The organism is Martelella sp. AMO21009 (assembly GCF_053484295.1).
The window spans coordinates 1-46,466 of sequence record NZ_JBAKFR010000034.1 but is presented as its reverse complement, the minus strand read 5'-3'; the positions used below and the strand labels follow the sequence as shown (position 1 = coordinate 46,466).

Annotated in this window: 42 protein-coding genes, 1 pseudogene and 3 riboswitches; of the genes and pseudogenes, 20 read left to right on the top strand and 23 right to left on the bottom strand. The window is 62.1% G+C overall.

Going from position 1 to position 46,466, the window contains the following annotated elements; all coding sequences use genetic code 11:
* Positions 1-34: 34 nt before the first annotated feature.
* Together V6766_RS22245 and V6766_RS22240 are read right to left on the bottom strand one after the other, a co-directional pair.
* Positions 35-526, bottom strand: a complete 492-nt coding sequence (locus V6766_RS22245; protein WP_448470295.1) for a TRAP transporter small permease — start codon at positions 524-526, stop codon at positions 35-37.
* 71 nt (positions 527-597) lie between these two features.
* Positions 598-1,596 (bottom strand): TRAP transporter substrate-binding protein, encoded by a 999-nt coding sequence (locus tag V6766_RS22240; RefSeq protein WP_448470293.1) that lies wholly within the window; start codon positions 1,594-1,596, stop codon positions 598-600.
* 412 nt (positions 1,597-2,008) lie between these two features.
* On the opposite strand from V6766_RS22240, the gene cysD reads away from it, so the two are divergent.
* The 8 genes from cysD (at position 2,009) to V6766_RS22200 (ending at position 14,377) form a co-directional block, all read left to right on the top strand.
* Positions 2,009-2,908, top strand: a complete 900-nt coding sequence (gene cysD / locus V6766_RS22235) for a sulfate adenylyltransferase subunit CysD (protein ID WP_448470291.1) — start codon at positions 2,009-2,011, stop codon at positions 2,906-2,908.
* On the top strand, positions 2,908-4,800 hold the full coding sequence (gene nodQ, locus V6766_RS22230) for a bifunctional sulfate adenylyltransferase/adenylyl-sulfate kinase NodQ (RefSeq protein ID WP_448470289.1): 1,893 nt from the start codon (positions 2,908-2,910) through the stop codon (positions 4,798-4,800). Before cysD ends, nodQ begins: the two co-directional genes overlap by 1 nt.
* A 5-nt stretch (positions 4,801-4,805) precedes the next feature.
* Positions 4,806-5,591 (top strand): 3'(2'),5'-bisphosphate nucleotidase CysQ, encoded by a 786-nt coding sequence (gene cysQ / locus V6766_RS22225; protein ID WP_448470299.1) that lies wholly within the window; start codon positions 4,806-4,808, stop codon positions 5,589-5,591.
* A gap of 536 nt (positions 5,592-6,127) precedes the next feature.
* Positions 6,128-7,270 carry a glycosyltransferase family 4 protein gene (locus V6766_RS22220; protein WP_448470287.1) on the top strand — a complete coding sequence of 381 codons (1,143 nt, stop codon included), beginning with the start codon at positions 6,128-6,130 and terminating at the stop codon, positions 7,268-7,270.
* A gap of 543 nt (positions 7,271-7,813) precedes the next feature.
* Positions 7,814-9,928 carry a GumC family protein gene (locus tag V6766_RS22215; protein ID WP_448470285.1) on the top strand — a complete coding sequence of 705 codons (2,115 nt, stop codon included), beginning with the start codon at positions 7,814-7,816 and terminating at the stop codon, positions 9,926-9,928.
* A gap of 285 nt (positions 9,929-10,213) precedes the next feature.
* Positions 10,214-11,212 (top strand): lytic murein transglycosylase, encoded by a 999-nt coding sequence (locus V6766_RS22210; RefSeq protein WP_448470283.1) that lies wholly within the window; start codon positions 10,214-10,216, stop codon positions 11,210-11,212.
* Between the two features lie 87 nt (positions 11,213-11,299).
* Positions 11,300-11,402, top strand: a riboswitch (TPP riboswitch).
* Positions 11,403-11,567: 165 nt separating this feature from the next.
* Positions 11,568-13,364, top strand: coding sequence for a TRAP transporter large permease (locus V6766_RS22205; RefSeq protein WP_448470297.1), 1,797 nt, complete (start codon positions 11,568-11,570; stop codon positions 13,362-13,364).
* Positions 13,365-13,378: 14 nt separating this feature from the next.
* Positions 13,379-14,377 carry a TRAP transporter substrate-binding protein gene (locus V6766_RS22200; RefSeq protein WP_448470281.1) on the top strand — a complete coding sequence of 333 codons (999 nt, stop codon included), beginning with the start codon at positions 13,379-13,381 and terminating at the stop codon, positions 14,375-14,377.
* A 21-nt stretch (positions 14,378-14,398) separates the two neighbouring features.
* Here V6766_RS22200 and V6766_RS22195 read toward each other — a convergent pair whose 3' ends face one another.
* The 5 genes from V6766_RS22195 to V6766_RS22175 all read right to left on the bottom strand — a co-directional run bounded on the left by V6766_RS22195 (position 14,399) and on the right by V6766_RS22175 (position 19,604).
* On the bottom strand, positions 14,399-15,706 hold the full coding sequence (locus tag V6766_RS22195) for a diguanylate cyclase (protein WP_448470279.1): 1,308 nt from the start codon (positions 15,704-15,706) through the stop codon (positions 14,399-14,401).
* Positions 15,707-15,922: 216 nt separating this feature from the next.
* Positions 15,923-17,203 (bottom strand): TRAP transporter large permease, encoded by a 1,281-nt coding sequence (locus V6766_RS22190; RefSeq protein WP_448470277.1) that lies wholly within the window; start codon positions 17,201-17,203, stop codon positions 15,923-15,925.
* 4 nt (positions 17,204-17,207) lie between these two features.
* Complete coding sequence (locus tag V6766_RS22185; RefSeq protein ID WP_448470275.1) at positions 17,208-17,732, bottom strand: TRAP transporter small permease; 525 nt, start codon at positions 17,730-17,732, stop codon at positions 17,208-17,210.
* A 139-nt stretch (positions 17,733-17,871) separates the two neighbouring features.
* Positions 17,872-18,855: a C4-dicarboxylate TRAP transporter substrate-binding protein gene (locus V6766_RS22180; protein WP_448470273.1), complete on the bottom strand. Its 984-nt coding sequence runs from the start codon at positions 18,853-18,855 to the stop codon at positions 17,872-17,874.
* A gap of 53 nt (positions 18,856-18,908) precedes the next feature.
* Entirely contained in the window at positions 18,909-19,604 is a 696-nt protein-coding gene (locus V6766_RS22175; protein ID WP_230720249.1) for a GntR family transcriptional regulator, read from the bottom strand.
* Between the two features lie 252 nt (positions 19,605-19,856).
* Between V6766_RS22175 and uxuA the strand changes: the two genes are divergently transcribed.
* Positions 19,857-21,053, top strand: coding sequence for a mannonate dehydratase (gene uxuA / locus V6766_RS22170; RefSeq protein ID WP_448470271.1), 1,197 nt, complete (start codon positions 19,857-19,859; stop codon positions 21,051-21,053).
* On the opposite strand, the gene V6766_RS22165 is transcribed toward uxuA, so the two are convergent.
* Positions 21,034-21,516: a MarR family winged helix-turn-helix transcriptional regulator gene (locus V6766_RS22165; RefSeq protein ID WP_448470269.1), complete on the bottom strand. Its 483-nt coding sequence runs from the start codon at positions 21,514-21,516 to the stop codon at positions 21,034-21,036. The two genes, uxuA and V6766_RS22165, sit on opposite strands and share 20 nt — an antisense overlap.
* A 68-nt stretch (positions 21,517-21,584) precedes the next feature.
* Here V6766_RS22165 and V6766_RS22160 point away from each other — a divergent pair, with 68 nt between their 5' ends.
* The 5 genes from V6766_RS22160 to V6766_RS22140 all read left to right on the top strand — a co-directional run bounded on the left by V6766_RS22160 (position 21,585) and on the right by V6766_RS22140 (position 25,763).
* The gene (locus tag V6766_RS22160) at positions 21,585-21,938 is read left to right on the top strand and encodes a DUF1428 domain-containing protein (protein WP_448470267.1); all 354 of its coding nucleotides are present in this window, start codon (positions 21,585-21,587) and stop codon (positions 21,936-21,938) included.
* Positions 21,939-22,047: 109 nt separating this feature from the next.
* Positions 22,048-22,203, top strand: a riboswitch (FMN riboswitch).
* Positions 22,204-22,303: 100 nt separating this feature from the next.
* Positions 22,304-23,311 (top strand): bifunctional diaminohydroxyphosphoribosylaminopyrimidine deaminase/5-amino-6-(5-phosphoribosylamino)uracil reductase RibD, encoded by a 1,008-nt coding sequence (ribD, locus tag V6766_RS22155; RefSeq protein ID WP_448470265.1) that lies wholly within the window; start codon positions 22,304-22,306, stop codon positions 23,309-23,311.
* Entirely contained in the window at positions 23,308-24,519 is a 1,212-nt protein-coding gene (gene ribB, locus V6766_RS22150) for a 3,4-dihydroxy-2-butanone-4-phosphate synthase (protein WP_448470263.1), read from the top strand. The genes ribD and ribB overlap by 4 nt, the downstream gene beginning before the upstream one ends.
* 47 nt (positions 24,520-24,566) lie before the next feature.
* Complete coding sequence (gene ribH, locus V6766_RS22145; RefSeq protein WP_448470261.1) at positions 24,567-25,007, top strand: 6,7-dimethyl-8-ribityllumazine synthase; 441 nt, start codon at positions 24,567-24,569, stop codon at positions 25,005-25,007.
* Between the two features lie 108 nt (positions 25,008-25,115).
* Entirely contained in the window at positions 25,116-25,763 is a 648-nt protein-coding gene (locus tag V6766_RS22140; RefSeq protein ID WP_448470259.1) for a pyridoxamine 5'-phosphate oxidase family protein, read from the top strand.
* A 35-nt stretch (positions 25,764-25,798) separates the two neighbouring features.
* Here V6766_RS22140 and V6766_RS22135 read toward each other — a convergent pair whose 3' ends face one another.
* From V6766_RS22135 to V6766_RS22115, 5 genes are all read right to left on the bottom strand, one after another.
* On the bottom strand, positions 25,799-26,296 hold the full coding sequence (locus V6766_RS22135; protein ID WP_448470257.1) for an AAA family ATPase: 498 nt from the start codon (positions 26,294-26,296) through the stop codon (positions 25,799-25,801).
* Positions 26,297-26,356: 60 nt separating this feature from the next.
* A complete protein-coding gene (locus V6766_RS22130) occupies positions 26,357-29,680 on the bottom strand; it encodes an error-prone DNA polymerase (protein WP_448470255.1) in 3,324 nt (1,107 codons plus the stop codon).
* 9 nt (positions 29,681-29,689) lie between these two features.
* Complete coding sequence (locus tag V6766_RS22125) at positions 29,690-31,138, bottom strand: Y-family DNA polymerase (RefSeq protein ID WP_448470253.1); 1,449 nt, start codon at positions 31,136-31,138, stop codon at positions 29,690-29,692.
* Positions 31,086-31,667 (bottom strand): ImuA family protein, encoded by a 582-nt coding sequence (locus V6766_RS22120; protein WP_448470251.1) that lies wholly within the window; start codon positions 31,665-31,667, stop codon positions 31,086-31,088. Before V6766_RS22120 ends, V6766_RS22125 begins: the two co-directional genes overlap by 53 nt.
* Positions 31,668-31,728: 61 nt before the next feature.
* Positions 31,729-32,472 carry an SDR family oxidoreductase gene (locus tag V6766_RS22115; protein ID WP_448470249.1) on the bottom strand — a complete coding sequence of 248 codons (744 nt, stop codon included), beginning with the start codon at positions 32,470-32,472 and terminating at the stop codon, positions 31,729-31,731.
* Between the two features lie 91 nt (positions 32,473-32,563).
* Here V6766_RS22115 and V6766_RS22110 point away from each other — a divergent pair, with 91 nt between their 5' ends.
* Genes V6766_RS22110 through V6766_RS22100 form a run of 3 tightly spaced genes read left to right on the top strand, consistent with a single transcriptional unit; the run spans position 32,564 to position 34,579 of the window.
* Complete coding sequence (locus V6766_RS22110) at positions 32,564-33,460, top strand: AraC family transcriptional regulator (protein WP_448470247.1); 897 nt, start codon at positions 32,564-32,566, stop codon at positions 33,458-33,460.
* A gap of 43 nt (positions 33,461-33,503) precedes the next feature.
* Positions 33,504-34,064, top strand: coding sequence for a bifunctional transcriptional activator/DNA repair enzyme AdaA (locus tag V6766_RS22105; RefSeq protein WP_448470245.1), 561 nt, complete (start codon positions 33,504-33,506; stop codon positions 34,062-34,064).
* Positions 34,061-34,579 (top strand): methylated-DNA--[protein]-cysteine S-methyltransferase, encoded by a 519-nt coding sequence (locus tag V6766_RS22100; protein ID WP_448470242.1) that lies wholly within the window; start codon positions 34,061-34,063, stop codon positions 34,577-34,579. The genes V6766_RS22105 and V6766_RS22100 overlap by 4 nt, the downstream gene beginning before the upstream one ends.
* On the opposite strand, the gene V6766_RS22095 is transcribed toward V6766_RS22100, so the two are convergent.
* Entirely contained in the window at positions 34,576-35,586 is a 1,011-nt protein-coding gene (locus V6766_RS22095; RefSeq protein ID WP_448470240.1) for a helix-turn-helix domain-containing protein, read from the bottom strand. The two genes, V6766_RS22100 and V6766_RS22095, sit on opposite strands and share 4 nt — an antisense overlap.
* 128 nt (positions 35,587-35,714) lie before the next feature.
* Here V6766_RS22095 and V6766_RS22090 point away from each other — a divergent pair, with 128 nt between their 5' ends.
* Positions 35,715-36,734 carry an alpha/beta hydrolase family protein gene (locus tag V6766_RS22090; RefSeq protein ID WP_448470238.1) on the top strand — a complete coding sequence of 340 codons (1,020 nt, stop codon included), beginning with the start codon at positions 35,715-35,717 and terminating at the stop codon, positions 36,732-36,734.
* Between the two features lie 29 nt (positions 36,735-36,763).
* Here the strand turns inward: V6766_RS22090 and V6766_RS22085 are convergent.
* The 5 genes and pseudogenes from V6766_RS22085 to fabA form a co-directional block, all read right to left on the bottom strand.
* Positions 36,764-36,919: pseudogene (locus tag V6766_RS22085) on the bottom strand (ABC transporter permease); the annotation flags it as partial.
* Between the two features lie 223 nt (positions 36,920-37,142).
* Entirely contained in the window at positions 37,143-38,222 is a 1,080-nt protein-coding gene (locus V6766_RS22080) for a porin (protein WP_448470236.1), read from the bottom strand.
* 698 nt (positions 38,223-38,920) lie between these two features.
* Entirely contained in the window at positions 38,921-39,730 is an 810-nt protein-coding gene (fabI, locus tag V6766_RS22075; protein WP_018064540.1) for an enoyl-ACP reductase FabI, read from the bottom strand.
* A gap of 7 nt (positions 39,731-39,737) precedes the next feature.
* Positions 39,738-40,964 (bottom strand): beta-ketoacyl-ACP synthase I, encoded by a 1,227-nt coding sequence (gene fabB / locus V6766_RS22070; RefSeq protein WP_448470234.1) that lies wholly within the window; start codon positions 40,962-40,964, stop codon positions 39,738-39,740.
* A gap of 37 nt (positions 40,965-41,001) precedes the next feature.
* Positions 41,002-41,517: a 3-hydroxyacyl-[acyl-carrier-protein] dehydratase FabA gene (gene fabA, locus V6766_RS22065; protein WP_292055248.1), complete on the bottom strand. Its 516-nt coding sequence runs from the start codon at positions 41,515-41,517 to the stop codon at positions 41,002-41,004.
* A 301-nt stretch (positions 41,518-41,818) separates the two neighbouring features.
* Between fabA and irrA the strand changes: the two genes are divergently transcribed.
* The gene (gene irrA / locus V6766_RS22060; RefSeq protein WP_448427059.1) at positions 41,819-42,235 is read left to right on the top strand and encodes an iron response transcriptional regulator IrrA; all 417 of its coding nucleotides are present in this window, start codon (positions 41,819-41,821) and stop codon (positions 42,233-42,235) included.
* A 5-nt stretch (positions 42,236-42,240) separates the two neighbouring features.
* On the opposite strand, the gene V6766_RS22055 is transcribed toward irrA, so the two are convergent.
* From V6766_RS22055 to V6766_RS22040, 4 genes are all read right to left on the bottom strand, one after another.
* Complete coding sequence (locus tag V6766_RS22055) at positions 42,241-43,017, bottom strand: YdcF family protein (protein ID WP_448470232.1); 777 nt, start codon at positions 43,015-43,017, stop codon at positions 42,241-42,243.
* Between the two features lie 27 nt (positions 43,018-43,044).
* Complete coding sequence (locus V6766_RS22050; protein ID WP_448470230.1) at positions 43,045-44,082, bottom strand: aldose epimerase family protein; 1,038 nt, start codon at positions 44,080-44,082, stop codon at positions 43,045-43,047.
* Positions 44,083-44,139: 57 nt separating this feature from the next.
* A complete protein-coding gene (locus V6766_RS22045; RefSeq protein WP_448470228.1) occupies positions 44,140-45,084 on the bottom strand; it encodes a homoserine O-succinyltransferase in 945 nt (314 codons plus the stop codon).
* A gap of 52 nt (positions 45,085-45,136) precedes the next feature.
* A riboswitch (SAM riboswitch) is annotated at positions 45,137-45,214 on the bottom strand.
* Positions 45,215-45,253: 39 nt separating this feature from the next.
* Complete coding sequence (locus V6766_RS22040; RefSeq protein ID WP_448470226.1) at positions 45,254-45,886, bottom strand: LysE family translocator; 633 nt, start codon at positions 45,884-45,886, stop codon at positions 45,254-45,256.
* A gap of 148 nt (positions 45,887-46,034) precedes the next feature.
* Between V6766_RS22040 and V6766_RS22035 the strand changes: the two genes are divergently transcribed.
* Complete coding sequence (locus V6766_RS22035) at positions 46,035-46,238, top strand: heavy-metal-associated domain-containing protein (RefSeq protein ID WP_448470224.1); 204 nt, start codon at positions 46,035-46,037, stop codon at positions 46,236-46,238.
* Positions 46,239-46,466: the final 228 nt, after the last annotated feature.

Sequence of the window (46,466 nt, the reverse complement as noted above, 5' to 3'; positions counted from 1 at the left end):
AAATCACACCAAAACGGAATCCCATACGATTCATTCATCGCGCCTGATGCTCTAGGTCAGGAAAGGCCGCATAGATCAGATGGCGAATGGCGGAGAGCGCAAAAGCCACGGGCAGGATTATCTGCACCGGCCAGACCAGCCAGCCCAATGTCAGGTCTCGTTCCCCGATCATGCGGGAAAAGGACACCATATCGACGGCACCCCACGCCAGAAACAGAAGGATGGCCGCCGACGCCACCCGGCCGGCGCGGCGCGCGGGCGCTTCGGCGCGGCCCCGCGTGACGAAATCCAGAAACCTGGGCCTGAGATGCGCGCCGCTGGCGGTTGCCAGTCCGAAGCCGGCCATGGCGCACAGGATCAGCGCGTATACCGCAAATTTGGATGCACCGAATACGCCATGCGAAAACACTTCCCGTCCGATGATATCCATTGAAAGGGAGGCCAGAACGGCGGAGAAGGTCAGGACGACGATGGCTTTCTCGACGGTAGATACAGCATTCAGAAAGCGTTGGACGATGCAGATCATAAGGGTTTTCTTTTAGCGAAACGAAAGGGCGCGCAGTTTGCGGCACGCCTTCCTGTTTCTGGTTTCAGGCATTACGGGCCACAATCCGCTTTTGCTTTCTCGATGGCCTCGAAAAAGCCGGTGGCGTCGCCTTTCAGTTCGCCCAAAGACTTGTCCCACGTGGCGCGCGCGGCATCTTCCCACAGCTTCTGTTGGTCGGGCGTCAGGCGAACAACGGTGCCGCCGGATTGCTCCAGCCTGTCCGCCATCGTTTTCTCGAAGGCATCGATCTCCTGAAGTTTCGCGCCGAAGTCCATCACCGTCAGGGCATCGGTCAATACGGCTTTTTGCTGATCGTCGAGTCTGGCCCAGCTTCGCGGAGACACGACCACAGCGCCAAGGCTGAAGAGCACGTCCGCCCGGGTGAAGATCGGCAAGGTTTGCGTCAATCCCGAGGCGACCGCATAGGTCAGTCCGAAGTTCACGGCATCGACGAGATGCGTGCTTGCGGCGGAGGGCGTGTCTTCGGCCGGCAGGGGCATGGGTGTGGCGCCGATCGACTGGAAGAAATTGATCGATGATTTGGAGGGGGCAGAGCGAACTTTCTTTCCCTTCAGCAGGTCCGGCGATACCAGCGTCACGGACCCGACCATGCCCTGGTGTTCCACGGGGGCAAAGGTAAGAAGGTGAAATTTGCGGCCCACCGTCTTCCGGGCGGTCTCTGTCAGCTTCGGGACCACACATACGACCTGTTCGTCATTCTCGAACAGGAAGGGAAGCATCAGCGTATCAAACTCCGGCACGATGCTCGACAGCACCGGCAGCGACCCGGACCATATATCAATCCTGCCGCTCAACGCGCTGGTGAGCGTGTCGCCCATTGAACCAAGCTGTCCGGCATAGAATATCTCTATCTTGAGCTGGCCGTCGGAAAGTTCTTCGACCTTTTGCGCATAGGCTTGGCTCTGCTTTGCCCAGACCGTCGAGTCTTGCACACCGATAGCCAGTTTCAGCGTGACCGGCTCGGCCTGCGCCGCGCTCGCCACGCAGACGGCGAGGGCGGTCAGCAGCCCTTGGACAGAAATTCTCATAAATCCCCCCGGATGATTGGTTCAATCAACATGTCTAGCTCCGAAGCTTGCCACAAATTGTCCATTTTTTTACGTTTCCCCGAATTAGGTGTTGGGTTGAACCGGTAGCATCAAGGAGCCGTTTTGTGAGATCGCCGGTGTCTCTCGGGCATGGCATGGCCGCCATCCTTCGCCGCAGCGTCTTGCCCGCGGAAGTTCAGTGTTCGCTGGCAGGACGGCGGACGAAGCGCGACTTCCCGCGGACTGGGTCCGGATTCCGCCGGGCTGGCGCCAGTGGCCGGCAGGGGTTTAGGATTTTTTTCCAAAAACCCCGGGGTCAATGGTCAAAATGACATTTACTTATCCCGCCGAACCTTTATCCATAGGTCGCATTTAGTAATTTCGGTTTCATTCATATTATCGGGAATATTCAATGGCTCTTACCCATTTGCAGAGACTGGAGGCGGAATCGATTCACATCTTCCGCGAGGTCGCGGCAAGTTTCTCCAGACCGGTGATGCTCTATTCGATCGGCAAGGATTCGTCGGTGATGATGCATCTGGCGATGAAGGCGTTCTATCCGGCAAAGCCGCCCTTTCCGTTCCTCCATGTCGACACCACCTGGAAATTCCAGGCCATGTATGATTTCCGGCAGAAGATGGCCGACGATCTCGGCATAGACCTGCTCGTTCACGTCAATCCGGAAGCGGCGGAAGCCGGCATCAATCCCTTCGACCATGGCTCCAGTACCCACACCCATCTCTGGAAGACGGTTGGCTTGCGCCAGGCGCTCGACAAATACGGCTTCGACGCCGCTTTCGGCGGCGCGCGGCGCGACGAGGAGAAGTCGCGGGCCAAGGAGCGGATCTTCTCCTTCCGCAATGCGCAGCATGCCTGGGACCCGAAAAACCAGCGCCCCGAAATGTGGAAGACCTACAATACCCGCGTCGGCAAGGGCGAATCGATCCGCGTGTTCCCGCTGTCGAACTGGACCGAGCTCGACATCTGGCAGTATATCATGAAGGAGAATATCCCGATCGTGCCGCTTTATTTCGCGGCGAAACGCCCGGTGGTCGAGCGCGACGGCGCGCTGATCATGGTCGATGACGCGCGCATGCCGATCGGCCCGGATGAAGCCGTGACGGAGAAGATGGTGCGTTTCCGCACGCTAGGCTGCTATCCGCTGACGGGGGCGGTCGAATCCGATGCCAGCGACCTGCAGGCGATCGTGCGCGAGATGCTGACCGCCAGAACCTCTGAACGTCAGGGCCGTATGATCGACAAGGACGAAGCCGGCTCAATGGAAAAGAAGAAGCGGGAGGGGTATTTCTGATGGTCGAGGATGTTTCCGGCGACATGATCGCCTATCTGGCCGATCAGGAAAAGAAATCGCTGCTGCGCTTCTTGACCTGCGGTTCGGTTGACGACGGCAAATCAACCCTGATCGGCCGCCTGCTTTACGACACCAAGCTGATCTTCGAGGATCAGCTTGCCTCGCTCGAACGCGACAGCGCCCGCCATGGCACCACCGGCGAGGATATCGACTTCGCGCTTCTGGTCGACGGGCTGGAATCCGAGCGCGAACAGGGCATCACCATCGATGTCGCCTATCGGTTCTTCGCGACCGCCAAGCGCAAGTTCATCGTCGCCGATACGCCCGGTCACGAGGAATATACCCGCAACATGGCGACCGGCGCCTCGACCGCCGATCTCGCCATCGTGCTGGTGGACAGCCGACAGGGCATTCTGCCGCAGACCCGAAGGCATTCCTTCATCGCCTCGCTGCTCGGCATCCGCCATATCGTGGTCGCGATCAACAAGATCGACCTGATGGATTATTCGCAGGAGGTCTACGACCGGATCGTCGCCGACTATCTGGAATTTGCAAAAGATCTCGGATTCGAGACGATCGTGCCGATCCCGATCTCGGCGCGCTATGGCGACAATGTCACCCTGCCGTCAGAGAACATGCCGTGGTATGACGGGCCGGCCCTGCTCGACCATCTGGAGACGGTTCCGGTCGCCTCCGCGCTTGCCGAGAAGCCGTTCCGCATGCCGGTGCAGCTCGTGACCCGCCCGAACCTCAATTTCCGCGGTTTTGCCGGGCAGATCGCGTCCGGCCGGATCGCCGTCGGCGATCGCGTCATGGTCGCCAAGTCCGGGAAAACGTCGGCGATCCGCCAGATCGTGACCATGGACGGCGATCTCGACAGCGCCGAGGCGGGGCAGGCGGTGACGCTCGCCCTCCAGGACGAGATTGAGGTCTCGCGTGGCAATATCCTGGTGGCGCCCGGTGCGCGGCCCAATGTTGCCGACCAGTTTCAGGCGAAGATTATCTGGTTCGACGCGGATGCGATGATCCCCGGCCGCTCCTATATCCTGCGAACCGAGGCGGACCAGACGCCGGCGACGGTAACCGCCCTCAAATATCAGGTGAACATCAACAGCTTTACCCATGAGGCGGCCAAGGCGCTCCACATGAACGAGGTCGGGGTGTGCAACATCTCGACCCAGGCGCCGATCGTGTTCGATGCCTATGCGGACAACCGCACCACCGGCAATTTCGTGGTCATCGACCGGATATCCAACAAGACCGTCGGCGCCGGCATGATCGATTTCGCGCTGCGCCGGGCGCAGAATGTCCACTGGCAGGCGGTCGAGGTCAACAAGAAGGCGCATGCCGCCCTGAAGGCGCAGACGCCGGCGGTGCTGTGGTTCACCGGGCTTTCGGGCTCGGGCAAATCGACGGTCGCCAACGCGCTGGAGAAAATCCTCCATGCCAAGGGCAGGCATACCTATCTGCTCGACGGCGACAATGTCCGCCACGGCCTCAACCGCGATCTCGGCTTTACGGCCGAAGACCGGGTCGAGAATATCCGGCGCGTGGCCGAGGTGGCCAAGCTCATGGCCGATGCCGGGCTGATCGTGCTGGTATCGTTCATCTCGCCGTTCCGCTCCGAGCGACGGCTGGCGCGCGAGATGATGGATGAGGGCGAGTTCATCGAGATTTTCATCGATACCCCGATCGAAGTCTGCGCCGAGCGTGACCCGAAAGGGCTCTACAAGAAGGCGCGGGCCGGCGAGATCGAAAACTTCACCGGTATAACGTCGCCCTACGAAGCGCCGGAAAACCCCGATATCCATCTTCACACCGTCGGTCACGACCCGTTTGAACTGGCAAGCCGGATCGAGGCGTTCCTCTCGAGCCGGGAGACGGGCGAGTGAGCGAGATGGCCGATATGCAGCAGGTCTTCCTCGATGCGGCGCTTGAAGCGGGCAGAGCGATCATGTCGATCTACGAGAACGGCATAGACGTTGCCTACAAGGACGATCAATCGCCGGTGACAGCCGCCGACGAGCAGGCGGAGGCGATCATTCTCGCCCATCTCGCCCGCGCGTTTCCCGATATTCCGGTGATCGCCGAGGAGAGCGTTGCCGCCGGCGTGGTGCCGGATATCACCGGCAAAGCCTTCTTCCTTGTCGATCCGCTCGACGGGACGAAGGAATTCATCAACAGGCGCGAGGATTTCACCGTCAATATCGCGCTTGTTGAAGACGGCGTGCCGGTTGCCGGCATCGTCTACGCGCCGGCCAAGGGCGTCGCCTACCGCACCATCGCCGGCGGCGCCGAGAAGCTGATCGTGACCGATGGCGTCGTCGCGCGATCCGAGCCGATCAGATGCCGGCCCAGGGGCGAGGTTCTGACCGCGGTGGCCAGCCGATCGCACAACAGTCCGGAGACCGAGGATTTCATGCGGAAGATCGGCGTGTCCGATTTCACCTCGGTAGGCTCGTCGCTGAAATTCTGCCTTCTGGCGGAAGGCGTTGCCGATGTCTATCCCCGTTTTGGACGCACCATGGAGTGGGATACCGCCGCCGGCGATGCAATCTTGCGCGCCGCAGGCGGCACGACTGAGTGCGCCGACAATACCGTCTTCGCTTATGGCAAGACCCGGCAGGATACCGACAGCGATTTTGCCAATCCGCCGTTTATCGGATGGGCTCATCGGCCCTAGGGCGATGTATTGGCTTTGTCCGATGACATGGATTTTATTCTAACGCGTGTCGGACATCGGGAAAAGCGACGCCGTGACTTTCAACAAACTCGCGAAAGCGGGTCGCAAGCACGACGTGGAAGCCGGCCTGTTTCAGGCCGTGGGCCAGAGCCAGGAAGGGTCGACGTCTGCCATGGGTGCAGATGAGAACCTTCCTGGGCGTCAATTGCAATCCCTCCTCTCCACGTGAACCCCGTCGCCAGAGCCGTGCCTGCCGTGCATGTTCAAATTGCGGGATCAAACAGCTCGCTCTATCAGGCCGGGCAGCTTTTCGTGAGCTAATAAATCGTGAAGTCTCTGTTGACGAGGTGCAGGTATATGATAATTTAACGATAGCTTCATTGCATTTTGCTTGCAATTTTTACGTGGTTACATTTTCAAGTTGTAGTGTGATCCAAGTTGTTGGGTCGCAATTCACGATTGTATTCTATTTTAATTGATTGATTAAGTTTGAACGGCCTGGTCAGCCATCGTTTCTTTCAGGGGTGCCACCATTCATGAGTGGGTATTTTTTTCAAGCGCTAGTGTCTGCTTTCCTCGTTTCGGCAACGGTCTGCGCGCTGATTTTGTCGACTCGAAAGTTCCATCTCAAATTTTCGGACCGTCGCAGGGACACTGCGGCCGTTCAAAGCGCACACCGGGTGCCGACGCCGAGAATCGGCGGGGTTGCCATTCTGGTCGCTCTCGTTTCGTTCGGCTTGCTTATACCCGATACTGGAAACCATAATCTCTGGTTGCTGCTCCCTTCGCTCATGCCGGTGTTTCTTGCCGGTCTGGCGGAAGATCTCGGGTTTAACGTATCGCCGCGCGATCGTCTGCTCGCCGCCGCGATATCGTCCCTGCTCGCAATCCTGCTGTTCAAGCTCTGGATACCGAGAACCGACATTCCGCTGATAGGCGCGGTCTTGATGTTTGCGCCGTTTGCGATAGCCATAACCATTTTCGGCGGGGCCGGTATCTGCAACGCTTTCAATCTGGTGGACGGCGTCAACGGACTTTCCGGTCTGATCGCGGTCGTGGTTGCGGCTTCTCTGGCGGCCATTGCCGCTCAGAACGGCCTGTTCGAGGTCAGCGCCTGGTGTGCCGTCGTCATGGGGGCGCTGCTTGGCTTTCTTGTCTTCAACTTTCCGCTGGGCAAGATCTTTTTGGGAGATGCCGGCGCTTACGGCATCGGTCACGTTCTCGCTTGGCTTGCGTTCCTGATACTGAACTTCGTTCCGGATCTGACCCCGTGGGCGCTGATGCTGATATTCTTCTGGCCGATCGCGGACACCATGCTCGCCATTTTCCGCCGCCGCATCGCCGGACGTCCCGCCGACCAACCGGACCGGCTGCATTTTCATCAATTGGTCATGCGCGCGCTTGAGATCAGTGTTCTTGGCCGGAATGCGCGGCATATCAGCAATCCGGTGACGACAGTTATCCTTGCGCCGATGTTCACCGCGCCCGCGATCGCCGGGGTTTTGTTCTGGGACAACCCGGCGATGGCCGCTCTCCTTCTGGTCTTTTTTGCCATCCTCTTCGTGGCGACCTACCAGTTTGGCGCCCGGATCACGGCCGCCCTTCGCCCTCAGTCCGGCCACAGGTTTAATTTCCACTTGGCGCACCACAAGAGGCTGTCCCACAAGAAGGATTTGTGACCGGGCGTCGCGGCGAGCCCGATATGGCCGGACGCAGGTCAAGGCTTGCTGATGGCACGAACGCGTGAAGACGAACAGTCGCTGGCAGCTTGCGCTTTCCGGCATTTTCAGAGACTATGAATTCTGGTTTTGACGGGAAACTATTTTGATCAAGCTTGGCCAACCCGCACCACCGCTTCTCAGCGGTCGCCGATTTTTCGGGCGTTGCGCGTGATGCGGGTTTTTCCTGATGTCTCTGGTTCGGGTCCGCTTTTGGCCTCCGAACCTGCCGGCAGGCTGTGCGAGGCAGGCCGAAAAAGGCCTTGCTGGCGAGCAAGCCTCCACGCCGTCATGACGCGCTCTTGTCTTCCACTCACGGGATTTTTCAATCAGGCTGACACGCACAGGAATGCTGCAGGTCGCGGCGTTCACGGTCGGGAGCTTGACTGGTCGGACCGCTTGGTCTATCGCCCGGTCGGCTTATACCGGGAAAGACTGCGTCTAAAGATGCAGGATCGGCCGAGGGCATGACCAGAACATTTTACACCTGAGTATTTGAGCAACATGCTAAATAGCAAAATCAATACTGAAAATGACGATATCGATCTCCAGAAGATATTTGCCATCTTCTGGAGGCGGAAGTTTCTGATTGCGGTGATATTCATCCTGTTCGTTCTGGCAGGCGGCTATTACGCCTTCAGGATGACGACGCCGATCTATCGGGCAACTTCAGTCACGATGGTGAGCAATCAGGCGGAGAACATCATCGATATACCGAGCGTCCTTGCGCAGCTCGGAACGGACGATGTCGCCCTGCAATCCGAGATCGAGGTGATCAGGTCGCGTATTCTGATCGGAAACGTTGTCGATAGTCTCGGTCTGATGGCGGACCCGGAATTCAACGCGGCTCTGAGAGAGCCGACGACGTTTTCAAGATTTGTCGCCTATATAAAGAGCTTGTTGCCAAAGCCTTCCGATTCCGACGCAGATGCCCCAGGGCCGGACAGGACGCGGGACCGGGTGGTGAGCGCCTTGCTGAACCAGTTCACGGCAACCGTCGTTCCCGACACCACCACCTTCAGGATAACCATGAGTTCGGAGGATCCTGAAAAGGCGGCGCTGATCGCCGACACGATCGCCGAGCAGTATGTGCAGCGCCAGATCGATGTCAAACGCGGCGCGACGGTCGATGCGATCGACTGGCTCAGCGAGCGCGTCGCCGAACTGAAGGTCGCGCTCGAAAAATCCGAAAATGCGGTAAAGCAGTTCAAGACCGATACGCCGCTGACCACGCCGGAAGTGTTGAGCGGGCTGGAGCGGCAATTGAAGTCGATCCGGGATCGCATCACCGAGACGCGCCAGAGGGTCGAGGCTTCCGACGCCTTGCTTGCGAAACTCGAGCAGGCTTCATCTTTTGAAGACAAAGCCGTTCTGCTGGGGGACCCGACGCTCATCGATCTCTCAGCCACCGCTCCTCGCAATAGGAGCGATGCCGCGCGTTTCGAAGCGAGACTGGAGACCCTGCTCGTCGACCGCCGCAGGGACGCGGCCGAGACCAAGAGTCAGCTTGCCTCTCTGGAGACCGCTGAGGCGGCACTTGAGAAGAAGATTCAGGCCGAAAGCGCTGCCTATCTCGAACTGGAGCAGTTGACGCGGGAAGCGGAAGCCAACCGGACACTTTACGAATATTTCCTGGCACGCCTGAAGGAGACATCCGCGCAGCAGGGGATACAGCAAGCGGACAGCGTCATTCTTTCCTATGCCGTCGTTCCGGAGAAGGCGAGCGAACCGTCCAAGAGCCGGATCGTCCTTCTTGCCGGTCTTGTGGGGCTTGTTTTCGGTGGCCTGCTCAGCCTGCTGATCGAGATGCGGAACAGAACCTTCAAGTCATCGCAGGAACTCGAGGAACTGGCCGGCTTGCCGGTCGTCGGCATGTTGCCTCTGGTGCCGGCGAAACACCGGAGCGATCTCTTCCACTACCTTCAGACGCATTCGACCTCACCGTTTGCCGAGGCGATACGCAATCTCAGAACGTCGGTTGTGCTTGCCAATCTCGACAAGCCGCCACAGGTGATCATGCTTTCGTCTTCCATTCCCGGCGAGGGTAAAACGACAAGCAGTATCGCTCTGGCGCTCAATTTCGTGAGCATGGGCAAGAAGGTTCTTCTGATCGAAGGCGATCTGCGGCGACTGACCTTCCAGCAGTATTTCGGCAATTCCAGAACCGACGCCGGTCTGATCTCCGTGCTTTCGGGCAAGCAGACTCTGGAGGAAACCGTTTTCCACAGCGAAGGGCTGGATCTCGATGTTCTTTTTGGCGAACGCTCGCCGAAAAATGCGGCCGATGTTCTTTCATCCAGGAAGATGGATGAGCTGCTTCGCGAGGCTCGTTCAAAGTACGACTTCATCATCGTCGACGCGCCGCCGGTGCTGATCGTGCCCGATGCGCGTGTTCTGAGCCAGTTCGTCGATGCCATCCTCTTCGTCGTCAAATGGGATTCGACCCACCATCACCAGGTCGAAGAAGCGATCCGTTCCTTCGAGGAAGGCAAGATCGAGGGGTTGGTCCTCAATCAGATCGATCCGAACGGATTCAAGCGCTATGGCTATAATTACGGCTATGGCTATGGCTATGCCGCCCACTATGGCGACAAGTATTACGATACGGACGACGACTAGCGCCTTGCCAGCCCCTGTTGCACAGCGGAGAAAACCTTTCGCCGCTGTGCTTTCGCATCTCCATAAAATAGACGCAAGCGCGTGCTCTTTCGGTCAGGAGGCCGATGCGCTAGGTTTGCGCACGAATGGAGCGGGGTTATCTGTATGTATCTGACGCGACGCGTGTTTTCTCTTGGGGTGATTGCCGCGACGCTTTCAGCGTGCACGAACAGCTCGGTTGGCAGTTTTTCTTCCGTCGCCGATCCGGCGATGCGGCCGGTGGCCAATTCTGAGTGGAACGCGTGGGTGGCTGGCTTCAAGCAGCGGGCGGCGGCGCGCGGGATTTCCAACGACACGTTGACGGCGGCCTTCGCCAATGCCGGATACACGCCGGGGGTCATTGAGCAGGACCGCAACCAGACGGAATTCAAGCGCACGCTGGAAGACTATCTGGCCATTGCCGGCTCCGATGAGCGGATCGCCAAGGGGCGCGCCAATTATGCCCGCTACCGCGATGTTCTGGAGCGGATCGAGGCGACCTATGGCGTCGACGCCAATGTGATTGTCGCCATCTGGGGCCTGGAAAGCATGTACGGCGAACGGCGCGGCAGCATTCCGGTTGTGTCGTCGCTTTCGACGCTGGCCGTCGAGGGGCGGCGCGGTGCTTTCTTCGAAAGCCAGTTGGTCGGGGCGATGCGGATCCTGCAGAACGGCGATATCACGCCCGAACGGATGACCGGAAGCTGGGCCGGCGCCATGGGGCACACCCAGTTCATCCCCACCTCCTATCTCGGCTATGCCGTCGATTTCAACGGTGACGGGCGGCGCGATATCTGGGAGGCCGACCCGACCGATGCGCTTGCCAGCACCGCGAACTATCTTGCCCGCTCGGGTTGGCGGAAAGGTCAGCCCTGGGGCGGCGAGGAGGGCTCGCTCGGCGCTGCCGTTGATGGCACCAGGATACAGCCGCAGGCGGGCGGTCCGGTCTTCGTCGTGGGGCACAATTTCAACGTCATCAAGCGCTACAACAATTCCACCAATTATGCGCTGGGCGTGGGATATCTCGCCGACCGGATCGCGGGCGCCGGCCCGCTCAGGGGCAGTTTTCCCGATGACAGTTACGGCTTCAGCGCCGACCAGCGCAAGGAGCTGCAGTCGCGGCTTTCGGCGGCGGGCTACGATGCCGGCACCATCGACGGCGTGTTCGGCGACCAGACCCGCGCCGCGATCACGGCCTATCAGCGGCAGAACGGGCTGAATGTCACGGGCGAACCGTCCATGGCTCTGCTGCAAAGGCTTCGGTAAAACCCGTTGGCAAGTTGTCTTGCGTTGCCGCCAGACGCCACGTTTCCGGCATGCCATTGACAGCGCCCTAAAAGCCGGACAAAACCTGACTATTCCGAGGGGTGCATCCTGCGATGCTGAGACGGCGGTGAGCCGGACCCTTGAACCTGATCCGGGTCATACCGGCGTAGGAACGGAAAATCTGGCCGCTCTGCCATAACCTTTCTCTTCTCCGCCGGTCTCCTTGATTGCAACATCCTGGGGATCGCATCATGAAGTCTTGCCGTCCAATGCCATGCGCGGGCCGCCGATGGTCCAGCCGTCCGAACGGCTGTTTTGAGACAGGCGTTGCCCGCGAACGGCATCGTCCATGCCCATGACGGCGGTCCGCAGCACCGCCGGACGGTTTGCGGAGGCACTGGAAGCCGCGCTCGGCCTGCTCGCCGCCGTCATCCTGATGGCGATGCTCGCTCTCGTCGTGGCGGGCGTCGTGTTGCGCTATGTCTTCCACACCGGCGTCGTCGGCATGGAGGATCTGGGCATCTGGCTGAATATCGCGCTGATCTCGGCCGGCCTGCCGCTTACCCTTTCGGGCCCGCTGTCGATGCGGCTCGATGGTCTTGCACGGCTGCTGCCCGATCGGGCATCTGGCCTGCTCGCTGTCGTTGCCGATGGCTTCAGCGTCGTCGCGGGGCTGATCCTGTGCCTCGGCGGCCGTGAGGCGATCGCCTTGCTTGGCGGAATGTCGCCAACGCTCGGGGTTCCGGAATGGGTGCGCCTCGCCTTTCCCGCAGCGGGCGGGCTGGGTCTGCTCGTGCTGCTCTGCCTGCGCCGCCTGGAGCGGTCGAACGGCGCACGGCTAATCTTCGGGTTCGCGCTCGGCGGGTTTCTTTACTGGGCTGTCGGCCGGTTCGCGATCGATATCACCCTGCCGGCCAGCCTGCCGCTCGCGCTGGCCGCCGCGCTCGGCCTCATTTCCGGCGCGCCGCTTGCCCATGTGTTTCTGGCGTCATCCTATGGCGCGATCGCCTTCGGGGCGTTGCAGACGGAGCAGGCGATCATCGCCAATACCGTTGCCGGCATGTCGAAATTCCTGCTGCTGGCGATCCCGTTCTTTCTGCTTGCCGGCGCGTTTCTGAAGCTCTCGGGAGCGGCCGGCAAACTCGTGGCGTTCGCGGCCTCGCTCGTCGGTCATTATCGTGGCGGCTTGGCGCAGACGACGCTGTTGACCGGGGTTCTCTTCTCAGGCGCGTCCGGTTCCTCGGTCGCCAATGCTGCCTTTGCCGCCTCGACCTTCCATCCAGAACTGGTGCGCCACGGCTATCCGCCCGCCCGCGCCGGCGCGCTTGTCGCGGCCTCCTCGGTTCTCGACAACGTCATCCCGCCCTCAATCGCCTTTCTCATTCTGGCGACGGCGACCAATCTTTCCGTCGGCGCGCTGCTTGTCGGCGGGCTGTTTGCCGGCCTTCTGATGGCGGCGTTTCTCGCCGTCGCCATAAGGCTCGCGATGGGGGCCGCGAGCGGCGCGCCGCCGGCTTCGGCCAAAATGCGCAGGCGGGCCGGGATCGCGGCCCTACCGGCCTTCGGCCTCGGTCTGATCGTGGTGTTCGGCATTCGCCTGGGCATTGTCACGACGACGGAGGCGGCGGGCCTTGCCGCCCTTTACACGCTGATCCTGGCGGCAACGTCCCGCCGCTCCGGTTCCAGCATTGTCGCCGCCTTCCGCCAGTCGGCGGCAGAGGCGGCGGCGATCGGTCTCCTGATCGGCGCGGCGGCCCCCGTCGCCTTCCTGCTCGCGATCGATGATATCGCCGGTCTGGTGCGCCACCTCGCCGGCCTGTTCGGGGGCAGCGCCGTTGCCGTTCTCCTGCTCGCCAATGGGATCCTGCTGATTGCGGGCCTGGTGATGGATATCGGGGCGGCGATCCTGCTGCTTGGCCCTGTGCTTCTGCCGGTTGCCGTTGCCGCCGGGATCGATTCGATCCGTTTCGGCGTCGTCCTCGTCGTCAATCTGATGATCGGCGGGCTCACGCCGCCGGTCGGCATGCTGGCCTTCGTGGTCGGCGGCGTCACCGGCCTTCCGCCGGAAAGCCTGTTCAGGGCGATGTGTCCTTTTCTTCTGGCGCTTCTCGCAGCCCTGTTCGTCCTCATCCTCTTTGCCGTTCCCGTATGAAAGGTTTGTCTGCCATGACTACGCTCAACCGTCGCCATCTCCTGAAAACAGGCGCCGCGGCCGCCGCAGTGCTTGCTGCGCCCGCCTATCTGCGAACCGCCAGCGCCGCCACGCGCGATGTCGTCATCGCCTCGCTCCTCGGCGAGGATAAGCCGGAAACCATGGTCTGGCGCTTCTTCGCCGATGCGGTCGAACAGCGGCTTCCGGGCCGGTTCCGCTTCCGGATCGTGACCAATGGCGCGCTCGGCGGCGAAAAGCAGGTGGCCGAGAATATTCGCCTCGGATCGGTGCAGGCGAGCCTCTCCACCATTTCGGCGCTTTCGGCCTGGACGCCGCAATTGCAGTTGCTCGACCTGCCTTTCCTGTTTCGCGATGCCGCGCATCTTCGCGACGTCGTCACCGGCCCGGTCGGCGACGACCTCTCGGCCCGGCTTGCGCAAGAGCAGTTCATCGTCGGCGGTTTTATTGATTACGGGGCCCGCAACCTGCTGGCCAAGGAGGCGATAACGCGGCCCGGAGAGATGGAAGGCAAGACCATCCGCGTCATCAACACCCCGCTCCACACGCGCCTTTGGAGCGCCTATGGCGCGACGCCGGTCGGCATCCCGATCACCGAAACCTATAACGCGCTCGCCACCGGGGTAGCGGATGCCATGGACCTGACGAAATCGGCCTATGCCGGGTTCAAGCTCTATGAGGTGGTGCCGTTCATGACCGAAACCCGCCATATCCGCGCCGCCGGGGTGCTCTATTTTTCCGCCGGCTTCTGGAACAGTCTCGATCCCGAAACACAGGCCGTGCTCGGCGCGATCTCGGCCGAGGCCGCGCTCTATTTCAACCGGCTGATCGTTGAGGACGAGGCGCAGTCCGTGGCGCTTGCCAAGGCCAATGGCGCCACTTTCCTTCAGCCGGAGGACATGGAGGCCTGGCGCGCCGGGGCGCGGGGCGTGTGGAGCGATTTCGCACCCGTCGTCGGAGGAATGGACACAATCGAGGCGGTGGCGCAGGGCTGAGCTGCGCCCGAAACCGGCCGTTCAGCCGGTGACCTTCACCTGATTGCGACCCTCCACCTTGGCGGCATAAAGCGCGCGGTCGGCGAGCTCGATGATATTGGGCGGCGAAACCCGCGGGCTGAACACGGATATGCCGATGCTGACCGTCAGCGTCTGCTTCTGTCCGTCGGGGAGGATGAACGTCTGCCCGGCGATGGTGTTGCACAGGCGCTCCGCGATCGCTGTCGCCTCATAGGTTCGCAGTCCCGGCAGGATCATCGCGAATTCCTCGCCGCCATAACGGTAGGCCCGGTCATTCTCGCGCGCCGTCAGTTCAATTGTATCCGCAACCTGCCGGAGCGCGTCATCCCCCGCCAGGTGTCCATAGGTGTCGTTGAACTGCTTGAAATGGTCGACATCGATCATCAGCAGGGAGAACGGCTCGCCGCTCTCTTTCGATACGGCGATGGCCTCGTCGATCGCGCGGTCGAACTCGCGTCGGTTGTAAAGGCCGGTCAGGCCATCGGCGCGCGCGGCCGCAGCCAGGGCATCTTCCTGCCGGTTGATCTGCTTGAGCATGGTGTTGAAGGCCTGCGCCACGGAGGCAAGCTCCGGCGGGACCTGCACCTCGATTTCGCGGTTGCGCGTGCCGCCCGCGACCAGCATCGCGCCTTCCACCAGTTTGTCGGTGCTGCGGATCAGCGCCTGGTCGATGATGAATATGCCGATCCCGGAAAACACCAGCGCCAGAACGCCTGCAATCGCGGCAAAGCGGTCGAGCCGCTCCATTGTTTCGAGTGCTTGTCGGTGGCTCTCCTCGTTCAGCAGGCGCATGCTCTCGGCAATGCTTTCCACGCGCTTGCCGGTTTCGCCGACGACGCTTTCAAAGCGCATCAGGGGCTGGTCGGCGCCGCCGGGCAAAGGGGCAACGTCCGACGCGGCCTGCAGCAACAGTGCCCATTGCTGGCTCACGCCTTCAAGCACGGGATCAAAGGAAGGGTACGTCTCCGTTATCATTTCCAGATCGCGCAGATTGGCGGCGATATCGCGCTCGGCCGCCTCGAAACGATCGCGGTAGCTTTCGTCGCCGGTCTGCGCGAAATCATTGACATCGGTGGCGATGTCCCAGAGGTTGCCCTGGATCCGCTCCAGCGCCAGCGATACCTTGTGCTGGGTGTGAAGGACCTGCCGGAAGGGCTCACGGAGCTGATCGCGATAGTCCAGATACCAGAAGGCGGAAAGGGCCGCGACCGGCAGCAGCGCCATCATGAACCCGACGATCAGCCAGGCCCTGAGAGAAAGCCCGCGGAACCAGCGGCCAAACAGGCCGGGATCACCCGATTTGTCCATCCAACAATATCCCCCGCGGCGTCATGCCGTTGTTCGCTTTTTCGGTGTGTTTCGGTGGTGCTGCACTAAACCGAACAGGGGGCTGGTTCTACTATCTCCAAGTTGTCATTTGGGCCCGGACGGTAAGCCGCGTCGAGCATGCGCGGCGCTTTCGTCGGACGATTACGTGGCTCCTCGAACGGCATTGGCTTCGGGGCGAAAGCCTGCGTGACGCTGCTACCCGTACATCAGGTTCGGCAGGAACAGCACGATGCCCGGCACGAACAGAAGCAGCGCCACCAGCGCCATGATGGCGGCGATGAACGGCCAGGATTCCTTCACGTAATCCTCGATCTTGGTGTCCAGCAGGCTGCAGACGGTGAACATCGCGACGCCCACCGGCGGCGTCATGCCGCCGAAGGTGACGATGGTCATCATCAGGATACCGAAATGCACCGGGTCGACCCCCGCCTTGACCACAACCGGAACGAGGATCGGCGTCAGCAGCAGCACCAGGATCGTGCTTTCGAAAAACAGGCCGGCGATGAACAGGCCGATCAGGATGACGGTGACGATCAGAACCGGATTGGCGAGGCTCTCCAGCATGAAGCCCGCCACGCTCTGCGGCACCTGAAGGAAGATGATCGCGAACCCGATCATGCCCGACATCAGGATGATCAGCATGATCAGGCCGATATCCGACAGTGCATGGCCGAAGGCCCGCTTGATCATCTCGAAGGTCATCACCCGGTGGGCGAAAACGCCGACGAGGATGGCGTAGACCACCGCAAACGCGCCGACTTCCGATGGCGTGAACAGACCGCCGCGGATCGAGCCGATCAGAAGCACGGGAAACAGCAGCGCCCACTTGGCGCCCCAGGCGGCGCGGCCGAGTTCGCCGGCGGTCGGCTTCCTCATGTCGCTCATGACATAGTTGCGCTTGCGGGCGACAAGCCAGGCGGCGACCATCAGGAATACCATCATCAGCACGCCGGGCACGATGCCCGCCATGAACAGCCGGCCGATCGAGACCTGGCCGACATAGCCGTAGAGGATCAGGCCGATCGACGGCGGAATGGTCGCGGTGATCAGCGAGGACATCGCGATCACGGCGGAGGAATAGCCCTTCGAATAGCCGTTGGAGATCATCTGCGGACCGAGAACGCGCGCTTCCATGGCAGCATCGGCGACCGCCGAGCCCGAGACGCCGCCCATCAAGGTCGACAGGATGATCGAGACCTGCGCGAGACCGCCCGCCATCCAGCCGACGGCGACCTTGGAGAAGGTGAACAGCCGGTCGGTGATGCCGCTTTCGTTCATCAGATGGCCAGCCAGCACGAAAAACGGCACGGCCAGCAGCGGAAAGCTTTGCGAAACGGTCGCGATTTTCTGCACGCCGATCGAAACCGGCATGATGTCGGAGGTCAAAAAGAAGGTGAAGCCCGAAATGCCGATCGCGAAGGCAATCGGCGCGCCAAGCAGCATGAGGGCAAAGAAGACGATACCGATCAGGGCCATGGGCTTACTCCGCCGGACCGGTATGGACCACCGGCTGTTCGGGGACTGTCGTGCGGGTGAAGATCAGCATCCCGTCTTTCGCATTGCGCCAGGCCTGCCAAAGATTGCCGAGGATCGAGATCGACAGCATCACACAGCCGGCGGGCACGGCAATCGTCACCCAGGCATAGGAGAGGCCGGAGTCGCCGAACTGGCGTTCCTTGTTGAGCATGGTGAGCTTGTAGCCCTCATAGGCAAGCAGCATGAGAAAGGCGAGGAACAGCGCTGCAAGCGCCGTCTCCAGCGCCAGCCGGTAGCGGTGCGGGAACGGGCGGACCAGGAAATCGACGCCGAGATGGCCGCGCTCGCGCATGGCCCGCGTCGCGCCGATGAAGCAAAGCCAGATGAACAGAAGCTGCGCAAGATCGACGGACCAGATCAGCGGATGACCGAAGAAACGCATGGTCGCGGCGATGAACACAAGAAAGGTGATGACCGCAAGCAGGGTCGCGCCTGCAACATACTCGATCTTTGCGAGGAAACCGGGCATGGTGGCCCCTCCCGATATGGCGCGAGGAGCGACAGCTCCCCGGTGTGGTTTTCCCGGGCTTCCGCGGTGGAAGCCGAATGTTGTTTTCGGCCGCGCCTCTGGAGCAGGGCGCGACCGGCTTTCGGCAGGGCCCGCGGGCTTACTGCGCGGCGATCGCCTGAAGCTTGTCGCGCAGATCGCCATAGCCGAGATTGTCATAGACCACGGCGGTCCGCTCCTTGAACGGGGTGACGTCGATTTCCTCGACCGCGACGCCGCTATCCTTCAACTGCTGTTCGAGGCTCGCCAGCGCGTCACGGGTGCCGTAGGAGGCGATGTCGCCGGCCTTCAGCGCTTCCTCGTGGAGGATCGTCTGCAGGTTTTCCGGCAGCGAATCGACCCACGCGGCGGAGGTGATGAGGCCGGTGATCAGGTTGATGTGGCCGGTCAGCGTGATGTTGGTGATGACCTCGTCAAGCTTGGCGCCGACGACGGCTGGAAGCTGGGCCTCGGCTCCGTCGATGACATTGGAGGAGATCGCGGAGTAGACCTCGCCCCAGGGCATCGGCGTCGGCGTTGCGCCCATGGCCTCGATCGTGCCGGTCCAGACGGGCGCGCCGGGGGTGCGCATGCGCACGCCCGAAAGGTCGTCCGGCCCGTTGATCGGCTTCTTGGTCAGGAGATGGCGTTCGCCCTGCCACCAGTTGAAGCTCAAAACGTCGAGGCCGGCATCGTCGTGAAGCGTGGTCGCCCACTCGTCGAACATGTCGGAGGTGACGACCTTGCGGATGCCGTCATAGCCATTGGCGAGATAGGGCGCGCCCAGCACGCCGAATTCGTTGACGAAGACGGCGAGGCGGCCGCCGTCGACCACGACCGCAACCGGCGCGCCGGCGCGGGCCTGTTCCAGCACATCCTCGTCGGGACCAAGCTGCGAATTCGGAAACAGGCGCACTTCGAGCGCGCCGTCGGAGGCCTCGGCAACATTGTCGCGGAAGGCCTCAAGGCCCTTGTAGAGCGGGTCCGTGGTGGCGAGCGCGGTGTTGACGCTCAGTGTGTAGTCGGCGGCAAGCGTTGTGCCCGCCATCAGGCTTGCGGCAAGGCCGGCGAGCGCGATGCTTTTGATATTGGCGATGTAGTTCATATCGTCCTCCCATTCAGACGGCGGGGCTTTGCCCCGGTGGCAATGTCCGGGGCCTAGCGTCCCGGCTCCTCGAAAAACTCAGGCTTTTCCTCGAATATCGCGGGCAGGTCGCTCAGGATTTCGCGCAAGTGCCCGCGCGCCGCGGCCTCTGCTGCTTGCTGGTCGCCATCGCCGATCGCGTTGACGATGGCTTCATGCTGGTCGGTGAGCTTGACCATCGGGAAGCGCAGCAGGCTGAGATAACGCACGCGGTCCATCTGCACCTTCAGCCCCTCGATCAGCGCCCAGGCGCGCGCCTTTCCGGCGGCGTCGGCCAGCGTCTTGTGAAACAGTTCGTCGAGCTTGATGAAGCGCGTGGCGTCGGTGCGGGCCGCTTCGCGCTGTTCCTGCAACTGGAGCCGCAATTCCTCCACCAGCCCGGCATCGGGTCTTGCAGCCAGAAGCTTGACGATATCGGCCTCGATCGCCTCGCGCACGAAGCGGGCATCCATGACCGCAGCCTGCGATATCCGGCGCACGAATGTGCCGCGCTGCGGACGAACCTCCAGCAGACCCTCTTCCGAAAGCTTGATGAAAGCTTCGCGCACCGGCTGGCGGCTGACTGAAAAGCGGGCAGCCAGCTCCGACTCGGAAAGCCTGGAGCCGGGCGGCAGATCATTGTGAAGGATAAGGTCACGCAGAATGCCATGCAACTGGGCGCCAACCGGCGCGCCCGGAGCAATTGTCGTTTGCACTGTCTCTGGCAGCATTGCATTCCTCCCTATGGTCTCAAGTTGCACCATACTTCCATACTAGTCAACAGGGCATTTCGATGCTAAGTCTGCGACGTGACCATCCGGGTGCTTACGCGCCCGAGACCGGCTGCCAAAGCGCGCCCAGGAGAAGTGGATGACGGTTTGCCGACCGGACGCGCGTAAAAACAAATGGATAGGGCATTTCCGGGGATTCGGTTTTCATCGGAAATGCTCTAATGAGATGAAGAATGCTTCGGGAGAGAGAGTATGCGGCAGACATGGCGCTGGTTCGGACCTTTGGATCGCGTATCGATCGACGATATGCTGCAGGCTGGCGTTGAAGGCGTTGTCACCGCGCTGCATCATCTGCCGACAGGCGAGGTCTGGACGCCGGCCGAAATCGAACGGCGGCAGACCGAGCTGTCGCTGATGAGCGACGGCGCGCCGTCGGGGCTGAAATGGGAAGTGGTGGAAAGCCTGCCGGTTTCGGAGGATATCAAGAAGCAGAAGGGCGACTGGCGCCGCCATATCGACAATTACAAGATCAGCATGGCAAATCTCGCCGAGGCCGGAATCGAGACCATCTGCTATAATTTCATGCCGGTGCTGGACTGGACCCGAACCGATCTCGCCTATCGGCTGAAGACGGGTGCCACCTGCATGCGCTTCGACTATGCCGATTTCGCCGCCTTCGATATCCATATCCTTGAGCGCCCCGGCGCGCATGAGGATTTCGCCGAGGACGTGCGCGCCGAGGCCGGACGTCGGTTTGCCGAAATGGATGATGCGCGCAAGGCTGCACTGGCAAAGAACATCGTCTTCGGCCTTCCCGGCGCGGCCGAGAGTTTCACGCTGGAGGATGTGCGCCAGCATCTCGCAGAATATGCAACGATTTCAGCCGAAGGGCTGAGAGCCCATTTCATTGATTTCCTGGAGGAAGTGACGCCGGTTGCCGAAGAGCTTGGGCTCAGGCTCTGCTGCCATCCCGACGATCCGCCCTTCGGCCTTCTGGGCCTGCCGCGGGTGATGTCGACGGAAGCCGATTACAGGACGATGATGGAGGCTGTCGATAGCCCCGCCAACGGCATCACGCTTTGCTCCGGTTCGCTCGGCGCGCGGCCTGACAATGACCTGCCTGGCATGATGGAGCGGCTGGGCGACCGGGTGCATTTCCTGCACCTGCGCAATGTCCATCGCGAGAGCGCCAACATTGCAGGCTCGTTCTATGAATCCGAACATCTCGGCGGCGATACCGATATGGTGGCGCTGATGGCGGCGGCGATTGCCGAGGAACGGCGGCGCAAGGCCGCGGGACGCGCCGACTGGAACATTCCCTTCCGGCCCGATCACGGCCTCGACATTCTCGATGACCAGAAGCGCAGGGCCCAGCCCGGATATCCGGCGATCGGCCGGCTGAAAGGGCTTGCGGAACTGCGCGGCATCCTCAAGGCTCTGGATCGCTGATCTCGTCGTCGGTGTCGGGCAGGGCGAAGGTCATCGCCAGAAGGTTGTCGCGCAGCCGGTCGATATCAGCGCCCACGACCTTGTCGATCCGGTCATGGGTCTGCCGCCAGATCGGCACGGCTTTTTCAAGCAGGTTGAGGCCTTCATCCGTCAGTTTCAACCGGCGGACGCGCCTGTCCTTTTCGTCCTGGAACGAGGTCATCAGACCGCGGCGCTCCAGCGGCTTGATGCTGGCCGTCAGCGTGGTGCGGTCCATCGCCAGCACATGGGCGACCTCGGCCACGCGCGGCGGCTCCGGCCGGTTGAGCGAGACCAGCAGCGAATACTGGCCGTTGGTTAGCCCCAGCGGCCGCAGCACCTCGTCGAAATACCGGCCCACGGCCCGCGCGGCGCGCTGGAGGTGAAGGCAGATACACCGGTCCCGTACTTCAACGGTGACTGACAGGGGTAGACTTTCGCGCATATCCGTGCCTTTATGTTGATATCAACGTATGTTCCGCAACGGACAAAGTCAAGATATCGGAGGATTTCATGGCGTATGTAGACGGGTTTTTGGTCCCTGTTCCCGCTGAAAACAAGAAGGCCTATGTGGATTTATGCGCACAGGCGGCAAAAAAGTTCCGGGAATGGGGCGCGCTCGACTATGTCGAATGCTGGGGCGATGACGTGCCCGAGGGCAAGGTGACCTCTTTTCCCATGGCTGTGAAACGTGAAGAGAACGAAGTCGTCGTGTTTTCCTGGGTGGTTTGGCCGGACAAGGCGACGCGCGACGCGGCCTGGCAGAAAATGTTCGATGACCCCGAAATGAGCGAGATGAAAATGCCTTTCGATGGCAAGCGGATGATCTTTGGCGGCTTCGTGCCGGTGTTCGAACTCGACGCATAAACGCCGCGTTGACACTGTGTCTCGCCCTTCCACGCCTGCGAAGGCAGAATCGGGCTTGTCATTTTCAGATTGCCCCCCTAAGTTTACGTCGCTGGTCCGGTTGGGCCGGTGACGTTCTCAGGGCGGGGTGAAATTCCCCACCGGCGGTAATTGCTCAAATCGAGCATGAGCCCGCGAGCGCCTTTTTCGCCAAAATGAAAAAGGGTCAGCAGATCCGGTGTAACTCCGGAGCCGACGGTTAGAGTCCGGATGGAAGAGAACGAAGCGTATCGACGCGCGGAATCTACCCTTTGACGAGGGTATTTTACGCCGTCATTGTCGCTTTTGCCCTGCTGACGTCTTGTTGCAACAACGAGGCGAAGGGCATGATCTCAGCCCCGGACATAACGATTTCATCCACCGAGAACGCCGCCTTGCGGCGGGCGCTTGAGGGTGCCGCGCGCTTTGCCGGCGCGACCGCGCCAAACCCGCCGGTCGGCTGCGTGCTGCTGGACGAGCACGGCGCGGTGCTGGCCGAAGGCTATCACATGAAGGCCGGCGAGGCGCATGCCGAGGCGGCGGCGATCGCCAGCGCCCGCGCGCTTGGGGTTTTCGGCCGCATTCACACCGTGGTGGTCACGCTCGAACCCTGCAATCACCATGGCCGCACCCCGCCCTGTTCGGATGCGATCCTTACGACCCCGGCGCGCCGGGTGATCATCGGCGCAGCCGATCCCAACCCGTCGGTCAAGGGCGGGGGCGGCGCGCGGCTGAAGGCGGCGGGGCTCGATGTCGTCTTCATCGCCGATGAGCCGGAACTCCGTACCCAGAGCACTGCCGCCAGACGGCTGATCGCGCCCTTCGCCAAACATGCCCGGACGGGAAGGCCCTGGGTCACCGTCAAGCAGGCGGTGGACGAGACCGGCGGCATGGTTCCGCCGGCCGGTCGCAAGACCTTCACCTCGAAGTCCTCCCTGGTCTTTGCCCACCGGCTTCGCCGCCGCGCCGATGCGATCCTCACCGGATCGGGCACGGTGCTGGCCGACGATCCGGAATTCACCGTGCGCCATGTGCCCGATTTTCCCGGAAAACGCCGGTTTCTGGCTTTGCTTGACCGCCGGGGGCAGGTGCCGCCGTGCTATCTCGAAGCGGCCAGCGCGCGCGGCTTCACCGTGCTCAATCCCGCGGGCCTTGACGAGGCGCTCGCAATGCTGGGCGCGCGGGGCGTGCTGGAAGTGCTGGTCGAGGCCGGACCTTCGCTTACCGCCGCCGTGCTTAATGCCGGCCTTGCCGACGAACATGTGTTGATCACCAAGGGGCATCCCGACCACATCGCGATCACCCATGCCAATCCCGAATTTGATGCCGTGAAGGGCCCTGGAGAAGACCAATGAAGATGGAACGCAATTTTTCGATGGAGCCGGTTGAGCGTGCGCTGGACGCCTTGCGCGCCGGCGGCATGGTGCTGCTGGTCGATGACGAGACCCGCGAAAACGAGGGCGATGTCGTGGTCGCCGCCGAGTTCGCCGATGCCGCCGCCGTCAATTTCATGGCAAAGCATGCGCGCGGGCTGATCTGCCTGACGCTGACGGGCGCGCAGGTCGACCGTCTCGGCCTCGCCCCAATGGTGGCTGACAACCGGGCCCGCCACACCACCGCATTCACCGTGTCGATCGAGGCGGCGGAGGGGATCACCACCGGCATTTCGGCGGCCGAGCGCGCCCGAACGGTCGCCGCCGCCGCCAATCCGGATGCGAAGCCCGGCGATGTCGTCTCGCCCGGTCACATGTTCCCGCTGCGCGCCGTTGAAGGCGGGGTCCTTGCCCGTGACGGCCACACGGAGGGTGCGGTCGATCTCGCCCGGCTCGCGGGCCTCAACCCGGCTGCGGTGATCTGCGAGGTGATGCGCGACGATGGCGAGATGGCCCGCCGCGACGACCTGATGGCGTTTGCCAAAGAGCATGACATGCCGTTCCTGAGCATCGCCGACCTTGCCGAATACCGCATGCGCACCGAAATCCTCGTTGACGAGGTGGCGGCGGCCAACCTGCCCGTCGCGCAGGGCGCGTTCAAAGTCCATGCCTTCACGAGCAGGATCGACGGCGTGGAGCATCTGGCGCTGGTCAAGGGACCGCTTTCGGCGAACCCGCTGGTGCGGGTGCATTCGGAATGTCTGACCGGCGATGTGTTCGGCTCGCTGCGCTGCGATTGCGGCGATCAGCTTGCCGAAAGCATGGCGATGATCGGCGAGAAGGGCGGGGTCGTGGTCTATCTGCGCGGGCAGGAGGGCAGGGGCATCGGCCTTGCCAACAAGATCCGCGCCTATGGCCTGCAGGAGCAGGGGCTCGACACCCATGCGGCCAATCTGGCGCTCGGCCTGCCCGCCGATGCAAGGCAATATTATACCGCTGCCCATATTCTCAAGAGCCTCGGCGTCTCCCGGCTGCAGCTTCTGTCTAACAATCCGGAAAAGCCCGAGGCGCTTACGCGTTGCGGGCTGACGGTTGAAAAGCGCCTGCCGCTGATCATCGCCACCAATCCTCACAACGAAAATTATCTTGCCGCCAAGCGCGAAAAGTTCGGTCACACTCTTCCGATCTGAACCCTGGCTGCCTGTTCCGGCGCATCTTGACACTGAAAGGAAACAGCGTGTCCCATCGCATCGCCATCGTCATTTCCCGCTTTAACGAAAAGGTCACCACCGGCCTTTTGAACGGCGCAAAGGCCGAACTCTCTGAACGCGGCGCGCCGGTCGCCGACGCCGATATCTTCGACGTGCCGGGCGCCTTTGAAATCCCGCTGGTCGCCAAGAAGCTCGCCCAAACGGGAAAATTCGCCGGCGTTGTCTGCATCGGCGCGGTGATCAAGGGCGAGACGGCCCATTTCGAATATATCTCGGAAGCCGCCGCACACGGGCTGATGCAGGTCTCGCTCGAGACCGAAATGCCCGTCACCTTCGGCATCCTCACCACCTACACCGCCTTCCAGGCTTTTGACCGCTCTGCCGACGACGAACACAACAAAGGCCGCGAGGCTGCCGCCGCCTGCGTGGAGGCTCTGGAAGCTCTGGCGAAGGTCGCCGCTGCCTGAGTGCTGGCGACCGCCCCGCCGGCCGTTCGTCGGCCGGGGGCGGTTTTTTCTTGTCAAAACGGCCTTCGCCCGTCATCCATGGTCTCGATGTGAATGGAGGACGAGGCTATGGCGGGCGCATTGAAACCGGAATTTCTGATTGCGGGCGAGCAGGAACTGCGATCCCTGTTTCCGGCAACGCATGACCTTGCGGCGAAGAAATCCCTGCCGCGGCTCGACAGGCATGCGATCGAGTTCATCGCCCGTTCGCCGTTTCTCTGTATCGGCACCCAGGCGGCCGATGGGCGGGCAGATGTCAGCCCGCGCGGCGATCCGCGCGGGTTTGTGCATGTACTCGACGACAAGACGCTGCTGATCCCCGACCGTCCCGGCAACAACCGGCTCGACACCCAGTCGAACATCCTCGCCAATCCCTCGGTCGGCCTGATCTTCATGGTGCCGGGCTTCGACGATACGCTGCGGGTGAACGGCCGCGCCGTGATTACCCGCGATCCCGATCTGCTCGCGCGCTTTGCGGTCAAGGACCGCCTCCCGCTGACCGCAATCGCGGTCCATGTCCAGGAGGTTTTCCTGCACTGCGCCAAGGCCTTCCGCCGCTCCAAGCTCTGGGACCCGGAAAGCCGCCAGGACCGCAGCGAAATGCCGTCGCTGGTGAAGATCATCCTCGACCAGATCGACGCAGCGCCGGAGAATCCGGAGGAGATGAGGAAATTGGACGAGGGGCTTGAGGAGAGCTATCGGAAGTCGATGTATTGAGGCACCCTGTCCGGCTTCGCTTCCGATCGTATGCCTCAAAGATTTGATATGATTTGCGAAACGGCCTGTTCGACGCTGCTTCCGGCGGTGTCGATGCGGATATCGGCGATGGACCAGTCCGCGTAGTCGCGCGCGATCACGTCCTGCCATGTGGGCTTTTTCCAGCCGGGTATATCGATCGGGCGTTCTTCGACGCGCAGCCGGTGCACGGCGGGATCGGAACAGGTGACCTCGACCCCCAGAAAGCGGGCATCGGCCCGCGCGGCAGCACCCGCGAACATTTCTCTCGTAAGCGCCCAGGGGTTCACGCAATCGGTGATGACGTCATGGCCGAGTGTAAGATTGGAAACGGCGAGGGCGGCGAGAATCTCATAGCTTTCCGATCCGATTTTCCGTTCGGGATCGTGCGCCAGCATCACGGTCTCGATTTCATCGACACGAAGATAGACCGCGCCGGTCTTGGCCGAAAGCGCCTTGGCGATGGTGCTCTTGCCCGTGCCGGGCAGGCCCGCGAAAGCGATAAGGGTTTTCAAGTTTTTCGTCCTCTCATGGCTGCGTCGATGGCATCTCATGCCGCGATATCGAGTGAAACCTCAATGAAAATCCCGGCTCGGAAACAGTTTCTTGGCCTGTTCGCGCGGATGATGCGCCCTTGGCTGGAGCTTGGGCCGGCGCGGGGTGTCGTCGGCTTTCGGATCGGTGATGCCGATGGCGTCGTCCATCGGGTGGCCGAGTTCGGTAAGCCGCCAGGAGCAGTCCTCGATGGTTTCGGCGATCACGTGGACAACGACGCCCTCGCGCTGCAGCTTGCCGGTGACCTTCAGCAGACGCCCGCCCATAACTGTGCGGCGGAAGCGTTCATAGACCTTTTTCCACACGACCACGTTGGAGACGTCGGTTTCGTCTTCCAGCGTCAGGAAGATGACGCCGGATGCCGTGCCGGGGCGCTGGCGGGTGATGACGAGGCCTGAGACGCTGACGCGCCGCAGCGGCGTTGTCGAGAGCGCCGAATGCAGCGTCAGGCCGGGCATTTTCGGGCGGAGCAGCTCCATCGGGTGGGCTCTGAGGCTCATGCGGGTGGCGACATAATCCTCCACCACCTGTTCGCCGAGATTCATCGTCGGCAGGATCACATCCGGTTCGCTTATGTGTTCGCCGTCGATCGGGTCGTTGAAGAGCGGCAGCGGTTTCGGCGCGCGGATCGCCTTCACCCGCCACAGCGCATCGCGGCGCGACAGGCCGGCATCGGCGAAGGCATCGGCCTCGGCAAGGCGCTCCAGCACCGCCGGCATCAGCCCGGCGCGCAGCCACACATCTTCCGGCGTCTGGTAGCCATTGCCGCGCGCGTTCTCCAGCCAGACGGCATCCTCCTGCTTCAGCCCCTTGATCTGGCGAAAGCCGAGGCGCAACGCATGGGCGCCGTCGGCGCGGCGCTCCAGCGTGCAGTCCCAAGCGCTGTGATTGACAGAGATCGGCCGCACCTCCACCTGATGTTCGCGGGCATCGCGGACGATCTGGGCCGGAGCGTAGAACCCCATCGGCTGGGAGTTCAGCAGCGCGCAGGCGAAGGCCGCCGGATAATGGCATTTCAGCCAGGCCGAGACATAGGTGAGCATGGCGAAGGCCGCCGCATGGCTTTCGGGAAAGCCGTAATCGGCAAAGCCCTTGATCTGGGCAAAGCAGCGCTGGGCGAAATCGAGCTCGTAGTCGTTGTTGAGCATGCCGTTGACGAATTGCGTCTCGAATTCACCGATCGTGCCCATTTGGCGAAAGCTTGCCAGCGAACGGCGCAGCCGGTCGGCATCCTCCGGCGAAAAGCCGGCGGCGACCACGGCGATCAGCATTGCCTGTTCCTGAAACAGCGGTACGCCTTTGGTTTTTTCGAGAACGCCGCGCAACTCCTCCTTCGGATAGGTGACCTCCTCCAGGCCAAGCCGCCGCCGGATATAGGGCTGCACCATGCCGCCCTGGATCGGGCCGGGGCGCACGATCGCCACCTCGATGACGAGATCATAGAAGGTTGCCGGTTTCATGCGCGGCAAAAAATTCATCTGCGCCCGGCTTTCCACCTGAAACACGCCGATGGCATCGGCCTTTTGCAGCATGTCATAGGTCGCTTCATCCTCCTGCGGCACGGCGGCGATGGTCAGCGGACGGTTGTAATGGCGCGCGGTCAACTCGAAGCATTTCTTCAGGCATGTCAGCATGCCGAGGCTCAGGACATCGACCTTGAGGATATTGAGCGCGTCGATATCGTCCTTGTCCCACTCGATCACGGTGCGGTCCTCCATCGCCGCGTTTTCGATGGGACAGAGTTCGTCCAGCCGGTCCTCGGTGATGACGAAGCCGCCGACATGCTGCGACAGGTGGCGGGGAAAGCCGATGACCTCGGCGATCAGGCGCACGGTCTGGGCAAGCCTCAGATCGGAAGGATCAAGCCCGACCTCCTTCAGTCGGTCGGGCTCGGCGCCCTTGCTGGAAATGCCCCAGATCTGGCCGGAAAGGGCGGCGGTGACATCGTTCGACAGCCCCATCACCTTGCCGACCTCGCGGATCGCCGCGCGCGAGCGGAAATGGATCACGGTGGCGCAGAGCCCGGCATGGTCGCGGCCATATTTTTCATAGATATGCTGGATGACCTTTTCGCGCTCTTCATGTTCGAAATCGACGTCGATATCGGGCGGTTCGCCGCGATGGCGGGAGACGAAGCGCTCGAACACCATGCCGATCATCTCCGGCTTTACATCGGTGATGCCGAGCGCATAACAGAGGATGGAATTGGCTGCCGAGCCGCGCCCCTGACACAGGATACCCTTGCCGCGGGCATAGGCGATGATGTCGTGGACGGTGAGGAAATAGGCGGCGTAGCCAAGCTCGCCGACCAGCGCCAGTTCCTTTTCCGCAAGCTCCCGGTTGCGTGCCGGTATGCCTTCGGGATTGCGTCGTTTCAGCCCCTCCCAAGTGAGGCGGGCAAGGCGGGCCTGCGGCGCCTCGCCATGGGCGACTTCGGCCGGGTAGTTGAAGGAAAGCTCGGTGAGATCGAAGGTGAGGCGGGCGGCGATCTCCAGCGTGCGGCGGATGGCGGCGGGGTGATCGCGGAAGATATGCGCCATTTCGGCGGCTGGCTTCAGCCGCCGCTCGGCATTCGGCAGCGCAAGGTGGCCGATCGCATCGATGGTGATGTGGTGGCGCATGCAGGTCAGCACGTCGGCGAGCTGGCGGCGGCTGGCATGATGCATCAGCGCATCGCCGACGGCGACCATCGGCGCGCCGGCCTTGTGCGAAAGGGCGGTGAGGGTTTTGAACCAGGCGGCATCGGAACCGTCATAGCGCGGGGCAGCACCCGTGAACACATGGCCGGGAAAGCGGCGGTGCGCCTGGGTTATATGGTCTGTCGCCTCCGCCTTCTTCTCCAGCCCCTGCGGCAACGCGATCAGGATGGAGCCATCGGCGCCTTCCAGCATATCGCGGAGGTAAAGCAGGCATTCGCCCTTTTCCGCGCGGCGCTTGCCGAGGCTCAGGAGCCGCACGAGTTTCTGATAGGCCGGCTTGTCCTTCGGCAGCGCCACGAAATCGACGGGGCTGTCGGAAAGCACCAGCCGGCAGCCGACGATCAGGCGGGGCAGGCGGCGGATCGGCGGCAGGGCAATGGATTTGGCCTCGCCGGCCGGCTGGCGCGAGGAGGGGTCGATATGGGTCGAAAGCCGGATCGACTGTTCCTCGGCCTGCTTTTCGATCTTGCGCCGGATCTCCTTCAGCGCCCGGAAGGCGCGCACCACGCCGGCAAGCGAATTGCGATCGGTGATGGCGATCGCGGCAAGGTCCAACTCGGCGGCGCGGATCATCATTTCCTCCGGATGCGAGGCGCCGGTGAGGAAGGTGAAATTGGTGGTGACGCACAACTCGGCATAATCCATGGCCGGACCTCAGGCGAACAGGCCATGGACGAACCAGCCGGGGGCCTGCGGGGTGTGGAACATCCACAGCCTCAGCCCCTGCCGGGTTTCCACCCGCCAGTAATCGCGAAGCCCGGAACGCCAGGCTTCGTCCGGCCGCCACCATTCCGGCGCGATCCGCTCCGGCCCGCTGCTTGCCGCCGTCTCAAACCGCATGCGCCGCCAGGAAAAGCGCGAGGGCGGGCGGCGGGCGGCGTCGCTGGTCACCGGCTCGGGCGGGAACATGCGCAAGGGGCGGGGATGGTCCATGCGCCATTCGGCATCCACCCGGCCATAGGCGGCGGGGTTCTCGGTGAAGGCGCGCTCGGGAATATGGCTTGCGACCGGCTGGAAACGGACGATGTTGTCGAGACCGATTCGGGCGCCAAGCCGTGTGACGAGATCGTCCAACGCCTCGCCCTCCACCAGCCCGCCTTCGCCGATCTGCTCGGCGGGCAGGACTTCCACTGCGCTCGCCTCCAGCCGGATCCGCTCGATACCGAAGCCGGCATCGATCTCGCCGACGGGGCGTTCGAACAGGCGCAAGATCCGGGGCGCATCGCGCATCGGGCGGGCGAGGCGGAGCGTGACATTCTGTCGGGTCTGGTCGACGCGCTCCACCGAAAGCATGATGGCGCGCGCGCCCGCTTCCCGGCTCTTCATCCGCAGGCAGAGCGTGTCCAGCAGGCGGGAAAGGGCGGCCATGACATCGTCGACAAGGCCGATCGGCTCGGGAAAACTCATCCGCACGCCGTAATGCGGCGGTTCGGATAGCGGTGATAAGGCCTCGCCGCGTGTGCCGAGCGCCTGTTCGAGCCGCTCAATCAGCGCCATGTCGAAGCGGCGGGCGAGCGTGGCGCGCGGCAGGGCCGTCATGTCGGCAATGGTGTTGAGGCCAAGGCGCTTCAGCGCCGTCGCGGTCTTCTCGTCGATGCGCAGTGCTGAAACTGAAAGCGGGCCGAGCGCGGACGAGGTCTTGCCCGCCGGCGCAATGCCGGGGGCGAAATGGGCCAGCGCCCAGGCAGCACCCCGGGTATCGGCGATGCCGATCTTTACCGAAAGCCGGGCGCGGGCAAGCCGCTCCTTCATGTCTTCAAGCATCGCCGCCTCGCCGCCGAAAAGGTGGGATGCGCCGGTGATGTCGAGCACCAGGCCGTCCTCGCCGTCGAGCCCGGCATGGGGCGTGTAGCGCGTCGCCCAGCGGGCGAGCATCACGAGGAAGCGCCGGTCCGCGTCTATATCGGCGGGGCGGGTGACGAGATCCGGCACATAGGCGCGGGCATCGGCCAGTCCCATGCCGCGCTCCAGCCCCTGGCCCTCGGCCTCCCGGTTGAGGTCGTAAAGCCGGTCATGATTGCCCTCGCTCAACGTGACGGCGTACGGGCCATCAACCGGGCGGGCCCTTAGAAACCGCTCGCTCGGCAGTCTCTGAAACCACATGGATACGACGCGCCGTTTCATCCCAACGCACTGCCCAACTGTTATTTGTTCCTGTTTTGTTCTTTATAATCGACCACTCCTGCAGAGTCGAGTCGGAAGTGGAAAACAGCGGCTTGCAGAGCCAGCGCGTGGTCGCCGCCTGATTGCCGGCGCCTTCGGGATGCAGCGAAAGCCCGATGCTGCGGCCGCTTTCGGCGGCAAGTTGCAGCCGGCGTCCCGGGGTGAGCTCGATCGGCTTGTCCACCTCCATGATGACGAGGCCGACAGCGCCCGAACGCAGGCCCTCTTCGGCGGCGGCCAGCGTTTCCGTCTGGTCCGCAGTGCGCGCCAGAATGATATCGCGCGGATCGAAAAAAGCCGAAAACGCCACCGGATTGATCTCCTCGGCAAACCATGCCGGCTTGATCCACAGCACCGTGCCGCCGGTGACGCCGGAAAGCGCCGCGGCAAAGAACGGCGCGCCGGGACCGGAAGCATCATGCACCCGGCCGCGCTGGAGCGGAAATATGGTCGCAAAGTCATCCTGCATGGGCGGATGATATAGCGGATCGGATGAGAATGAAAAGGGAACAAATCTGTGAGGGGCGCCCTCAGGCCTGCTCCGCCAATGCCACGGCATCCGCGCCCGCCGGAAAGCGCAACTGGCCCGATGTGTCATGCACCGCTCGCCAGACCGCCTCGGCGACATCGCTTTCCTTCGTCGTTAACGGCGGGTTGGCAAAGCCGGCGAAAATGGGGGCGGCGAAGTCCGCATAGGCTTCGGGAATCAGGTCCATCACCGGGATATCGGTATTGGCGGCGAATTGCGTGGTGGGGGCATAGCCGGGCTCCACCAGCTTCGCGTTGATCCCGAAGGCACCGAGTTCATGGGCGAGCGAGCCGGTAAATCCCTCGATCGCCTGCTTGCTGGCGGTATAGGCGGCGGCGAGCGGCATCGGCGTCAGCGTCGCGCTGGAGGTGACGTTGACGATCGTGCCGGTTCCGCGCGCCCGCATGCCGGGGATAACCGCCTGCGTCATCGCCATCACGCCGAAGGTGTTGGTCTCGAACACCTTGCGGATATGGGCCATCGGCGTTGCCTCGAAGGCGCCGACAACGCCGATGCCGGCATTGTTGACGAGGACGTCGATCGGGCCGGATGCCTCGATGGCGGCAGTGATGCTGTCGGCGTCGGTGACATCCAGCGGCAGCACGCGGATGCGTTCCGATGCGGGAAAAAGCTCCGGGCGCGGGCGGCGCATCGTGGCGATCACGTTCCAGCCCTCGGCGTGGAAGTGGCGGGCGGTCTCAAGCCCGTAACCGGATGAGGCGCCGGTAATCAGAATGGTTTTCATGTCGATCTCCTGTGTTGACGGGATCGATATAACCTGCGTTAATCGGATTATCTTCGATCATTAGTCCTGATTTAATTTGAGATAGTCCATAGTGGCGGATCCGCTTTCCGATGTTGTCCGGCTTCTGAGGCCCGGCGCGGTGTTTTCGAAAGGCATTAGTGGTGCCGGCCGCTGGGCCGTGCGCTATGCGGCCTTCGGTCAGCCGGGGTTTTGCGCGGTGCTCGAGGGACGCTGCAGGCTTGCCGTCGATGACGAAGAGCCAGTAGTGCTCGAGGAGGGGGATTTCGTGCTGCTGTCTACGACGCCGGCCTTCACCATGTCCGGGATGGAGCCGGCGCATCCGGTCTTCATCGATCCGCACGCCAATCCGACGCCCGACATGCCGGTCCGTTATGGACGGCAGGTCGGGCCGGCCGATATCCGGCAGTTCGGCGGCTGGTTCAGCTTTGCCTCGCCCGATGCCGGCCTTCTCGTGTCGCTTCTGCCGCGCATGATCCATATCCGCGGCGTTTCGCGGCTTGCGCAGCTCGTCCGCCTCGTGGGGGAGGAGGCGGCACAGGAAAATGCCGGCCGAGACCTCATTCTCGAACGTTATGTCGAGATCCTGCTGATCGAGGCGCTCCGGGCCGTGCCCGCCGAAAGGACACTGCCGGGCCTGCTCAGGGGGCTCGCCGACCCGCGGATTGCGGCAGCGCTTCGGGCCATGCATGGCGCGGTGGACCAGGCCTGGACCGTGCCGGACCTTGCCCGCGTCGCCGGCATGTCGCGTTCGGCCTTTTTCGACCGCTTTGCCCGCACGCTCGGCACCCGGCCGATGGAATATCTCGCCGCATGGCGCATGAGCCTTGCCAAGGATTTGCTCCGCAGTGGCGGCCACACGCTAGACGAGGTGGCGCAGAAGATCGGCTACAGCTCGGCAAGCACCTTCAGCACCGCCTTCAGTCGCCAGGTGGGAAGCCCGCCCGGCCGTTTTCGGACTTCATCATGACATCGCGCTCGTCTCTCTCCATCAACGCTGCTAAAATCGGGCCATGTTGGATTTCGACACATGCGAAGCGGCGCGGCAGGCGCGTGATCCGGGGTATGACGGCAGGTTCTTTACCGCGGTCAGGACGACGATGATCTATTGCCGGCCTGTCTGTCCGGTGAAGCAGCCGCTGACGAAGAATGTCAGCTATTTCCCGACGGCGGCCGCCTGCGAGCGGGCAGGCTATCGGCCATGCCTGCGCTGCCGGCCGGAAACCGCGCCGTTTTCGCCGGCCTGGAACGGAACCCGTACAACGGTCGAGCGGGCGCTGAAGCTGATCGGGGAGGGGGCGCTGGATACCGGCACGGTGGAGGACCTTGCCGAACGCCTCGGCGTCGGCGCGCGGCATCTGTCGCGGCTTTTTGCCGTTCATGTCGGCGCCTCGCCATTGCAGACGGCGCAGACGTTGAGAATCGGCCGGGCGAAGCGGCTTCTTGACGAGACGGCGCTGCCGGTCGCGGAGGTGGCGGCGCGCGCCGGCTTCGGCAGCGTCCGGCGCTTCAATGCGGCGTTTGCGAGGCTTTATGGACGGCCGCCCTCGGCGATCCGGAGACCGGCGCGATGAGCGGGTTGTTCTATACCTATATCGACAGCCCGGTGGGCGCTCTGCTGGTCGCGGGCGATGACAACCGGCTGCATTTCATTTCCTTCCCCACCGGCCACAAGGCCTTCGGGCCGAAGCCGGACTGGCGGCGCTATGATGCGCCGTTTGCGGAAGCGCGGCGTCAGCTCGATGCCTATTTCGCTGGCGAACTGAAGCAGTTCGACCTTGCCTATCACCTGTCGGGCAGCGGTTTTCAGAACCGGGTGTGGGAATATCTGGCGACGATCCCCTATGGCGAGACGACGACCTACGGCGCGATCGCGAAGGCATTGGGCGATCCGAACGCCAGCCGGGCGGTGGGCACCGCCAATGGCAACAATCCGCTGCCGATCCTGCTGCCCTGCCACCGCGTGATCGGCGCGAATGGCGCGCTCACCGGCTTTGGCGGCGGGTTGCCGACCAAGAAATTCCTGCTGAAGCTCGAGAATGCGTGGGAGGAGCCGCCGCAGGCGGACCTTTTTGCCGGGCGTCTTTAGAGGCTTTCAGGAAGCCGAGTCGCATTCACCCAGGCCGAAGGGCTCTTGCCGGTCACCCGCTGGAACTCCCGATTGAAGTTCGATTTGGTGTTGAAGCCGCTTTCCAGCATGGCGGTGGTGACGCTATCGCCGGAAGCGAGCCTTTCGCAGGCATGGTCGATCCGAAACCGGTTGATGTGGCGCGAGATATTCTCGCCCGTCGCACGGTTGAGCGCCGCGGAAAGCTGCTTTGCCGGCATTCGCAGCCGCCGGGCAAGCCGCGCGAGGGTGAGCGAAGGCTCGAGATAGAGCCTTTCCTCCGTCAGTAGACCGTCAAGTCGATCGACGATCGCGCGGTCGCCTTCCTCCGGAACGGGCGCGGCGGCGGGCCGTGACGGGGCCTCCGTTTCAGTCTCTCCGAATGCGTTCGGCGAAATGCTGAGAAGACCAACCGAAAGCAGCGCGCAGGAGGTGAAGATGGAGATGATCAACTGCGCCCATTCGGGCTTGTCGGAGAGGAAGGCAAGCGCGATCAGGCTGTCGCTGAGCGCCGACACCAGCAGGCTGACGGCGATGCCGGTCCACAGCCAGAGCGGCTGGCGTCCCGCTTCAAGCCGCGCCAGCGGCAGCGCATCGCCCCCCGATTTCAGTACGTAGAGGATCGCTCCGCCATAGGCGAGGAAGATGATCGGCAGGATGATGTCGATGGTGGCGGGCGCGAACAGGATGCAGAAGACGGTGAAGGCGGGCGCCAGCAGATGGAGGCTGTCGCGGGGCTTTACGGATCTGAGGAACGCGGTCTGGAATGTCAGCCAGGCCAGAACCGGTATCAGGGTCGCCGTCACCGGCTGGACCGGGCGCAACAGCGACAGCCCGTAATATTGCAGGGCCGCGACGATCAGGCTCTGCACCGCGCAAGCCGAGAGGAACACGATCACCACCGGCGGCCGTTTCTCGACCGTCAGCACCCGCAGGATCAGAAAACCAAGCACCAGTGCGGTGACCATCGGGATCGGCAAAACCAGCATGTCGTCTCCTTCATCTGGCGGTCTGATAGTCCATAAACCGGTTCCGGGCGACCTGAAACCGGATAGAGGACGCCGCAGAGGCTGAAAAACGCGAGGTCGGGTGGCTTCAACCAAAAAGGACCACCACCATGAAACGATTTCTGCTTTCCGCCCTGTTTTGCGGCGGCATCGCGATGAACGCCGCCGCCGCGGAAAATCTTCCGGGCTATGAACGGATGACGGTATTTCCGGAGGAACGGGCGGCGCCGGTGGCCGCAAGCCTCTGGTATCCCGCTGGCGTCATAAGCTATCGCGGCGTCGTCGGCGACAATCCGGTTTTCAATGGGACATCGGTGTGGATGGGCGCGCGGATTGCCGAAGGGCAATATCCGCTGTTCGTGTTCTCCCATGGCTCCGGCGGCAATATGGACAACAGCGCCTGGCTGTTTTCGGCGCTGGTCGAAAAGGGGGCGATGGTGCTTGCCGTCAATCACCCCGGCAGCACGTCGGGCGATTCCTCTCCGCGTGCCTCGGCCTATCTGGACCGGCGCGCCGGTGACCTTTCGGCCGCGCTCGACACGCTTCTTGATGATCCGGTTTTGGGGCCGCATGTCGATCGCTCAGCCATTACCGCGATCGGGTTTTCGCTGGGCGGCGGCACGGCGCTCAATCTTGCCGGCCTGCGGTTCGACGGCGCCGATTTCGCTGACTATTGCCGGGCAAATCCGGAGCAACTCGACTGCATCTTCATGTCCAAGGGCAATCTCGACCTCGATCGTCTGCCGGACGGGTTTTCGGCAGATGCCAGGGATGAGCGGGTCAGTCGCGCCGTTGCCATTGATCCCGGTTTCACCTATGCGGCAACAAAAGACAGTATCGATGCGGTGGAACGCCCCGTGCTGGTGATCAACCTTGGCGACGAGCACCTCATGCGGGCTGTCGATGTCTCTGCATCAGGCAGCAATCTTGCTGCGCGTCTGCCGGATGCAAAGCGCGTCGTGGTAGCGCCAGCGCATCACTTTACCTTTCTGGCAGAGTGCAAGCCCGAAGGCGCCGCCCTTCTGGCGGAGGAGCAGGACGATCCGGTATGCGACGATCCTGAGGGCGCAAACCAGATGAACGTCCATTCTCGCATCATAGACGCCATTGCAGGTTTTGCCGGATTGTGACGCAAGCGGGCCGCATCATGGGCCCGTCATCACATCCCGCGTACCGGAATCTTCTTTTCAAAGTGACGGAAGATGCTGACCAGAGTGCCCGTGAGGCAGAGATAGAGAAAGGCGAGAAACAGCAATGGCTCGTAGGTGAGGTAGGTCGACTGGCGGATATCGCCGACAATAGCGTAGAGATCGATCCCGGCATAACGTCCGCCGGCGTGAGGCCGCCTTTGCCCGATCTGCCGTCGATCGCGAAGGCGTACGGACTTGGCTTTCGCAGCCTGCGTTCGAAACGGTGGCGCGCATCTGGTGGAATACGCGCTGTAAAACTTCGTATTCCTCAAAAAAATACCCCCGGAAAGCGTCGCCGCTCCGGGGGTAATGCAGGGCCCGAAGGGCCCTGCGATCTGTTTGCGTGACTTAGAAGTCGCGCTGCAGACGGAACCAACCGGCCCAGTAGTCATCAGCATAGTACTGATCAGGCGTGTCGGTGTATTCGACGTTCAGCTTGGCGCTCAGGCCTTCGACGATGGTGTAGTCGAACAGGGCACCAGCGGACCAGTAGTCTTCGTTGTCGGCACCCGGAATATTGGCCGAGGTCCACTGAACAGCAGGCGTCACGGAGAAGTTGTCCGTTACGTTCAGCTTGTAGCCGGCAGCAAGAGCCCACTCGGCATATACGCCCGGGATAACGGTCGGGGTCGGCAGCGAGTAGTTCTGGAAGTCGTTGCTGCCGTAGGTGTTGGCGTAAGCGTTCCAACCGGTGGAGTAGTTGGCGCCGAGGTCGAGCGAGCCCGGGCCGAGTGCCAGCGAGGTCATCAGGCGGAACGAAGCTTCTTCGTTGTAGGTGTCGTAACCGACATCGAGCTTGGCGCCAATGCCGCCAGCCTGGAAGCCTACGCGACCGGAAACGCCGAGCTTGGGCGTGTTGTCGCCAGAGTTGGACAGGCCAACCATGGAGGGCTCAAGCGCGTCGAGCGAGAGACCGCCTACAAAGCCTTCGCCAACGTACACGTAGCGAATCGAGTTGAAGTTGGTTTCACCTGCAAGGTCGTCGATTTCGCCGAGAAGACCTTCATCCCAGTAGCTGAGGAACTTACCAGCCTGGAAGCCGCCGAGCGAGAGGTAGGCTTCGTCGATGTAGGTGTCGGTGGAGCCATCATCCGAATAGTATTCGCTGTTCAGAACGATTGCACCGGTCAGAGCGCCGAGTTCGGTGTCGGTCTTGGACGTTACGACCAACTGACCGCGCGTCCAGGCGTTCCAGGTGTCCGGGCTGTTGCCGCCGGTCTGGGCGTCGATCTGGAAACGGATGTAACCGCCGATGTTGAGGCAGGTTTCAGTGCCCGGAATGTAGAAGTAGCCGGCGCCGAAAGCGTCGCAGACTTCAACATAGTTGGCCTGTACGGGTTCGATCACGACGACCGGATCAGCTGCCTGGGCAGCGGAGGCAGCGGCGAAAGCTGCTGCAGAGCCCAGGAAAAGGCTTTTGATGGTCATAGTTAAATCCTCAATTTAATCGAGCATGGAAAGGAGGCGCTAGCCCCGATTTAGTGAAGTCCGGTGAATTGCCCCCCGGCTTCTGACAACCATTAACAACGTCTTGTGCGTCTGTCTCAATAAACCTTAGGTGGAACCATAAATCATTTGATTGAATAAAAGAGGGTGGTGCAAATTCGCAACAAAAACAGAAGTCACACATTCATGGCGAATCATGTCGGCCGTGTCTGAAGCGTCACCCTGGTTTTCGCGATCTGGCGAATAATCTCTTTTAAATCAGATGGTTGAAAGAGAGTTTCTTCGCGAGCACACAGTGCTTCGCGAAGATGTATCGGCTGTTCGCCCGGTTCTTGATCCCGCTGAACGGAGGAGAAAATGAACAAAGTGTTAAGGTACCTCCGCTCGCCCGTTTGGACGCTGAAAACGGGCCATCTGAATGACAGGATGTTCGCTGACCCAACGTCGGTTGGTATGGATTCATGTGGAATAAACCATTTTGAAACAATAGGATAGAGGAATGTTGGGGCGTTCGTTCCGCGGGTGATCGCGATCACGCAGCTTGGTTCCCAACCCGTCCATGGAGGAAATACGGCATTGATACCACGGCCAATTCCGTCAGACGAAAAAAAGACGCGCTCATCGAAATGAACGCGTCTTATGCAACCTGTGATTTAACGAAGCATTAACGGATGCCGGAATCAGGTCTCCGGATCGCCGCGCCGCATCATTTCGGGGATGGGCATGGAGAGGATATTGTAGCCATTGTCGACGAAATGGATCTCGCCGGTCACGCCGGAGGCGAGATCGGACAGGAGATAAAGCGCCGAGCCGCCCACATCCTCGATCGTGGTCGAGCGGCGCAGTGGCGCGTTGCGCTGCTGCCATGCATAGACCAGACGCGCGTCGCCGACGCCGGAGCCGGCCAGTGTGCGCACCGGGCCGGCCGAAATCGCGTTGACGCGGATGCCCTGCGGCCCGAAGTCGCCGGCAAGATAGCGCATCGAAGCTTCGAGGCCGGCCTTGGCGACGCCCATGACATTATAGTTCGGCACCACGGCGGTGGAGCCGCCATAGGTCAGCGTCAGCAGCGATCCGCCATCCGGCATCAGCGCGGCGGCGCGCTTGGCCACTTCGGTGAAGGAGAAGCAGGAGATCACCATGGTGCGGACGAAATTTTCCCGCGAGGTGTTGGCGTACTGGCCCTTGAGCTCACTCTTGTCGGAAAAGCCGATCGCGTGAACGAGGAAATCGAGCTTGCCCCAGCGTTCCTCGATTGCGGCAAACACCGAATCGACGCTGGCGATGTCTTCGACGTCGCAGGGGACCACGAAGTCGGAGCCGACCTCTGCCGCCAGCGGATGAACCCGCCGGCCGAGCGCCTCGCCCTGATAGGTGAAGGCAAGCTCCGCGCCCTCGGCGTGAACCGCCTTGGCGATGCCCCAGGCAATCGAATGATTGTTGGCAACGCCCATAATCAGGCCGCGTTTGCCTTTCATAAGTCCGGTCATTTGCGCATTATCCATTGTAGCGCTGGAAGACCAGCGTAGCGTTCGTGCCGCCAAAGCCGAACGAGTTTGAAAGAACGGTGTCGATCTTGGCATTGTCGATGCGCTCGCGCACGATCGGAACGCCTTCGAACTCGGGATCGAGTTCTTCGATATGGGCGCTCTCGCCAATGAAGCCTTCCTGCATCATCAGCAGGCTGTAGATCGCCTCCTGCGCGCCGGCCGCGCCGAGCGAATGACCCGTCAGTGATTTCGTCGACTGGATGTGCGGAAGCTTGTCGCCGAAGACTTGCCTGATCGCGCCGATTTCGCGGGTATCGCCGACCGGGGTCGAGGTGCCGTGGGTGTTGATGTAGTCGACCTCGCCGTTAACGGTTTCGATCGCCATCTTCATGCAGCGCACCGCGCCCTCGCCGGAAGGGGCGACCATGTCGTAGCCGTCGGAGGTCGCGCCGTAGCCGACCACTTCGCCGTAGATCTTGGCGCCGCGCGCCTTGGCGTGTTCCAGTTCCTCCAGAACCACGACGCCCGCGCCGCCGGCGATGACGAAACCGTCGCGCTTGGCGTCATAGGCGCGCGATGCCCGGGTCGGGTCGCTTTCGTTGAAGTCGCTCGACATCGCGCCCATGGCGTCGAACAGGTTGGACATCGTCCAGTCGAGGTCCTCGTGGCCGCCGGCGAACATCATGTCCTGCTTGCCCCACTGGATCATCTCGACGGCATTGCCGATGCAGTGCGCCGAGGTCGAGCAGGCCGAGGAGATCGAGTAGTTGACGCCGTGGATCTTGAACCATGTGGCGAGCGTCGCCGAGGCCGTCGACGACATTGCCTTCGGCACGGCAAAGGGGCCGATCCGCTTGGGCGAGCCGTTCTTGCGGGTGATGTCGGCCGCATCGATCAGGGTGCGGGTCGAGGGACCGCCCGAGCCCATGATGATGCCGACGCGCGGCTTCTCGCTGTAATCGCTCTCTTCCAGGCCGGCATCGGCGATCGCCTGCTTCATGGCGATGTGGTTCCACGCGCCGCCCTGCGAGAGAAACCGCATGGCGCGGCGGTCGACCTTGTCGCTGGTATCGATATCGGGGCTGCCCCAGACCTGGCACCGGAAGCCGTGTTCGGCAAAGTCCGGCGAAAAGGTGATGCCCGATTTGGCCTCACGCAGCGAGGCGGTGACTTCGGCCGCATCGTTTCCGATCGAGGATACGATTCCCAACCCTGTGACGACAACACGTCTCATATCTGTTGACCTCTTTATTTATCTTGCAAGCGAAGCGTCACTCGGCCTTGTCCTTGGACAGGCCGACGCGCAGATCGCTCGCCTGGTAGATCGTTTCGCCATCGGCCTTCAGCCAGCCATCGGCCGTGCCCAGAACCAGGCGGCCGCGCATGACGCGCTTGAAGTCGATACCGTATTCGAGAAGTTTCACGGACGGACGCACCATGCCCTTGAACTTCACCTCGCCGGTGGAAAGCGCCATGCCGCGGCCTTCCTCGCCCAGCCAGCCGAGGAAGAAGCCGGTCAGCTGCCACATGCCGTCAAGGCCCAGGCAGCCCGGCATGATCGGGTTGCCCTTGAAGTGACAGGCAAAGTACCAATCGTCGGGGGCCACATCATATTCGGCGCGAATGAAGCCCTTGTCGTGGGCGCCGCCGGTTTCCGAAATCTCGGTGATCCTGTGGACCATCAACATCGGCGGAAGCGGCAATTGCGCATTGCCCGGGCCGAAAAGCTCGCCCTCGGCGCACTTGATGATGTCCTCGTAGTCGAACTGCGATTGTCTCGTGCTCATTAAAACTCTGCTTCCCTTCGTTCAGCGAGGGGGTTTCGTGTCTGCCTCAAGATAAGGGCGTAACCGCGTTCCAGCAATGCGCGGCGGCGCACCTTCACCAAAATCTGCAAACCCTTCATCGTTTCGCTCCACCCGTGGCCATACAGGAAGCCGCCGCCTGCGACCAGAGTGAAACGCCATTCGGGCCCGTATTTGCAGTTTAATTTCAAGTGCTGCAAGCCCTGGCCCTATTGAAAGCGATTCTCAATCCCGTTATATCGAGCTATATTTGTGTTGTGACAGTTCAGACACCGTAGGAATTATGGCAGCGAGACATCGTATCTCCGAAGAAAGGCTCCGCGAAAGCGGTTTGCGTCCCACGCGTCAGCGTGTCGCGCTGGCCGAACTGCTGTTTGCCAAGGGCGATCGCCATCTGACCGTCGAGGAACTGCATGACGAGGCGATCGAGGCCGGCGTGCCGGTTTCGCTGGCGACCGTCTACAACACGCTGCATCAGTTCACCAACGCCGGCATGATCCGGGTGCTCGCGGTCGAGGGCGCGAAGACCTATTTCGACACCAATACGTCGGATCATCACCATTTCTTTATCGAAGGCGAAAACCAGGTGGTGGACATGCCCGCAAGCAGCATTTCGCTCACCGGCATGCCGACCCCGCCCGAGGGCATGGAAATCGCCCATATCGATGTCGTGGTCCGTCTGCGGCCCAAACGCCGCTGATACGGTTACGGCCCACCCGCCGAGCGCCGCAGCAGTAACAATCCAGCCCATTCCCTGAGTGCCGTCGAGAGCATCATCGCGTTGATCATCGGCTTGTCGAAGCTGAAACCGAGCCGGATATTGCCGTCGGTGCGATAATCCGCCGGCCATGGCGTGATTTTCATGCGTTGGCGGCCAAACAGCGCCATCGAACGCGGCATGTGATAGGCCGATGTGATGATGATGCAGCTTGCGTCCTTCAGACCCTGGCTTTCCAGCAATGCCGCCGTCAGGCTGGCGTTTTCGGCGGTGTTGCGCGCGCTCGGCTCGTAGATCATGCGCTCCGCGGCAATGCCGTGATCGGCGAAGAACCGGGCGGCGGGCGCGGCCTCGCCGTTAATGTTGCCGGAAAGAGAGTTGTCGCCGCCGGTCACCAGGATTTTCATCTGCGGATAGATCCGCGCCAGCCGGAGCGCCTCGATATAGCGGTCGGCCGCGCTGGAGAAGACATAGGTGCCGCGCCGCGCCGAAATGCCGGTGCTGATGCCGCCGCCGAGCACGATCGCAAGCGTCGGCGCCGCCTCAAGTTCCGGCCGAGGAAAACGGTTCTCGAGACCCGCCATTAGCATTGCGCCGGTCGTCGTGAAACAGGCGATGCCGAGCGTGATGGCTGCAAGTGCTGCGAAGACCGCCGCCGCCGCGCTCCAGGAAAAGGCGAGGCAGACGAGCGAGGCCAGCGTCGTCAGAAAGGCGAAGGCGAGCGGCTGGAAGATCATCCAGAACAGTTTTGAAACGACAAACATCCGGCCGCGATTCCAGAGCCGCCGGCCTTACGCCGGGCCCTTTTTCGTTTCGCTCTTGCGGAAGACATAATCGGTTTCCTGCCGCAGCGTTTCGCCCGGGCGCAGGATGGCGTTTGGAAAGCCCGGATGGTTGACGGCGTCGGGCCAGACCTGGGTTTCCAGACAGAAGCCGGCGAACGGGCCGTAGGGAAAGCCGCTCAGCCCCTCGGGCGTCTCGTCCAGCTTGAAGGCGGTATAGAACTGCACGCCGGGCTCTGTGGTCAGCACATCCATGGTGACGCCGGAAGAGGGCGCGCGCACGCTGATCACCGGCCGCTTTTCCATGCGCTCCGATGACAGGCAGAAATTGTGGTCGAACAGCGCCTGCCGGCCGCTCGGATATTCCCGTTTCATCGGCTGGGGCTTGCGGAAATCGAACGGCGTGCCCGCCACCGGCGCCAGTTCGCCGGTCGGGATCTGGCGCTCGTCGGTCGGCAGGTAATGCTCGGCGGCGATCATGATCTGGTGTTCCAGCGTATCCGTGCCGTTGCCGAGGTTGAAATAGCTGTGATTGCAGATATTGGCGATCGTCGGCTTGTCGGTGGTGGTCTCGTAGACCACCGAGAACACGCCGCGCGGCTTGAGCTGAAAATGGGCGCGGATCGTGCAATTGCCGGGAAAGCCGCCCCGGCCGTCGCGGTCGACGATCTTCAGCGTCACCCGATCCTCGCCGATCTCCTCGAATTCCCAGAGGCTCACCCCGGTGCCGTCGCTGCCGCCATGGAGGTTCGTGATGCCGTTCTCGTTGCGGTCGGCCTGATATTCCGTGCCGTCGATGGTGAAGCGGCCATCGGCGATGCGATTGGAGGAGCGGCCGGGCGTTGCGCCGAAATAGGGCGAATAGTCGAGGTAATGCTCGAACGTCTCGAAGCCCAGCACCAGCGCATGCGGATGACCGTCCAGGCGCAAATCCTGCACCACCGCGCCCCAGTTCAGTATGTTGGCGGTCAGCCCGCCGCCGGAGATCGTGACCCGTTCAACCGCCTGTCCGTCTCGGGTTTTTCCGAAGTCCTGGGGCGTGTTCATTGCTTTTCTCCGCGAAATGTCATTGCGGCGCGATACTGCGCCGGAAAGGGGAGAGCTTCAAGCGCTCTCCCGATCGATCTGTCGACCAATCCCTATTTCTTCCAGATGATAGGGCGTGGTCTGGTAGACCTCGTTGATCCAGTTGCCGAACAGCAGGTGGGCGTGGGAACGCCAGCGGTTCTGCGGCGTGCGCTGCGGATCATCGCTGGGGAAGTAGTTCTTCGGCAGGTCGACTGGAACATTGGCCTCGACGTCGCGCCGGTACTCGTCGCCGAGCGAGTTCGAATCATATTCGATATGATTGAACATGTAGAGCCGATTGGCGAAGTCCTCATGGGCGAGGCATGGCCCGACCTCGTCGGAATCGATGAGGATTTCCATGCCGGAAGCACTCGCCAGTTCCGCGCGCCGCACCTCGGTCCAGCGCGACACCGGAACCTGGAAATCATCGGAAAACCCGTTGAGATAGATCGAGGACGGCTTCAGGTTCTGGTGGCGATAGATGCCGAAGGCCTTCTTGTCGAGAAGATGCTTGGCGACGCCGTGGAAGTGATAGGCCGCCGCCATCGCGCCCCAGCAGATGTTCATCGTCGAGTGGCAATGGGTGGTGGTCCAGTCGAGGATTTCCTTCAACTCGTCCCAGTAGGTGACCTCCTCGAAGGCGAGCGTCTCGACCGGCGCGCCGGTGATGATGAAGCCATCGAACTTGCGGTCGCTCACCTCGTCCCAGGTATTGTAGAACGACAGAAGATGCTCGATCGGCGTGTTCTTGGCCTTGTGGCCGCCGACGCGGATCAGCGACAGTTCGATCTGCAGCGGCGAAGCGCCGAGCAGGCGGGCGAACTGCAGCTCGGTCTTGATCTTGTTCGGCATGAGATTGAGCAGCCCGAAGTGCAGCGGGCGGATATCCTGCCGCTCCGCAACCGTTTCCGTCTTGACCCGCACGCCTTCCGCAATCAGCGTTTCATAGGCGGGCAGTGTGTCTGGAATCTTGATAGGCATGTTCACATCCATACAAACAGAAAACCGGCCGCGTACAAATCGCAGGCCGGGGGCTTCCGCTCGCTCGGCCCTTTAGCGACTTGTTTAACGTGGCTGCAAGCCGGCCGGCCAAATCACCACGAGGAAGAAGTCAATAGCGCCGCGCGGGGCGGGCGTCAACATTCCGGGTTTACGAGGCGGCGCGACGCCAGGCCGCCGTGGCAATGCCCATGGCCATCAGCGCGCCGCCGCCGAGGCGCGGCAGGAAGGCGGTCACGGCCGGCGAGGCGATCTTCTCGCGGAGCTTGTCGGCAAGCAGGGCATAGGCGAGCGTGTTGAGCATGGCGAGGCCGACAAAGGTTGCGATCAGGATCGCGAACTGAGGGACAAGCGGCGCCTGCGGCCGCACGAATTGCGGCACGAACGCGATGAAGAACACGATCGATTTCGGGTTGAGCGCCGTCACCGTCAGCGCATGCAGGAAGACATGTCGGGGCGAAAGCGAGGCTTGCGTCGCCGAAGGCACGGCATCGCCGACGCCCTTGCTGCGAAACAGCTTGAAGCCGAGATAGACGAGATAGGCCGCGCCGATCCATTTCAGCACCATGAAGAGTTGCGCCGAGGCCAGCACCAGCGCGCCGAGGCCTGCGAGCGAGGCGGTCATGGCGATGAAATCGCCGAGCGCGACGCCGGCCACCGTCGCAAGCGCCACCCGCCGGCCTTGGCTCAGGGCGTAGCTCAGCACTAGCAGGACCGTCGGTCCGGGGATCAGCAGCAGCGCGATCGAGGCGGCGGTGAAAGCGAGCCAGATATGAAGGTCCATGGTCTTCTGCCTCCTGTTTCTGCAAGCAAAGACAGAGGTCGAGATCGTTTTCAAGCGTGGTGACAAGAAAAATCGCCGCACCGCCCTTGACCTTCCAGCAACTGGAAGCCCCATCTCTGTCGCAACAGGTTCCAGAAGGAGAATGGCAATGACCGAGACCTTGAAGATTGAAGGCATGGGCTGCGGCGGCTGCGTCGCCACCGTGACCAAGGCGCTTTCCGCCGTACCGGGCATTTCCGACGTGGCGGTCAGCCTCGATAGCCACGAAGCCAGGTTTGAAATGGCTGCGCCCGCAACGCGCGAGCAGGCGGTGAAGGCTGTTGAGGACTCGGGTTACGACGTGAAGGGCTGAGGCGGACCGGCCTGTCCGGTTTCGACTGAGATTGCTTCGATCCGAAAGCGCCGCAGCTAACAATCTCCCCCCTTGAGGGGGAGATGTCGCGAACGCGACAGAGAGGGGTGAACCCTCTCGACAAACTCAGAGTTCGTAGGCTGGCGCTGCACCCCTCTCTGCCCCTGTCGGGGCATCTCCCCCTCAAGGGCAGGGCTATCGCATATGAGCGATCATTGAGATGAGGAA

Excerpts from the sequence above, each read along its gene's own strand:
- V6766_RS22245 (WP_448470295.1), bottom strand. The coding sequence starts at position 526 with ATGATCTGCATCGTCCAACGCTTTCTGAATGCTGTATCTACCGTCGAG.
- V6766_RS22240 (WP_448470293.1), bottom strand. The coding sequence starts at position 1,596 with ATGAGAATTTCTGTCCAAGGGCTGCTGACCGCCCTCGCCGTCTGCGTG.
- cysD (WP_448470291.1), top strand. The coding sequence starts at position 2,009 with ATGGCTCTTACCCATTTGCAGAGACTGGAGGCGGAATCGATTCACATC.
- nodQ (WP_448470289.1), top strand. The coding sequence starts at position 2,908 with ATGGTCGAGGATGTTTCCGGCGACATGATCGCCTATCTGGCCGATCAG.
- cysQ (WP_448470299.1), top strand. The coding sequence starts at position 4,806 with ATGGCCGATATGCAGCAGGTCTTCCTCGATGCGGCGCTTGAAGCGGGC.
- V6766_RS22220 (WP_448470287.1), top strand. The coding sequence starts at position 6,128 with ATGAGTGGGTATTTTTTTCAAGCGCTAGTGTCTGCTTTCCTCGTTTCG.
- V6766_RS22215 (WP_448470285.1), top strand. The coding sequence starts at position 7,814 with ATGCTAAATAGCAAAATCAATACTGAAAATGACGATATCGATCTCCAG.
- V6766_RS22205 (WP_448470297.1), top strand. The coding sequence starts at position 11,568 with ATGACGGCGGTCCGCAGCACCGCCGGACGGTTTGCGGAGGCACTGGAA.
- V6766_RS22200 (WP_448470281.1), top strand. The coding sequence starts at position 13,379 with ATGACTACGCTCAACCGTCGCCATCTCCTGAAAACAGGCGCCGCGGCC.
- V6766_RS22195 (WP_448470279.1), bottom strand. The coding sequence starts at position 15,706 with ATGGACAAATCGGGTGATCCCGGCCTGTTTGGCCGCTGGTTCCGCGGG.
- V6766_RS22190 (WP_448470277.1), bottom strand. The coding sequence starts at position 17,203 with ATGGCCCTGATCGGTATCGTCTTCTTTGCCCTCATGCTGCTTGGCGCG.
- V6766_RS22185 (WP_448470275.1), bottom strand. The coding sequence starts at position 17,732 with ATGCCCGGTTTCCTCGCAAAGATCGAGTATGTTGCAGGCGCGACCCTG.
- V6766_RS22180 (WP_448470273.1), bottom strand. The coding sequence starts at position 18,855 with ATGAACTACATCGCCAATATCAAAAGCATCGCGCTCGCCGGCCTTGCC.
- V6766_RS22175 (WP_230720249.1), bottom strand. The coding sequence starts at position 19,604 with ATGCTGCCAGAGACAGTGCAAACGACAATTGCTCCGGGCGCGCCGGTT.
- uxuA (WP_448470271.1), top strand. The coding sequence starts at position 19,857 with ATGCGGCAGACATGGCGCTGGTTCGGACCTTTGGATCGCGTATCGATC.
- V6766_RS22165 (WP_448470269.1), bottom strand. The coding sequence starts at position 21,516 with ATGCGCGAAAGTCTACCCCTGTCAGTCACCGTTGAAGTACGGGACCGG.
- V6766_RS22160 (WP_448470267.1), top strand. The coding sequence starts at position 21,585 with ATGGCGTATGTAGACGGGTTTTTGGTCCCTGTTCCCGCTGAAAACAAG.
- ribD (WP_448470265.1), top strand. The coding sequence starts at position 22,304 with ATGATCTCAGCCCCGGACATAACGATTTCATCCACCGAGAACGCCGCC.
- ribB (WP_448470263.1), top strand. The coding sequence starts at position 23,308 with ATGAAGATGGAACGCAATTTTTCGATGGAGCCGGTTGAGCGTGCGCTG.
- V6766_RS22140 (WP_448470259.1), top strand. The coding sequence starts at position 25,116 with ATGGCGGGCGCATTGAAACCGGAATTTCTGATTGCGGGCGAGCAGGAA.
- V6766_RS22130 (WP_448470255.1), bottom strand. The coding sequence starts at position 29,680 with ATGGATTATGCCGAGTTGTGCGTCACCACCAATTTCACCTTCCTCACC.
- V6766_RS22125 (WP_448470253.1), bottom strand. The coding sequence starts at position 31,138 with ATGTGGTTTCAGAGACTGCCGAGCGAGCGGTTTCTAAGGGCCCGCCCG.
- V6766_RS22120 (WP_448470251.1), bottom strand. The coding sequence starts at position 31,667 with ATGCAGGATGACTTTGCGACCATATTTCCGCTCCAGCGCGGCCGGGTG.
- V6766_RS22115 (WP_448470249.1), bottom strand. The coding sequence starts at position 32,472 with ATGAAAACCATTCTGATTACCGGCGCCTCATCCGGTTACGGGCTTGAG.
- V6766_RS22105 (WP_448470245.1), top strand. The coding sequence starts at position 33,504 with ATGTTGGATTTCGACACATGCGAAGCGGCGCGGCAGGCGCGTGATCCG.
- V6766_RS22100 (WP_448470242.1), top strand. The coding sequence starts at position 34,061 with ATGAGCGGGTTGTTCTATACCTATATCGACAGCCCGGTGGGCGCTCTG.
- V6766_RS22095 (WP_448470240.1), bottom strand. The coding sequence starts at position 35,586 with ATGCTGGTTTTGCCGATCCCGATGGTCACCGCACTGGTGCTTGGTTTT.
- V6766_RS22090 (WP_448470238.1), top strand. The coding sequence starts at position 35,715 with ATGAAACGATTTCTGCTTTCCGCCCTGTTTTGCGGCGGCATCGCGATG.
- V6766_RS22080 (WP_448470236.1), bottom strand. The coding sequence starts at position 38,222 with ATGACCATCAAAAGCCTTTTCCTGGGCTCTGCAGCAGCTTTCGCCGCT.
- fabI (WP_018064540.1), bottom strand. The coding sequence starts at position 39,730 with ATGACCGGACTTATGAAAGGCAAACGCGGCCTGATTATGGGCGTTGCC.
- fabB (WP_448470234.1), bottom strand. The coding sequence starts at position 40,964 with ATGAGACGTGTTGTCGTCACAGGGTTGGGAATCGTATCCTCGATCGGA.
- fabA (WP_292055248.1), bottom strand. The coding sequence starts at position 41,517 with ATGAGCACGAGACAATCGCAGTTCGACTACGAGGACATCATCAAGTGC.
- irrA (WP_448427059.1), top strand. The coding sequence starts at position 41,819 with ATGGCAGCGAGACATCGTATCTCCGAAGAAAGGCTCCGCGAAAGCGGT.
- V6766_RS22055 (WP_448470232.1), bottom strand. The coding sequence starts at position 43,017 with ATGTTTGTCGTTTCAAAACTGTTCTGGATGATCTTCCAGCCGCTCGCC.
- V6766_RS22050 (WP_448470230.1), bottom strand. The coding sequence starts at position 44,082 with ATGAACACGCCCCAGGACTTCGGAAAAACCCGAGACGGACAGGCGGTT.
- V6766_RS22045 (WP_448470228.1), bottom strand. The coding sequence starts at position 45,084 with ATGCCTATCAAGATTCCAGACACACTGCCCGCCTATGAAACGCTGATT.
- V6766_RS22040 (WP_448470226.1), bottom strand. The coding sequence starts at position 45,886 with ATGGACCTTCATATCTGGCTCGCTTTCACCGCCGCCTCGATCGCGCTG.
- V6766_RS22035 (WP_448470224.1), top strand. The coding sequence starts at position 46,035 with ATGACCGAGACCTTGAAGATTGAAGGCATGGGCTGCGGCGGCTGCGTC.